The sequence below is a fragment of the Shinella sp. M31 genome (assembly GCF_049199205.1).
In the GTDB taxonomy this organism is placed as follows: domain Bacteria; phylum Pseudomonadota; class Alphaproteobacteria; order Rhizobiales; family Rhizobiaceae; genus Shinella.
Genome location: NZ_JBLZPH010000095.1, coordinates 57672 through 112561, shown reverse-complemented (window position 1 = coordinate 112561; position 54890 = coordinate 57672). Strand labels below are relative to the sequence as shown.

The following is a 54890-nucleotide window of genomic DNA, read 5'->3' as shown; positions in this document are numbered from 1 at the left end:
GAGGCGCCGTTCGTCGAGCAATCGGACTTCATTTTGGCACGCTGCTCATCCGTCAGGCCGGCCCAGTTCTTTGCCCACTCGGTTTCCGGGCGCAGGGTGCGTGCCTTCATGTCGCTGTAGAAGACGTTACCAGTGGCTTCGTCCATCTGCATCATCTGAGCCTGGTCAGCTGCGTTCGTCGTCTCGGACGCCGTATCGCCGCTGGTCTGAGCGAATGCCGAAAAGCTAACGAGAGTGGCTACGGCAGCAAGTGTGGTGAGTTTGGCAAACATGTTCTTCTCCTCTTAAGCGGGAAAGTCCGCGTGGCAGAGAGAACACCGAAGGGGACCTATGGTTCCGTGCTCGATGACGTCTCCATTTTGGGGAACCGAGAACTTCGTTCGCGATGGTCTGCCCTCCCGCTTCAGTCTACCAGCCGAAATAAGCGCCAAGAGCGGCATAGGCGGCAGCGCCGTTCAATACCGCCGCCGCAAACAGCGACCAGATCGATGGGCGCATGACCGCTAGTAGTGCGGAGAATACGGCGAGAGCCGAGACAACGTAGATCACAGCGAGTTGACGATCGGCTCGGGCCGACCTTGGAAGGTGGCCTTGTTCACTTCACGGCTCACCCGATGCATTTGCATCTGTGCGTCTAAGTGATGGGCGAGAATGCCGATGAGTTTCTCAACTGGCGTGGCCGGATCTAGCCAGACATCGAAAACGGACGGATCCAGAATGATCGGCATCCGGTCATGGATTTGGCTGATGGGGGCGACCGCCGGCCCGGTGATGATCGTGCAGCTCGTGACCGGGGTTTCCATTCTGGTGTTATTCGCCCATAGGCCGGCGAAGGCATACGGCGCGCCGCCCGGCATCTGGATCAGCCAGGGGTCTTTGCCGCCGTCATCGCCTTTCGTCCATTCATAGAAGCCGTCGGCGGGGATGAGGCAGCGGCGCGCCTTGAATGCGTCTCTAAATCCGGGAGTCGTCGCCACCGTCTCGATACGCGCGTTGAACATCGCCGCCTTCGAAGGTTCTTTCGCCCAGTGCGGGATGAGCCACCACCGGCCGTCGTCGACGACCTGATTGCCTTCGTTATCGAGTCGAATAAAGGGCACCGTTTGCGTCGGCGCGATGTTGAACCGAGCCTCGGTGTTCCGGGCCTTCATGTTGTCGGTCAGGCGGTAGAGCGCGACAAGCTGGCGCCAAGGCAGCATCTGTGTGAAGCGTCCGCACATAATCCCTCGGCTAAAGCTTGATCTTGCGGATGGCGGCGGCCGTTTGCTCGTTGCATCGCATGGCTAGAACGTGATGGTCCGCCAAGGAAGCGATTGCCACGCAGGCCTCGCTCTCATCCTATCCTGCCTGAATAGCTTGCCAGATCAGCTTCTGGAACGCATCCTCGAGCTCCTGCTCGCAGAGCAAAAACCGGTCCTCGTTGCGTTCGTCAGATCGTGGTCCCCGAATATTCATGGCCGCCTCCAATGGCCAAGGTAGGGCGGGACAGTCAACCCGGCAAGGCTGCGTACTTTGCTTTGGCCGGTTGATCCCAGTAGGGATAGTGGCGAGCGCACCACCAGCGAGGCGGGACAGCTCGCGACGCAGCGAAGCCGAACCCACCCCATTCCCGGCAACCGGGATATTCGCGCCGGTGCTCGACGATTCCGGCATCAACGTGCTTTGCCGAGTAGTCTGTTGCCATATACAGCGCCTCGTCGCAGATCTCTCATCCATTTTTTTCGATAAGTCAGACCCGCATCGGTTAGGCGGCAAGAAGGGGACCAGCTGTCGCCGGTCGTCTCGATCAGTCCCAGGTCGAGCGCGTCGTTGCAGGTCTTTAGACCGGCGCCTCTCGGGCGTGGGCTGAACCTCGTTCGGTTCAGGCCGCGCAACAGACTGATTAATCGCGGCTCAGATGAGTTCATGAGGACACCGTCGTATTGGTACGAGGAGGGGCAACGTACCGCGTGACAGAGATCGCCCCTCCAAGGCCTGTGCCATTGCAACGACGACACTGACGCGAGCTAACCGGTGTTACCGCTGGATGTTCCAGAGCAGAGTTAAGGCTTCCAGCCTCGCGTGAAGCCGCGCCCCATGGCGACGGCCGCTATCCTAAGGCGCTCTTCGACTGCATCGCGCTCGGCGAGCACAGTTCGTATCGCCTCAAGCGCGTCCCATTCGTGGAGCGCCAGGACCTCGAAAGCCTCTTCTCTCGGCGCGGATGGTGGCTGACGCGGAATCATTGTGGGCGCAACTCCAGCTGCTTTTTGCTTTTGAGAACATATAGAGGGTGAGGGGTGTCCTGCAGCTTACGGAAACGTTCCGCGCGTTCAGCTGCCACTTTCTCGCGCCAGGCGCGACTAGCGGCAACTTCAGCAAGAGCTCGTGCGACGACATCGTTTTGCATCGATACCTCCGTTTTGTTCTCTTTATGTTCTCATTGAGAAGGCGAGGAGTCAAGCGCCAAATGAGAAAAGAATCCTAGTTTGACTTAGAATAGGGCGTCGGCCGTGCGTCCTCGCTATCGGGCGGGAACTGGCCGAGCTGAGGAGTCGTGGGGTAGGCCTTGATGCTTGTTCACACCGAATGATGTGAATTTCGCAACGCGCCTATTGTCATTCAGGTCATGACCGGTAATTGATATGGCAACCCCGTAAGGGGTTCGAGAAGGGCGCCGAGGGGAGGTTTGTGGTTTGGATACCGCAGCCTTTCCTCGACTTCGCAAATTCTCAGCGCTTCCTACCCGGTTTGGACCCGTATAGTCGGCGGGTGTGGAATCCGCCGCGTCTGAAATCACGCAGCCAGAACAGAACCAAATGCCGGCAATTGACGCAAGAGCGGGGCTGAGTTTTCCGCAGATTATCCCGTGGTGATTTGGCCGGCGGGCTAGACATTCAAAATCAACAGCTAAAAAGATGGGGTGCGACTATTCTGGTGGTGGCGGCGGCTTATCCGCGGCCAGGTGATGCGGTCGGTTGACGGGTGCACCTCTCTGCGAGGGCGGCCGCGCTGAGGAACTGAGATGACTTGGGAACCCGAGAACACGGTAGTGGCCGAGCTAGTCACTCGCAGAATCGCGGATGGCCCTCATTTGGGGGCCTTGGGGAACCGATTGTATGATCAGATAGACGACGTAGAGATACGAGGTTTTAAAATCCTCGATCAGTATCTAACCTGGTTACAGCGTGACGGATGCAAGGTTGATATCTCCCGATCACCACTTTGCGTCTCAGTTACCTACGAAAAGACCACCCACCGTTTGAGAGTGCGTGAGCGGCTTGCCACCAGTTGGGACGATAGTGGCAAGCAAATTCTTGTCAGGACTGGCAAACTGTGCGTGGTTGTTAATGGCAACTTCCTGATACACGAACCCGAGCAAGATTTGTTAGACTCGTTTCCTCGGGTGCTCAAAGCGGTGAAACGGCAAGGCGTGGACACCGATCTATTGCGCGAGATGCATCTCGAACGGACCGCGAGGCATCAATTTGAAGGGCTGATCGCTCCGGGGCCGAGTTCCTACGAGGAACGCGTTCGAGACACGGTGAGGCAGTTTCAGCGAATGGCATCCAACTACGCTGAAACGCGCCGCGCGGTGGATCTCCTGAATGAACTGGAGGCTGCTGCGAGCGCCCCAGATGCGGCCACGATAGAGATACTAAAGGAATATATTCGCCTCATCGACCCATTAGCTCACGGCAGCGATGTGGCTCTGCGTCTTCTGACCTACGTTCTGCATGGGCATCCTCAAGAAGAGCCGAGTAGGTTCAGGTAGTCCTACTCCGCCTCGGTTATCCCCATCCGTTGCATTCGAGCCAGTCTAGCTTCGCGCTTCTTCCGCATCGCCTCCTTCCGCTCGGGCGTCCAGAATGCCGGATCCTTCATTTTGTGGCTGACGCGCTTGGATTTGGGGAGGGATGGCGGTGGAACAGGGTCGTAGACGGCAGGCCCCACTAGGGCCGGCACAATGGCCTTATTTTTCCAAGTCTTATCGAAGTTCTCGCGATAGATCGCACGAACCACGGCATCGAACTCGAACGAATGATCATCTGGGTGTTGATCCACCACGAGAACCCAAAAGCAGCCGTCCTCCCGATCGTTGTCGTTCAGATCGACGAGGTACCGCTCCTCCACTAAATAGACACCTAACCCTTCATCACCCAGATGCAGGCTGAGGCGATCTCCAATCGCGGGGACTATGTTCATTAGGCATTTCAGTGACAACCGGTCGTGGTCGAAATATCCGTCTCCATCCTTCATCAAGACGACGACTTCATCTCTGATGGTCGGCTCTGTCACCCCTGCCGGTCCCTGAGTTTGACGACTCCCTCGCCACGCTCGTCGTCGATGAAGATGATGCCTGCGGATTCGAGAGCACGACGAACCGCTGCAACGTTATTCGTGGTGCCGGCTACGGCTCCCACGCTAGCCTCCATGCGCCGCAGGGTTGGAGCGGAGATGTTTGCGTTGTCAGCTAGCTCGACCTGCCCAAGCCCGAGCAGCGCCCTCGCCGCGGCAATCTGCCGGCCGGATATTTGATTAATTTCGCTCAATTTGATAAATTCCGCTTGACGCGTCCCCATTTGATGGTAATAGTTATCGCATTGAGCGAAATTAATCAACACGAGGAGACCCCCATGACCGCTACGCCCCCAAGATTAAGACCTTTCCGTTTCTCTGAAGGTCAGGCTGTTCTGCTCGGAGGAGATCTTCCCGCGGTAATCCGCGGGAGATTAAGAACCTTTGCCGGACAAGCACAATACAGGATCGAACTGACCGGCGAAAACGCCGGTCGCCCATACCGTACGGTGATGGAGGACGGCCTTGTCGAAGTCTCTGAGAGGTCCACGAAAGCGCGCTATTGCGGCGCTTCTATTCTTTCTGCAGGGCGGAAGATGCTGCTATTGCCGCCGGTGGCTCATGCTAACCTATGCGCCTTATAAGCGGCGCCCTGAGACGGCTACGATCGAACACCTGCGCCGCCAGGCTGATGGCGGCCGGCATCGCCTGGAGAACCTGGCGCTGGCATGTAAGGCCTGCAACGATAGGCGAGGGGCCATGGACTGGCTTACGTACGCTAGCTGGATCCGCAACGAATTCTAAGTTTACCGCTGCGCGCCCGAGGGGGCTTGTCGCGCGGTCTTTTATACCAGAGGCCCGCGCTGCACCACCCGCTCCAACACTGCGGAGCGCGGGCCGCCCCGACATCCCTCATCCACAACTGGCGCTTCCGGCTACCAGCGGGAACAACCAAGCATCCTGCAGATTTTCCTCACGTAGCGTAACAGGAGATGCTCCTATGACCGACAGCCGTGACGACCGGATCCGCGAGCGCGCGTATGAGATTTGGCAACGGGAAGGTTCCCGCGATGGCGTAGCCCTTGACCACTGGATCGAGGCTCAACGCGAAGTGGATGGCAGGCTGGGAGCCGCGGCGAAGGAAAGTCGTGATCCTGACGATCTCACTAACCGTCCGCCGCCGCCGAGTTAGGAGACGGACAGTCCCAACAGAGTCCGATATGAGCCGCTCGATCACAAGGTCGGGCGGCTTCTTTTCGGGAACGAAGTTCCTCCAAGGAGCGTTCGCCTCCTGATCAAAAAAAGGAGAGCGTCATGAATCGTATCATCTACATCGTCGGCTTGGTCGTCATCGTCATAGCAATCCTGTCGTTCTTCGGCCTTCGGTGAGCGCCATGAACGATGACCGAGAGCGGCGGATCAAGGATCGGGCGTTCGAGCTTTGGCAACGCGAAGGTTCACTAGACGGTCGGAGCTTGGGTCACTGGCTGCAGGCCGAGCGCGAGATTGAAGAGGAGATGACTGCGGAATCGCAGAAAGACGAGGTTGAGTCCGTGGCACTCGCTGGAGCCGTGAACCCTCACTAGCCGTGGCGACTCGGTGGCGACTCGAAATGAGCGTCATCTCGCGTCAAATCAACCGATCAGCGTTTTTCTCTTGATTGTCAGCTAGTTAGGTGGTGAGCGCGCAGGGATTCGAACCCTGGACCTACTGATTAAAAGTCAGTTGCTCTACCGGCTGAGCTACGCGCTCCCAAGGGGGGTAATTGGTGCCCCGCAGAAGTGCGCGGAACATAGGCAGGAGGGTTTGCCGGGTCAACCCGGAAAATGCGGCGGAAAACAGGTTTTGCTGCATTTCGCCGCGTTCTCCAAAAGGTGATTGGCAGGCGGGGGGCGGGAGGGCTATCAGGGGGCACGCGCGGCGATGCGGGCGGGCGGGTTTTCGCCTGATGTTCGATCCGCCTGATGTCTCGGAGCAGCCTCTTGTCGATTGCCGATATTTCCCTGTGGAGCGCGCTTCTGGCCGGCGCGCTGTCGTTCCTGTCGCCCTGCGTGCTGCCGCTCGTGCCGCCCTATCTCTGTTACATGGCGGGCATTTCCGTCGATCAGTTCCGGGGCGGCGAGGCGGCGGCGGTGCGGCGCGATACGCGCGGCGCGGTGCTGCTGGCGGCCTTTTTCTTCACACTGGGCTTTGCCACCGTTTTCGTCTCGCTGGGCGCTGGGGCTTCGACCATCGGCATGGTGCTCCGGCGCCATCTCGATCTGCTCGCGCAGATCGGCGGCGGCGTCATCATCCTGATGGGCCTGCACTTTCTCGGGTTGTTGCGCATCGGGCTCTTTGCCCGCGAGGCGCGGTTCCAGGGCGGCGGCAAGCCGGCCACGGCGTCGGGCGCCTATATTATGGGGCTGGCCTTCGCCTTCGGCTGGACACCGTGCATAGGCCCGGTGCTGGGCGCCATTCTCGGCATTGCCGCGGCGCGCGAGACCGTTGGCGACGGTGCGATGCTGCTCGCCGTCTATTCACTCGGCCTTGCCATTCCGTTCTGGATCGCGGCTGGCTTTTCCGGCGCCTTCATGCGTTTTCTCGCGCGGTTCCGCCGTCATCTCGGCACGGTGGAGAAGGTCATGGGCGTGCTGCTGATCCTGACCGGCCTTGCCTTCATCTTCGGCTATGTCAGCGCCGTCGCGATCTGGTTCCAGCAAACGTTTCCCATTCTCTCGCAAATCGGCTAGTCCGGGACGACATTCTCGGACAAGCGCGGGAGCAGGCTTCGGCCCATGGCTGACATTATCGGATTGGTCCTGCCGTTCTTCGGCATGATCCTCTTGGGCTATGTGGTTGCGAAGACCACGAAGCAGCCGGTCGAGGCGCTCGGCTGGCTCAACACGTTCATCATCTACATCGCGCTGCCGGCGCTGTTCTACAAGCTGGTGGCGAAGACGCCGGTCGAGCAATTGACGCGCGTCGATTTCATCGTCGCCAATATCAGCGCGACCTATCTGGTCTTCGCGCTGATCTTCGCAATCGGGTTGTTTCTGCGTCGGGCGACGGTGGGCGAGGCGACGATCCAGGGATTGGCGGCGGCTTACGGCAATATCGGTTACATGGGACCGGGGCTGGCGCTGCTCGCCTTCGGTGAGCCGGCGGCCGTGCCGGTGGCGCTGGTCTTCTGCTTTGAAAACATGCTGCATTTCATGATCGCACCTGCGCTGATGGCGCTGGGCGGCGGGGAGAAGCAGGCGCCGTTGCAGATCGTCACCGGCGTCGTGACGAAGATCGTCACACATCCCTTCATCATCGCAACGGCGGCCGGATTCGTTGCGGCTTTTGCCGGCTTCGAAGCGCCCGCACCCTTGCAGCGTCTGATCGATTATCTTGCGCAGGCGGCGGCACCCTGTGCGCTGTTTGCCATGGGGGTGACGCTGGCCCTGCGCCCGTTGAAACGGGTGCCCGTCGAGATCGGCTATATTGTGCCGGCGAAGCTGCTTCTGCTGCCGGTCACGATGTATCTGGTTCTGGGGCTTGCCGGCAATTTCGATCCGGTCTGGGTATTCACCGCCGTGCTGCTCGCCGCCCTGCCGACGGCGACGAATGTCTTCGTCATCGGTCAGCAATATGGCGTCTGGCAGGAGCGGGCCTCTGCGACCATCCTCATCACGACGGTTCTGTCCGTCGCGACGGTGACGATCCTGCTTTATCTCATTAAGTCAGGCCTGCTTGCGGGCGACCCGTTCCTGTAGCGTGTCGCGAAACGCTTTCAGCGACCCGCCCGGCTCGATCCCCTCGCGCATGACGATGCTGCGCAGCGGACCGAGTGCCGAGAGGAGATGCAGGCCCGCCGAACGCAGGAACTGCACGGGCAGGAAATCCGACAGCAGCGATCGGTTGAGCAGGTCGACGCTCACCGTGCGGGAGCGGACATCCGCCTGGCGCTTGCGGTCGAAACGCTCGCCGATGCCGTCATAGTCGGCCGGCTCCGCCCCATTGAGCAGCTCCTTCAACGCCATGATATCGCGCAGGCTGAGATTGAGGCCCTGCGCGCCGATCGGTGGGAAGGCATGCGCAGCCTCGCCGACAAGCACGACGCGGCCCTTGCCGAAGCGATCCGCCGTCATACCCGAGAGCGGGAAGCTCTGCGCGCCGCCTTCGACAGTGACCTTGCCGAGCATGGATTGCATGCGCGTTTCGACGGCCTGGCTAAGTTCCGCATCCGGTAGATCGCGAAGCCGCGCCGCTTCCTTCGGCGGCAGCACCCAGACGAGGCTGGAGCGGCGGCCGGGCAGGGGGACCTGCGTAAAAGGGCCGCTCTCCGTGTGAAACTCGGTGGAGACATTGCCGTGCGGGCGGTCGTGCGAAAAATTGAGCACGAGGGCGGACTGCGGATAGGACCAGCTGCGAACGCCGATGCCAGCGCTCTCGCGGATTTTCGACTTGCGGCCATCGGCGCCGACGACGAGATGGGCCAGCACGCGTTCGCCATCGTCGAGCGCCAGTTCCACACCGTTTTCGAAGGCGGTGGCGGCGGTGACCCCATTGGGCAACCGAACGATATTGCCGTTGGCCGCGATGCGGGCGTCGAGCACGTCGATGAAGGGCGCATTCGGAATGTTGTAGCCGAAGGCGGCGAGCTCGACCTCACTGGCGCGGAAGGCGACCGGCGGCGCGCGCAGCAGGCGCACCGTGCCGTCGAGGATCTGCATGGTCTCCAAGGCTGCGGCATGCGGCGCGATATCGTCCCACAGGCCGAGCACCTTCAGGAAGGCGATGGACTGGTCCATCAGCGCCGTCGTGCGCCCGTCGCCGGCGCGGGCGGGCGGGGCGATCAGCGCGATCCTCAGGCCCGAATCGGCAAGCGCCAGAGCCGCAAGGCTGCCGGCGAGGCCGGCGCCGACGATCGCAATATCGAATTCCTTCATGACCGACCTCCGAAGGGGCACGCGTTACCCACAGAATTGCACGCGCTTCTACTCCACGGAAACTAGGCCGGCAAAGGGGCAATTTCCATGGGATGAATCCGCGCAGGCCGTTGAAGCGCTTGACCGGCAACCGATTTTTACTGGCGATACCGGGCAATCAATGCATATTACCGTCAAGAGGGCGAGTTCGGCGGATCGCGGCCGAGATCAAAGCCCGAAATGAAGCCCACAAGGGATGGACAGCGAACGGCAATGAAGTTCTTCAATTACAAGCGCGTGCCCTACGCGGAAATCCGCGCCTTTTCCGTTCATATCCTGACGGCGTCCGGCTCGTTCCTCGCCTTCCTCGGCGTCGTGGCGGCGGCCGAGCACCGCTTTGTCGATATGTTCTGGTGGCTCGGGCTTGCCTTGGCAGTCGATGGCATTGATGGCCCGATCGCGCGGAAAGTGCGCGTTAAGGAAGTGCTGCCGAACTGGTCCGGCGACACGCTGGACAACGTCATCGACTATGTGACCTATGTGCTTTTGCCGGCCTTTGCGCTCTATCAGAGCGGCATGATCGGCGAACCCTGGTCCTTCGTCGCCGCCGGGGCCATCGTGGTCTCGAGCGCGATCTATTATGCCGATATGGGCATGAAGACCGACGAGTATTTCTTTTCCGGTTTCCCGGTCGTCTGGAACATGGTGGTGTTCACGCTCTTCGTCATCAAAGCGAGCGAGCTGACGGCATCCATCATCGTCTTCGTCTCGGTGTTCCTGACCTTCATGCCGATCAACTTCCTGCATCCCGTCCGCGTGCAGCGGTTGCGACCGCTCAATCTGCTGGTCTTCCTGCTCTGGTCTATCCTCAGCGGCTGCGCGCTTCTCTGGCATTTCGATTCGCCGGACTGGGTAGTCTGGGGCGTGGTGGCGACCGGGCTCTATCTCTACGGCATCGGCGCCGTGCTGCAGGCTTTTCCAAAGCTCGGCCGGTAACACACCATCGGGAGAACCGACATGACAAAGGCAATCGTCATCCGCAGTCTCGGCGGACCTGAAGTGTTGAAACTCGAGGAGGTCGCGCTCGGCGCGCCCGGTCCGGGCGAGGTGCAGATCAGGCAGGCGGCCGTCGGCCTCAACTTCATCGACGTCTATTTCCGCACCGGCCTCTACAAGGCGGAGCTGCCGTTCATTCCCGGCAAGGAGGGGGCCGGCACCATCACCGCGCTGGGCGAGGGCGTCACGGACTTTTCCGTCGGCGACCGCGTCGCCTATGCCTCGGCGGACGGCGCCTATGCGGCCGAGCGCAATGTCGCGACGAAGCACCTGGTGAAGGTGCCGGATGGCATTTCGCTTGAAACGGCGGCGGCGATGATGCTGAAGGGCATGACGGCGCAATATCTGCTGCTCCAGACGTACCAGGTGAAGCCGGGCAGCGTGATCCTGTTCCATGCCGCAGCGGGCGGTGTCGGCCTCATTGCCGGGCAATGGGCGAAGGCGCTGGGCGCGACCGTCATCGGCACGGCCGGCTCGCAGGCGAAGATCGATCTCGCGCTGGCGCATGGTTATGATCATGTCATCGATTATGGCAAAGACGATTTCGTCGCCCGTGTACGGGAGCTGACCAACGGGGCCGGCGTCGACGTCGTCTATGATTCCGTCGGCAAGGACACGTTCCCGCAGTCGCTGGATTGCCTGAAACCCCGCGGCCTGTTCGTCAGCTTCGGCAATTCCTCCGGTCCGGTCGATGCGTTCAACATGGGCCTGCTCGCGCAGAAGGGTTCGCTCTATGCGACCCGCCCGACGCTCTTCGCCTATATCGCCACGCGCGCTGCGCTGGATGCATGTGCAAACTCGCTCTTTGATGTTGTGCAGAGCAACAAAGTGCGTATCAATATAAATCAGACTTATTCGTTGGCGGACGCTGGGCAGGCGCACACGGATCTGGAAGCAAGAAAAACGAGTGGAACGACATTGCTCATTCCCTGACAACGACCCGAACGGGCGCAGGGGATCGGGATCGCAGGAAAGAGGGGAAGCGTGTCAGCCGTTGGAGCATCCGAGGGCAGCCCGTTGCTGGCTGTCCGCAGCCTGACAAAACTGTTCGGGTCTTTTGCCGCGTGCAACGGCATCGATCTCGACATCAAATCCGGTGAAATCCACGCCCTGCTGGGCGAAAATGGCGCCGGCAAATCCACGCTCGTCAAGATGCTCTTCGGCGTTCTTGCGCCCAGCAGCGGCCAGATCCTCTGGAAGGGCGAGCCGGTGCGCATCGCGAGTCCCGGTGCGGCGCGCCGCATCGGCATCGGCATGGTGTTCCAGCACTTTTCGCTGTTCGAAGCACTGACGGTGGCCGAAAACATCGCGCTGTCGCTCAGCCCCGGCATCTCGCTGTCCAAGGTCGCGGAAGAGGCATCGCGGCTGTCCCATCTCTACGGCCTGCCGCTCGATCCGAACGCCCATGTCGCCGATCTCTCGGTGGGCGAGCGCCAGCGCATCGAGATTGTTCGCGCGCTGTTGCAGAACCCGGAACTCATCATTCTCGACGAGCCGACCTCGGTGCTGACGCCGCAGGAGGCGGACCGGCTGTTCGAGACGCTGGCCAAGTTGAAGGCCGAGGGACGCTCGGTGCTCTATATCAGCCACCGGCTGGAGGAGGTGCAACGCATCTGCGACCGCGCCACCGTTCTGCGGCACGGCAAGGTGACGGGCGCCTGCGATCCGCGACAGGAGACGCCGGCCTCGCTGGCGCGCATGATGGTCGGCAGCGACGTCGCGTCGGTGAGTGCGGCTGGTACCAATACCAAGGGTGACGTGCTGCTGGAGGCCCGGCATCTGACCGTGCCGTCGCGCACGCCCTTTGCCGTCGCGCTGAAGAATGTCTGCCTCAAGGTGCGCAGCGGCGAGGTTCTGGCGATTGCGGGCGTGGCCGGCAATGGCCAGGGCGAGCTTTTCGACGCACTGTCCGGGGAGTATCCGGTTGCGGACCCGGCGGCGGTTTCCATCCGCGGCAAGGCGGCCGGCAATCTCGGCATCACCGCGCGCCGCCTGATGGGTGCCGGCTTCGTGCCGGAAGAGCGCCATGGCCATGCCGCCGTGACGACGCTGCCGCTGTCCGACAATCTGGTGCTGGCGCGCAGCCAGTCCGACCGCAAGACCTTTCTGGCCGGCGGCCTGCTCGGCATTATCCGCCAGGCGGTGGTACGCATCGCCTCGAAACGCATTTCCGAGACGATGGACGTCCGCAAGAGTGGCGAAAACCCGGTGGCCGGCTCGCTCTCCGGCGGCAATCTGCAAAAATACATCGTCGGTCGCGAGCTCGACCGCCAGCCGGCGGTGCTGATCGTCAACCAGCCGACCTGGGGCGTCGATGCGGGGGCGGCAAGCCGCATCCGCCAGGCGCTCGTCGATCTCGCGAAATCCGGGTCGGCGCTGCTGGTCATCAGCCAGGATCTCGACGAGATCTTCGAGGTCGCGACCGAAATCGCCGTCATCAGCGAGGGGCGGCTTTCGGATGCCTATCCGGCGCATGACCTGACGCGCGAGAAGATCGGCCTTCTGATGGGCGGCATGGTCGCAAAGACCGAAGGCGAGGTGGCCGATGCGCATTGAACTCGAAAAGCGCGCCAATCCGTCGACGCTCTATTCCATCCTGTCGCCGTTCCTCGCGCTGGCGCTGACGGTGATCTCCGGCGGCATCATGTTCGCGCTGCTCGGCAAGGATCCGGGCTCGGCGCTCTACAGCTTCTTCATCGAACCGCTGCTGGACGTCTGGTCGCTGCACGAAATCGCCATCAAGGCCGCCCCCCTGATCCTGATCGGCGCGGGCCTGTCGGTCTGCTATCGCTCGAACAACTGGAACATCGGCGCCGAGGGCCAGTTCATCGCAGGCGCGATCGCCGGCTCGATCGTGCCGGTCGTCTTTCATGAGTGGCATTCCTCGCTCGTCCTGCCGCTGATGCTGATCTTTGGCATGATCGGCGGTGCGCTCTATGCTTCCATCCCCGCCTTTCTCAAGGCGCACATGAACACCAACGAAATCCTGACGAGCCTGATGCTGGTCTATATCGCCCAGCTCTTCCTCGATTGGCTGGTGCGCGGCCCCTGGCGCAGCCCGGACGCCTACAATTTCCCGGTCACGCGCGATTTCGCTCCCGAAGCGATCCTGCCGGAACTGGTGTCGTCGGGCCGCGCCAATCTCGGCTTCGCGCTTGCCATCATCGCGGCCGTTGGCCTGTGGCTGATGCTGCGCTACACGCTGAAAGGCTTCGAGATCACCGTGCTCGGCCAGTCGGAGCGGGCAGGGCGCTTTGCCGGCTTCTCCTCCAAGCGCATGATCTGGTTCTCCATGCTCCTGTCCGGCGCGCTCGCCGGCCTTGCCGGCATTTCCGAGGTCAGCGGCACCATCGGCAAATTGCAGCCGATCATCTCGCCCGGTTACGGCTTCACCGCCATCATCGTCGCCTTCCTCGGCCGTCTCAACCCGCTCGGCGTCATCGCCGCCGGCCTCTTCCTGGCGCTGACCTATGTCGGCGGCGAGGCCGTTCAGCTGACGCTCAGCGTCTCCGACAAGGTCACGCGCGTCTTCCAGGGGCTGTTGCTGTTCTTCGTGCTCTCCTGCGACACGCTCATCCAATACAAGATCCGGCTGGTCTTCTCCCGCCTTGGCGAATTCAACGAGGGGGGAGCGCACTGATGGGTATGATCGAAGCAATCCTCCTCACCGTCATCACCGCGGCGACGCCGCTGGTGCTCGCCTCGATCGGCGAGCTGGTGACGGAGCGCACAGGCGTCCTCAATCTCGGCGTCGAGGGTATGATGGTGATGGGCGCCGCCATCGCCTTCGCCGCCACGCAAATGACAGGCTCGCCTTACATCGGCATCCTTGCCGGCATCGCGGGCGGCGCGCTGTTTTCGCTGCTCTTCGGTTTCCTGACGCTGACGCTCGTCGCCAACCAGGTGGCGACCGGCCTGGCGCTCACCATTCTCGGCCTCGGCGTCTCCGGCCAGATCGGCGAGCCCTTCATTGGCATGTCCGGCGCCAAGCTGCAGCCGATCGCCATTCCGCTCCTGTCGGACATTCCCTTTATCGGGCCGCTGCTCTTCAAGCAGGACATCATCTTCTACATCTCGATTGCGCTCGTGGTCGGCGTCAACTGGTTCCTGTTCAAGAGCCGCGCCGGCCTGAAGATCCGCGCCATCGGCGACAACCACGGCTCGGCGCATGCGCTCGGCATCCATGTCATCCGCACGCGTTATCTCGCCGTGATGTTCGGCGGCGCCTGCGCGGGCCTGGCCGGCGCGCAGCTCTCGCTGGTCTATACGCCGCAATGGGTGGAGAACATGTCGGCCGGGCGCGGCTGGATCGCGCTGGCGCTCGTCGTCTTCGCCTCCTGGCGCCCCTGGCGGGTGCTGGCCGGCGGCTATCTGTTCGGCGCGGTGTCGATCAGCCAGCTGCATGCGCAGGCCTTCGGCATCGGCATTCCCTCGCAGTTCCTGTCGGCTCTTCCCTATGCCGCCACTGTTGTCGTACTCATTCTGATCTCGCACAACAGGCGCATGACGCAGATCAACACACCGGCCTGCCTCGGCAAGCCCTTCGTGCCGGATCGATGAGAAGAACAAGAAAAACAACCACTCCAACCTCAGAGGATAAAATGAAGAAAATCATTATCGCGCTCGCAACCTCCGCCGCCATGCTCGGCTTCGCCACGGCCGCCAGCGCCCAGGACAAGACGAAGATCTGCTTCATCTATGTCGGCTCCAAGACCGACGGCGGCTACTCGGAAGGCCATGACCGCGGTCGCCAGGAGCTGGAGAAGGCGATGGGCGACAAGATCGAGACCGCTTTCCTCGAAAACGTGCCGGAAGGCCCGGATGCCGAACGCGCCGTCGAGCGCATGGCGCGCTCGGGCTGCGCGCTGGTCTTCACCACGTCCTTCGGCTTCATGGACGCCACGATCAAGGTTGCGCAGAAATTCCCGGACGTGAAGTTCGAACACGCGACCGGCTTCAAGAGCGCCGAAAACGTCGGCACCTACAATGCGCGCTTCTATGAAGGCCGCTACATCCAGGGCGTGATCGCCGCCAAGATGTCGAAGAAGGGTGTCGCCGGCTACATCGCCTCCTTCCCGATCCCGGAAGTCGTGATGGGCATCAACGCCTTCATGCTCGGCGCGCAGTCGGTCAACCCGGACTTCAAGGTGAAGATCGTCTGGGCCAACACCTGGGCCGATCCGGGCAAGGAAGCCGATGCCGCCAAGGCGCTGGCCGACCAGGGCGTCGATATCCTGACGCAGCACACCGACTCGACGGCACCGATGCAAGTCGCCGCCGAACGCGGCATCCACGCCTTCGGCCAGGCCTCGGACATGATCGCCGCCGGCCCGAACACCCAGCTGACCGCCATCGTCGACACATGGGGCGCCTATTACATCAAGCGCACCCAGGCGGTTCTCGACGGCACCTGGAAGTCGGAGCAGATCTGGGACGGCCTGAAGGACGGCATTCTCACCATGGCGCCCTACACCAACATGCCCGACGACGTGAAGAAGCTCGCGGAAGAGACCGAAGCGAAGATCCGCTCCGGCGAACTGCACCCCTTCACCGGCCCGGTGAAGAAGCAGGACGGTTCCGAGTGGCTGGCGCAGGGTGCCAAGTCCGATGACGGCACGCTGCTCGGCATGAACTTCTACGTCGCTGGCATCGACGACAAGCTGCCCCAGTAAGCCGGCAAGCGCGTAAGCGATAGCGTACCAAACAACGGAAAGGCGCCCCGCAAGGGCGCCTTTTTCGTTTGCGAAGGATGTGTGACGCGTTCAGGCTTTGCGGAATCGGCGCGGCACTCTATACCTGCCGGATGGTCCGGACCAAAAGGAGTGGTCCGGAGCCGAGGAGGGGAATTTTTGCGCAAGGGTTTGCTTGAAACGGTCATCAGCGGGATGAACACGCGCACCAGTCATGCGCAGGTGGTCAATGCGCTGGGCCGGTCGATCATCGCCGGCGATTATGCCGTCGGATCGACGCTGCCGGGCGATGCGGAACTGGCCGCGCGTTTCAAGGTATCGCGCACGGTGCTGCGCGAGGCGATGAAGACGCTCGCCGCCAAGGGCCTCATTGTTCCGCGCGCCCGTATCGGCACCCGCGTGACCCCCAACACGCAGTGGAACCTCTTCGACAGCGATATCCTCACCTGGTATTTCGCCGTCGGCGTCAACGAGGATTTCCTGCTGCATCTCTCCGAGGTGCGTCTGGCCTTCGAGCCGCATGCCGCCGCGCTTGCCGCGCGTTATGCCTCGGAATCCGATATCAGCCAGATGATGCGCCTTGCCGTTGCGATGGGCGACCCGGAGCACACGGCCGAAACGCTTGCCCTGGCGGACCTGAAATTCCATCTCTCAGTGCTGGAAGCCTCGCGCAATCCGTTCCTGCGCACCGTCGGCAGCCTGATCGAAGCTGGCCTTGTCGGCGCCTTCAAGCTCAGCTCGCCCGCCGCCGACCGCGGCAAGATCGACGACGTCGCGGCAAGCCATATCCGCATTGTCGAAGAGATCGACAAGCGGGACGAGGAGGGGGCGCGCCGCGCCATGGAGAATGTCATCAAGGTCGGCCGCGAACGCGTCGTGCAGGCGTTGCGCGAAGGAAAATAACCTCGCAACCCCAGCTATACGACCGCGTGACGGACAGGTCGAGCAGGTGACCGCCTCGGTGTGGATCGCGTAGGATCAGCCGTCGTTGCTGGCGTTTAAGTCTTCCGGGCGTGTGCCTTCGTCCAGGTTGCGCGTCGCAAGCTGGGCCGCACCCATCGACTGGTAGAGATTGAACAGCGCCTCGCTCGCCTTCGCGGCCAGCCGGAACCATTCGTCGTTGCCGGCAATCGCCGGATGATGGAGCAGCTGGTCGTCGACGAGATCGAGCACGATCGAGGTCGTGTGAACGGCCTCATGGAAGCCGAAGGAGCCGGAGGCATAGTGGGCGAGCAGGTCCGACGGCGTCATGGAGCGCTCGGCGGCGAGAATATCGAGTTGCTTCAGCCGTTCGTCTTCGAGTTCGATGTCTGTGCTTTCGAGCATGTCCGCCTCCATTGCAGTGCCTGTCCCAGACCTACCCGATTCGGATACAGGGGTGGATCGGAGATCCCGTCCTGGGCGACATATTTGAAAAGGCCGGACGGTAGGAGCCGTCCGGCCTTTAAAATCAGCCCTGCGGCGTCAGGGTTACGGAGGTGCCGGTTGCGGCGATGTTCAGGCCGATCTGGCCGCTGACGCTGACCGTCTGCAACTGGATAGAACCCGAGGTGCCGCCGACCAGAACGTTTGCGCCGAGGCCGACACCGACGGTGGCTTCCGCCGTCGCGCCCTGATAGAGGCCGCCGAGCGAGCCATGGTGATAGCCGGCCGTCGGCGCGAAGACAGCCCAGACGATGCGGCCCTGCGTGGTGAAGCCCACATCGACGCCCATCTTGCGGATCACGCCGCTATAGACATCCTGCTGGCCGCGGGTCGACTTGAAGACGCAATCGACGGATTTTGCCGAACCGAGCACGTAGCCGACGCCGCCGCCGACGTCGCAGGTCAGCATTCCGATCTTGACGCCGTCACGATCACCGTCGCGCTCGACATAGACAGGCTCCTGATCTCGGATGACCATGTCGGCTGCGCTGGCCGTCGATGCCAGCGCCTGCGCCAGGGTAAGGGCGAGGACCGCTCCAAGCTTCTTGTTCATCGTTGTTCTCCTTCTAGCTGGCACGATAATGGCGAATCCGGCGAATTGGTTCCCGGTCGCCCGTCATCTCATGGCGAAGATCGTGGCGGAGTAGGGGCAGCCGGTGCCGCGCCGACAGGAAGGGGACGCAGCGTCGTTTTACGGTCACACCCGGTTGATCGTGGGCAGATGCGTGATCACCTCGTCGCGGCGCGCATCGTCCAAAGAAGCGATGTTTGCGTTCCAGAACGCTTCCGCCTCACGCGTCTCGTGTTTCCACTGGCGGGTATCGACCTTGTTGTCGTCGATCTCGGCAAGCCGCCCGCCGCCGAGACGGAGATATTCTGCGGCAAGCTTTGCGGTCGGTGTCTGTTCCATGGCGGCCTCCTTGAATGAGAAGGCGAAACCGCAGGATACGCGGGATTGTTCCGGCAGCGGAGGAGAGCAGGCAACAAAAAAGGCCGGGGCGAAAACGCACCGACCTTCCTCATCATCACCTTTTCACCAGTGCCAGTACATCCGTGGTCAAGGGCAGCAGGTGATGGCGGCCATCGCGAGCGGCAGAGGCTTTCCAGCGCTCTCAAGCGATTACCGATGACTGTGATATAGGAGGCGATTGTGGTGAAATCAAGTTCACGGTGTTTTATTTCCTTGCTGCGAGGGAAATAACGGCATTGACCAAGGGAGCGTGAGTTCAGCCGAAGCGGACAAAAGCTGCCTATGGATTGCACTGCATCTTTCGAACTTTGGCTCGAGACCGTACCGGTTCATTCCTTCAGCCGCTAGGCTGTTGCCGCGCAGGTCCCTGCCGACGATCCATATCACGTCTACTCGCACGCACCGGCTTTCGAGCAGAGTTGGCGCCTGCCTTGCAGCGCTGCAGAAGCGGACAATCGCGACAGCGGGCGCGCCCATGTTGGCAAATCGTCTGACTAAGACGCTTTATCAGAATGTGAAGCTCGGCCAGTTCGGCCGCGCTCCATTGCGGCGACGCGGCCATCACCGCGTCATAGGCGGTCAGCGTATCGGCTGTATTCCGGACGAAGCCGTAACGACTCAACACACGCAAGATATGGGTGTCTACGACGAAGGCCGGCATGTCCAACGTGCTGAAATTCAGCGTAGCGGCCGAAACCTTGCGGCCAACGCCTGGCAGGCGTTCAAGCCATGCGAGCGCTTCGTCGATGCTGAGGCGGCCGAGGAAGTTCAGGTCGAAATCCGGTTGCCCGGCGCCTATGATGCGAAGCGCACCGCCCAGATGCCGTGCCTTGGAATCGGGAAAAGCAACATCGCTTATCAAGTCTTCGACATCGCCGGTCGACGCTGCTGCAAGAGCGGGCCACTCCGGGTACGCTTTCACGAGCCGCAGATAGGCGGCAAAAGAGATTTCGTCGAGTGTGCGGTTGCTGATCGATGACTTCACAAGCTGGCCGATCGGCGAACATGCGGAGCCTCGGGCAGGACGGCCGAAAAAGCTGCCCAACTGTTTCCGTATCCACGCCACATCCGAGATGGCGCCAAAATCGAACATCATCTGCATTCAGCCACTATAGAACAAATAGAGAACAATGCAAGGCGGCAATGTACAAGGGGAGCGCCTCGGCATCGCGCTATTTAAGCTCTAAAGGATCGTCATGGAGATGATATTCGCGGACGAAGCAGGAAAAAGGAACCACGCCCTGGAACGCGTAAGTTCGTTGATTTCAATCGCTATTCAAGAAGCTGAAAGGATTGGCAATGCAGCGTCCGCCTTAGATGGGCCCGCAAAGTGGATCAAGGCGTAGGGTGTACGTCGGCTTGTGCGCTAGCGTGAAATTTTTCAGATAATTAAATCAAAGTGATGGCGGAAGAGGTGGGATTCGATAAGTAATTGATTTCCTTGATTTTCAGGCATTCCAGCCTGCCTGTCAACCGCGTTTATGTTACAGTTAGTGTAGCAGCCATACGGGCGGCAAATAGTCCGCCAAACAGCAAAAACCCCGGACAGTGCCGGGGTGCTTTTACTTCGTAGCTCGATGGGTGGTCTTAGACCAACAAGGAAGCCCGTATAGCGCAATCCTTGCTTCAAGCAGCGTACCCAAGCGCGGCAGTCCTTTCCATGTTCCTTGGCGCCGTGTCGATGATCTGGGGTGCTGGTTCGCATAAGGGCTAAGCCCGCGCGCGCAATGCTTTCTGCAAAAGGGCGAAGCGACAGAATTGAAGGATGTTATCCCCTTCAGTCCGTGGCGTAGAATTCAGCTGTGTGAGCCCGGAGAATAGCCAAATCTGAATGCGATTGTCTGAAGCTCCGCTGCCGGATCAAATCCAATGGCGCGCGCAATGGCGAGATATTCGACAATGTCAAGGCGACGCTGCCCCGTCTCCAGCTTCGCGACATACGACTGATGCTGCCCGATAGCTTTGGAAACGTGTTCTTGCGTCAAACCAGCAGCATGGCGATGTCGGATGATCACACCAATCAGCTCTTTGTGCTCTGGCGTATGAATCGAATTCGACAAAAAAGGCCCCAACTTTCGAAGACGGGGTCTTTAAATATTCGCAAGAACCAATTATTCCAAAAGAGCTGGTAGTGGTATTGTATTGCGCACTCAACTTGGGTGGGGATAAGTGGGATCGGATAGTTTATGGATTGAGTGCGGAACTTGCACAAAGCGGATTTCTCTAGCTGCGAAGTCGTGCCCGCAATGCGGCGCGCATCGCAAGCGGTTCAGCGCTTTGAAGTGGGTTGGCGGCGCATTTCTCGTGCTTGTCGTGATCGGCGGTATCGCGCGAACGAATGAGAATGCCGGTAGGGCGGGTGCGGCAAAGGGCACGACCGACGTGACCGCTGGTAGTGGTGCCGTGGCGACCGCCGCGACTCCAGAACAAGCTTTGCCAAAGACCCAGCTCGCCTTTCTTGATGTCGTGGCGGACTATCAGGCTCGTTTTCGATCTGCCTCAAGTGAGCTTCAGCAAAGCGCTTCGCGTGACGAACGGCGGACCGCCCTTCTCAATGCCTTCGGTTCACGGCTGACCGTAGATGGCTGGCTCGGCACGCTACATAAACTGGAGACCAACACCGAAGGCAAAGCGATTGTTACCATCCGTCTTGCGCCGAACGTCGATCTGAAAACGTGGAACAACGCTCTCTCAGATGTCATGCACGAGACGATGATCGAGAAGGGTACCCCATTATACACCGCGCTCATGGAGATGGCGGTTGACGATCCTGTCATGGTCTCTGGCAGCTTTGTGCATTCGGACCAAGACGGCGCGTGGGAAACTAGCATGACCATCGACGGTTCAATGACCGCGCCAGAGTTCCTTTTCCATTTTTCAACGATATCAAAGCAGTAGGAGAATAATACATGGCAATGATTAACTGCCCTGAATGTAGCAACACGGTAAGCGATGCCGCCTTCAAATGCCCAAGCTGCGGCGTCCAGCTTCGAAAGCCTAAGCGTAGTTTCTTCGGTAAGCTTTTCAAGTGGTCGTTCATCGCGTTCAATGCGCTGATGCTTGTCTGGTTGGTCAGCGGGGTGAATGCTGCGTCGGATGGGATGAATAGTCTGAATGACGCCGAGCGCGCGGGCTCAGCTATAGGGACAGGGTTGGGTGTCGCCATGATCTTCTCTGTGTGGGTGGTTGGCGACATCATTCTCGGATTGTTCGTGCTGTTTACCCGCGCCAAAACGGCGTGACACACGGTTTAGAGAGGTCTCAACATACAACGATGCTTCGCGCCGCTGCCTCAGTTGATACGCGGCGCGAACATAGGGACAAACGATGGGGTGAAGCACGTGTTGAAATTTCCGCTCATTCTCGCCGGTGCGATAGCTGCCCCGGTTTTGGCTCACGCCAATTGTATTTCAGACGCGGCGACAAAGTTCGAAGCCTTTGCCGCTCGCGAGGTTTTCTCGGAGTTCATGGACGAGCGGGGCAATGAGGTTGTTATTTACAAGCTGAAGAACAGTGACCAGTTGCTCGTTGTAGAGGGAACAGCCAACTGCGTTACCGCAATGAAAACAATGGGTAAGGACGAACTCTCTGAACGATATGGTATTGAAGACGAGTCCGAATGCGAGGAGTGCGCCGGGATCGCGGAAGGCGGCGAAGACTTGCGTCAAACGGCAGATATGGGAGAGGCTGCGGCTGAAAACGTCGAGGGTATGACTCAATACGACAACATCAATGTAGCAGCTTTGTTGGAGCTGTACGAAGCTTACGAAGGCATTCTCGCGTGCTACAAAGCGCGAGAAAACCAGTTCTCAGTGTACCTCACAAAGGGAGAGATGAGACAAGCCGACGTGGCTCTGAAAAAAGACGAGGCAGAAATTCTCAGGCGAGACCCTCGGATCAACAAAGGAGCCGTCGCTGCGCTGGCTAAGGAAGGTAATAAGCTTTTTGCCGCGGTAGTTTTGACTAGTGGCTTACGTGAAGTGAATTACGAGCATCGGAATGCTTGCCGCCAGCTTTTCCAAATTTTTCCGCCGGGAATAGACAAAGCCCAATTGGTTGAGCGCGAAGTAATTGGAAAAGACAACACCGGTGGTGGATTGATAGTCCCAGTTGATCCGCGCTTTCAATGATGGTTATTTTTGAGAAAGCTAATCTACTAAAAAGACGCGGATTCTTTCAAACAGTCTGGATGGGCAGCCTAATTGATAGCCGCGCTACGATTTCCCTCCTTTTGTGATCTCCAATCACCAGACCGACCGGGTCCAGTCGATTTCCCAATCGATATCGTTCATACCTAGGAGGCTAGAGAGCTCGAATACGATATCTCCATCGTCGCCGCACCGCGCAGACCAGCGCTCCCATAACATATCGACCCGACCCGGGGCGGTATCCGTTACTATCAGAGAGAGTATCCCCGCTGCTCGCTTGCTATCGCGTCTGGCTATGCTGATGAAGATGCTCTGCTTCCCGCGACCAAACCCGTTTGATTGCAATGATGATCCTTTCTGATGCCCGCGCTTACGAGCAGCGCTCAATTTAGACAAGGCGATTAAGCTGCCGGACTTCCCAATTTTGCTAGCGCCTCAGCGACGGTTCCATCAGCGAACAAAGCATTAGACCATCGTAGGATTTGGTCATGCATCTGCTGGAGTTGTTCGTCTTCATTGCCAACAAGAAGATCGGTGAGGCTCCGTTGCACGATGACAAGCGTATGTGAGTTTCGATTGATGCCATCGCCTTCGTAGCGCACTACGCCGCCAGTTTCTCGCAAACCCGTGAGCTTCGCGTTGATCGCCTTGTTCGCCGCTGACCTACCAGCAATGCTGGATTGCGCCTCGATCCGCATGAACAAATCGACGCTGTTCCCGCTGCCGTCCGCGAATGGCACTTTGTGGTCACTGTTGTCGTACAAAAAGCCTATGGTGATAGCGCCGTTCCATGACGGCGCTGGTGCGAATTCAAGTGCGAGGCGTCCCCACCGACTCCGAATGTCGAGCTTCGAAGGGTCACGGTACGCATGAGGCAGGAAACCCCAATCGAACTCATGCATTAGCTTGTTTGCATAACGCTCCAAGCGCGGCATGAACGGCTTGGCAACTAGATACGCCGCCGTCATTTCGAGTGTAATTGGCTCGCCGGGGTTTAGACCTTGATTTCGCATGAAGCCAATTAACTCCTCGGTGAAGGCGCACTCGTAGGAAGCGCGTTGCAATTGCTCAAAAATCTGCTCCCATTTAAAGACATGAAATCGTGCGTGCTGGATTCTAGCCGCGTTTTGCCTTGCTGCTCGCCATTGAAGTGAGCGGGCGCAAATAAAAACGAGGTGCGCCTCAAGGCTCCCCGCCAAGAGTCGGTCATACTTCGCGATTTGATCGAACGAATAGGGGGCGTCCCATTTCACTTCTACCAGTATCGTGAAGGTTGCCCCGGAGGCTAGGTCGCCGCGAATTCGGATATCCGGGTAAATCGAGGTGTTCGTCAATTCATTCTTGTATGTGGTGCGGGTCGAAACCTCTACGCTCTCGGAATCAATTTCCTTGCCGATGATCGATCTTAGCCATTCAGCCCGAAAAGCTGCGTTTAAGCGCAGAGTGTGCACAAAGGCTTCTGTCAAGAAATTCTCGGCTGGCGTCGTCTTATCACGAGGCCGCCACGAAAAGAGGGCGCTGAGGAGATTTGGCGTGTCTTGCTGCATCTGTTTCAAATGGAAAATGAGAAGCTATGAACGGTGTGCTTGGGAAGATTTCATGGTCATGACGTCTGAGTTGAAAAAACGCTTGATGCATTGAGCATTCCCAAACTTGATCAACTAATTCCAACTCGCTTGGTATGGCATAGCATTCTCGGGTAAAATACGGAGCAATAATAGTTGCCTCGATATTCCATTTCTTATTCCCATATGCTAATAATCCTTACCAAGGAATTCATAAAATAAGTCATATCAAATTAGTGTGATCCTATAGTCCCAATATTGTGTCGAGAGACTGCTCTCGCTTGTCAGAGAGATTTATTTCTTGCTCGCACCACACGCGTACATTGTCTAACTCGTCCCCAACTCGGGAATTAATCTTAGCGAGCCGGCTCTCGCGCTTTTTCAAAGCAGATTGAACTCGCTCCCGGAGCTTCTCTGTGTCGTCGTTCTTAGTTGTATGGTCTTCAACAGCCGAGACCTCAACGACAATGTCATCATCACCGAAGGTCAAGGCAAGGAAGAGATCCTTCTTGAAATTGACGCTCTTAGCGATCTCCTCGCATACCATAAATATCTCGTGAGCGTACATGAGAGCGCCAGAGTGATGTATGCCAAACGCGCGATGTCCCATCAGTCGATTGATGTTATTAATAAGTTCTTCAACATCCGGATTCATGGAATAGCTAATTGACTCGACTGTGCGATTATTATGCTCGTTCCCGGCGGACAAATGTATGCCATAGTAAGCAGAAACCGCTGCAAGTGAATCGTATCGAAGCTCTTTGCTTCTTGTAAATATATCTGCAGCAGCGATTTTATTGAACAAAGGCTTTATGTATCCATCGACGACGATTCCCTTGTTCATTTCGAAGCACATAAGGAGGACGCTATCGTCGTGCCGGTTCCTTATTCCAGAGAAAATTTCGGGAAATTTGCTCGGATTTAAAATCGTTATTGCGTAAGCGCAAAAATACTCTTGGAATGATCGGTGAATGAAAACATATTTCAATCCCTCTTGTTTGAGAAGATTTACCGTTTCCTCGTAGTCTTTTAATATGTCTTCGGCTTTTTTCGATATTCCGGTCAATTTATTACTTTTATTGATGAGGTCGATCACCTCGGATTTTGTGAATTCAAATTTTTCTTGATGGTAACTAAGCAAGCAAAAACTTGCAAAAGATCGCTGGAATTCGTCGATATCAAGAGTTTTTTCGCGATTAAATGCCTTTGTTGCATCGTGCCACTGAAATAAGGTGGTAAAAGCTTGATCGTAAAATATATTCATCCGCCGTGGGATGTCCATATTCTCCTTAAATGTCATCATCATCATGATTGCTAATAGCGGATTTGAGAGAAAGCTCTTGTTCTGCTCGTAGAACTCTTCATCAAGTTGCTTCTGGAAAAGTTTTTTTGCTGAGGGCTCAAATGGTACAAGCTCAACCAGTCGCTTAACTTTTGCAAGGTCGAACGGAAGGGACTCATACAGGTCAAAGTTCTGCCAGCCCGCAAATCGACGCTCGTACCGGCTCGAAACGACAAATCTGCATAATGGATAGTCACTGCTCAACTGTAATATTTGGCGTTGAGCAGAGTCTCGCTGTGACTGAACTATTTCATCAAAGCCGTCTAAAATAAAACAAAATCGTCCTGAACTGCAAAAGTAGGAAAACAAGTCATTGTCGAGCTCCTTTTTCCTCGAAATCGAGAGACGAATGAATGATTTAAGATCGAAATTAGTGAGATCGTTTAATTTTCTCAATTCTATAAATATCGGTGTCAATTCTCCGGCGTTTTTAAATAATGTAAGCCAAAGATGGCGCATGAAAAATGTCTTTCCAGCGCCCCCATTGCCGTTAATAACGACATTTTTTCCCTCACGTACGCGATAAATTACCTTTTCGTCATCAACAATATTGTTATCGCATGTAAACGCTGACTGCACGTATACTGAGTATAACTCGACGTCTTTATCCTTTTGCGAAAGAAGTCTAACGTAGGCGTTTCGCTGATACGCATCTTTCATGAACGGCGCAAAATCTTCGAATATTTTCGCCCACGCGTCCTTTGCCATTGATGTGGCTTTCGCGCTCACGCTGTTAAATGCGTTGGTCACTAAGGACGTGAATGCTGCTGTGGCGACCTTATTCATGTCTACGATATCACTCATTCTGCCCTCGCCATCAAAAAGTGATGCCAGTGTAGCGATTTTTGGAGTGACTTCAAAATGTAGAGTTGCACCATATGAAATGGTCAACAGAAAAGGCTCTACTTGTAGGCGGCTTCTTGGGTGCGCAGAGCAAGTCGTACAAGGGGGGGCTCTTTGCTATCAGGGCTGTACTCACGTCTCTGTCGCTGAGGGCATCGTCTTCAACGCTCGCAAGGTAAGTTGGATTGCGGAATACCGGACCTAAGAACGATGAGCTGCCAGCATTCAGTTGTCGTTACTAATCCATTCTTCGCGTACTTGGGCGGTTCAAAAACGACCGATATCGAACCATTGTGAAATCATAGTGTTTCGGTGGTTCAAAAACGTGTTTGACTGATTTATGAACCATTGTTATTTTGTGACAGGTATTTGAACCAGTTTTGGAGACCTGTTGCGAATGAGCCGAACCTTTGCGTACTGCCGAGTAAGCACGAACGAGCAGACAACGGCAAACCAGATGCTGGAAATTAGCGCCAAATTTGAAGTCGCCCCACACCGCATTTTCGAAGAAAGCATCTCCGGCTCAAAGCCTGCCGATGAGCGTCCGATCTTCAAGGCCCTTCTCGACAAGATGGAAGAAGGGGACCGACTGGTCGTTGTGAAACTGGATCGTCTCGGTCGAAATGCCTACGACGTGCAGAAGACAGTCGAGGAGCTTTCCAAGCGCGGAATAGAGGTTCACTGCCTTGCACTCGCCGGTCTCGATATGGGGACAGCTATCGGCGGAATGTTATTCAAGATTATCGCGGCATTTGGTGAGTTCGAGCGCGACCTAATCATTGAGCGTACCAATGCGGGCCTCGCGAGAGCCAAGGCTGAGGGAAAGGTGCTTGGTCGTCCGAAGTCTCTCTCAGATGCGCAAAAGATCGAGGCGCGCAACGCTGTGAAGGGCGGCGCGTCGTTCCGTTCGGTAGCGAAATCGATGAAGGTTAGCCACGCAACTGTCATGCGTGTTTGCGGTGCGATTTAACCGACGTCCGATCCCTCGCACTGCTTGCCACAGTGATGAGATGTCGATCATCGAAGTTCGTTGTGATTGATATAAGCGTGACCCAAGCGTGACAAGCACGTGACCCATAAGCAAAAGCTGAATCTTTTTTGAGTTAGTTTAAGCTTGAACTATTAGCATGCTGCGGCGAGCGCGGAAAACGTCATGCGGCAAAGGTTGCGCTCTTACCCGAAAATTCCTTTAGCTTGTTCTTTGAACGTCTCCAGAGTTTTTGCCCGGATAACTCTCTGTTCCTGCTCAGTTAAGTCGATATTTTGCTTACGCAATTCACTATGGAGTTTCGCCGCGAAGAAAGCACCGGCACTCTTTTTAGTTATGTCAAGACTCGGATCGAGCAGTACCGATTGTGCAATCTGAATTGCAGCATTCCATTGTCGCTCCTCTTCAGTCATGCTGGAGCGCGACAAGCGCTGGATATCGTCTCTGAGTGTATTGATCTGCCTGATGATGTAGTCACTGGAGCCGATAACCTCAGTCCCAATTCCAGCAACCTTGAACCGCCCAAAGTGACCAATGAAAGGTGAGTAGTCTGGCTCCTTGGCTTTACGATCTATCGTTGCCGCTATTACTTCCGTCACCTTTTTCTGAAGAGCGCGAACATCGTCATATCTGAGGTCGGCACGGTATTTGATGTGTTCGATGGGAGACGTGTCGAATGAATAGTCTGTCTGGTCGTCAATGATGACAATCGTCGGCTTATCGAATGCTAACCGAAGCCCAAGCTCAAACATGACGTTCGCATTCTTGCCGCTCACATCACAGACAACAATCGGGTCGTCATAGAGGTTCTGGACTATGCGTGAATGGATGACACCAATGTCTTCGCTTTCACTCACGAGACGCGGACGATAGCCAGCTGCCGTGATTGCCTCATCAAGCACAAGGCGCACGCGATCCCAATGTGTCTTCTCATAAGGGCCCATCGCCGATATCGGCATGATGATGCCACAGAAGGGCATTTCCACCGTCGCTTCAGCGTCGGTCTGGTTTTCCGGCTGTGCCTTCGATTTGGCTTGTGTCATTCGCGTCGTCCCATAGCTCGTGGCGAGCAGGATAGGCGAATTCAATCAGTCGTGGCAATATCAAGAGAGGTTAGGAGGTATCGTGCTAAGAAGATCAGCGGTTTGCCCGTGCCTGAAACACTGTCGCGTAGAGGCTGTCCGGGCGCTGCATCGCCATCGACTTAAGGAAGCGGTCATATGTGCCGTACCAGACGAACCTGAATGCGCCAGCGATGACGGACAACATGACTGCGGTTGTACTAGCGACCACCCAAACCGGCGAGGAACCCGAAAATGCGGAGTAAAAGAACAGTGCGACCGCCGCGACCAGCGAGCAATAGACGGCGTAGTTCAGCACTCTCGCCAGCCGGTACTCACGGTGGGCGAGTTTATGAAGATCAACTAAAGCTTCGGTGAATGGCAATGCGATATCCTTCGACGGTCTCTGCGCTGCAATATGACAAGCCGATGACACGTTTCGCCCCCGGTGTCACGGATTTGGTGTCGTCTTATCAATCGTTCGCAACGTAATCTCGGTGAGGGCATCTGCAACGGTTTCTACGGGATGTACACGGCAGTAGTCGGTAAGCCTACGCTCCAATTCTGCTACATCGGCATTGGGCATCAGATCGGTCGTTCGATCTGTGTCGTAGGTCAGCCATATGTTCAGGGCGCTTATAAAGCCTGCACTCCAGTCCAAAGCCGCTGATCGCTTACCCTGATCGCTGTTGAATTCTTCACAAGCGGTCGTGCCAACACCCCAACTGCGAACGGCTTGCGCATATGACGGCGTGGCGGTCGAGATGACCAACCCTATGGCGATTGCCGCCATACGTGTGCCCAAGTTCATTTTGTCGTGACCCCGCCTTTACGCACTTCTGGCAACATCGTATAATGAGCGGATACGGATTGACCAGCTTTGGCGGTCTCTGTTGTCCCCCTTGATAAAACGGAACTGCGGCGGCTTCCTTGTGAAGACGGGCGCAACTCATGCAAGCGGATACCGGCAGAACGGTACGGGTGGACTCCAATCGGTAACGGTTGACGCCTTCGGCTTTTCCAGCGGTCGGCAGACAAGTCCAGTGGTTGGCAGGGTCGGCAGAAGGGACCAGTGGTATCCAGTTCGACCTTATGATTGGTAGCGTTGAACAGGCTCCTACAAGTAATATCAGGATTCAACAGGAACTATCAGTTCGCCATCAGGTAATGGTTGGTCCTTCCTTTTACCAAAATTATACGACCAATTAGCTTGGGGCGCGAAGCGACCCAACGCCGTAGGCGGTATTCTATCCCATGGGATTTGGTAGGTACTGGTGGAAAGGAAAACCGTTTATTGGTTTGGGGTACATAAAGCCGAGTGAGCCGTAAGGCGAACGAGACGACAATGACGGGTAGGTTTGACCTTTACCCCTAAAGAACTTTTGGTAAGGAATCACCTCTTCTAGTTCCTATTGTTACTTAATGTGCCTTCGGCTTGGTCCGCCTATCGGCGTCCCAACTAACTAGTTGTATATCTTTTATTGAATAAGTTACCCGTTGCTTCACTAAGTCAAATGAAGAACATTTAACCTTTATAATATAAGAGGTTATCCGTTCCTCAAGAGGTACGATGGCGGTCAGTAGCCGTCATGAGTTGCGCCCGTCTTCATCTTTTGAATGTCCAGTCGGGCACCAATTCCACCGCACGCAAAGATTTCGCGCATTCCTGCAAACAACGCGAACATTGCGCACCAATCGATATAAAAACGCATAAATTCGTCGCCCGCTTTACCGGGTCGGCACCTAAATACATTTGATGACAAAGAAATCGGCTTGGAATCGATCTTCAATCATCAAGGTCGATAAGTCGGTTTCAGTCACGATACCTCAAATCTAAGTAGCTAAAGCGAAAATGAAGGGTAGTAGGGACTTTCCAAGCCGGTCCTTACAACCTTTTCCGTTTTTAGCACTTAGTCAATTTAGAGGTAAACCATATGACTATTGAAACACCAACCTTTTATAAAGTCAGCGCACATGCCGGGTCTGGAAAGACATACAGTTCGCACCTGTCCATCAAACGCAATCCCGGCAAGTACACGATTGCCACTCAGACGAACGGACTGTCGGAACAGCAAAAGGACGACCTTGCCGAACTTGGCATAAAGGCGCGCGTCATTAGCTTGAAGAACAACAAAGAGAAGACATGCACCGAGCAATACGTTCGACACTGCAAAGACCTGCGTACGAGCGTGGCAATCGTCAATCAGAAGGTTGCCCTTCAAGCCCTCTACCAGACCATCGCTGATGAACAAGTTTCGGTGACGATTGACCAACACCTAATCGTTGATGAGTTTCCGTCGCCCGTCGAAAAGTTCGTTCTAAACGAAGGCGTATCCGGAACGCGCGCATTTCTGGCGAATCTGATCGTCGCCGAAAAGTGCGAGTATGCGGATTATCTTGAAGTGATTGCGACCGATGAAATGGCGGCACATGCCGAACTCGGCAAACAGAATTCGACGCTTCACGATCATGTAATCCAGATTTGCAAACTCAGTGTTTCAAAGCACCATAGGGTGTTCGTATCGAAGACCAATTACGAGAACTTTTCATCCGGATTGAGTGACGAAGAAGGTATGTCGCCGGATGACGAGAATTCAAAGCAGCGGCTGACCCTGTACGCTTGGCTTCAGCCCTCAATTCTTAGCGGCTATAAGTCTGTGACGTTCATGGGCGCAAATTTCGAATATCAGAAGCTGTTCTACTATTGGCGTGATAAGGTGAACTGGTTGCCGCATCCGGAAATCAAGGGTGAGCGCTATGACGACTTCGCGCACAAGGCACCGCTGATCGAATTCCAACACATGAATGAAGACGGCATCACGTCGTGGAATTACCTGTACAAGAAGGTCGGCTATGATGGTTTCAAGGAGTCGCTGGCGGAAACCATCGAGAAGGAATACCCCGGTCAAAAGTACCTCGTGACGTTGAGCGCCAAGGACGATGGCTATTGGTCATCGCCGAATGGCACCGTACTCTCCCCCAATCCGGTCGGCATTAATGCCTTCCAAGACCATCATATCGGCGTCCATATCGCGCCGTTGAATCCGTCTGACATGGATAACAAGATTTGGGAGGCGGTCGCCGGCGTCTCAAAGGCTCAATTGATGGTCTCGCAAGCTATCGAGATGCAGTATCAAGCGTTCACCCGCACGGCGGTTCGCGATGGGAAACGTTACAAGGAAGGCGAGAAGCCCAAGCCCCTCGTGTTCGTGACGCTCGATTTGGCTTTGGCTAATGTACTGCGCGAGATTTTTGGCGTCGATAAGCCATCGCGATTGCTCGTGGTCCCGGCGCTTACAGAATACGTGAAGCCAAAGCGCAAAACCCGCAGCGACAAGAAGACCGATGAAGAGAAGCGGGCGAACAAGAATGAATGGCAACGAAAGAAGCGTGCGGCTGCAAAGGCGGCGGCGCTGGAAATCCGCGCATAAGTGTCGGGCAACCTTCGCCAGCTATCGGCTTATTTCCATGATTTGTGCAGCGAGAAAACGAGCGTGATACAACAGGGCAAGCTGCTTTATGATGCGCTGCGTGAACGCGGGTGGCAGGAGCGCTATTTCCAGCGTTCGTCACCCGACCGCCCGTTTGCTCGCATTGGGATATCGTTCGTGAAGCGGTCGTCTGTGTTCGAACCCCGGCACTTCATTGACCGGCTTCGAAGCCCGGGTGCTTCGCTGCACTGCTCTCTGGTCATTGGTCGCAAATTCAGTTTGAAGAAATCAGATGACCCAACATTTCTGGCGGCACGGTGGGTTGAGGATGAGCGTTTCCCCTACGGCGCAACCATGCACGTTCTGACGTACCGTCTGACCGATATGACGGCATACGAGGAAGGTGACGGGTCGCGCCTCTACTCCGTTGCCTATGCTGCTCTTGGCGACACCATGGCAGTAAGGCTGTTCGGGTGAGGGGCGTAACGCTGAACGCGCTCGCTTAACGGTCGCCATCCCTCACGGACGATACTTGGCGACGTAATGCGGGTTCTCACCGCCGCTGATTACGCCGTCTTCCTCGTTCCATTTGAGGTGGTTGGTCTCCAAGGCGGGGTCTATGCTATCCATCACCTCTTCGCTGGTGAGGTCAGTGCAGGCGAGCCTTTCGATGACGTGACGGATTTGGATAATCGTAAAATCGCGTTCCTTTAGTTCGCGCTTCCAAATCTCCTCCACGCCGTCGTACTTCGTAATAACCCAAACGCCTGCCATTGTGCGCTCCCTATTGCCATACGGGGAGGCATATCCCGCATTCGCCTCATCTTCCGTATCAGTTCAGGTACATGTATGCCCCAATTGCGACGAACGGCGACATCACAAGTAGTGCCAGTCCCGCCACGACGAAGACGCCAAGTGCACCTTCACCTGTGACTTCGAATAGGTCGCGGAATTTGAAATGAATCTTGCCGGGAGCTTTCATTGTGCAGCGGTCCTTTCACCAAAAAGAAAAAATTGGTTTCTGGACCGCTTCTGCTTCGCATCAGAACCAATGCCCGGATTCCCGTCAAGGGCTGGTTTGTGGACGAAGTGCGAAGCATATATCTTGCGCGTACGCCTGTGGAAAATGGGGGTGCGCATAATGCTGCGTAAAATCAGTAAGTTGCGGTCCGCTTCTTACATTCTCGGCGGTGTTATTGGGGGAAAACGGAAAAAATCACTGGTAAATTTACCCCTTTCTTTCGCCAATCCTCAATACCCCGCCTTCCGCCAGCCTGCCGCCCGGGCGTCTTCTTCCGAGCAAAACCAGCGTTCCCCCTTTCCGGTGCTTATACGCGTGTCATTGTAATAGTGCTGACCGGGCGCGTGGAAGATGCGCTTGCCGCCATCATACGAGATGTTGCCTTTTATATTGCAGGCAGGGTCGTACCATTCGCGCGGGATGAACGCATAGCCGCCCATTGTTAGGAAGCTACCGAGAGACGCACAGACGACGAGGAAGGTGAAGTTGCTCATGCCGCCGTTTTAGCGGCTCTACGTTGCAATCGCCTTGGAAAAATAGATAAAGTTGGAATGGGACGCCACGACGGCGGCAACAAACCCAGACTTTCGACCGTCTTCAAACTGCGACAAATGTCGTCTAGAATGCGCCACGTGAGCAGCGATCTTCAGTTGACGATGATGTTCATTTTGGTTGGCGCAATTTGGATTGCCGCCGCCATGGCTATCGGTTGGCTTTTGGTCCATCGACCGTGATCAGTTCAGCCTTAGCACCGATTTGAAGGGCACCGTCTCGACAACGTTGCCCGTTTCGTCGGCGATCTCGAACCGCTGACCGTCGATGTGCTCATTCGCAATCAGATTCTCTGCCAGCATCTCCCGCGCCGCCTTTCGGGCGTCCACAACTGCGTCTTCAAGAGAAGCAAAAAGCAAGCCTTCATGGTCAATTTCATGAACGTCGCCGTCGCGAATATGGAAATAAAACCGTGGCATAGTCCGTGAAATCAAAAACCGCCCGCAATGTTCCACACGATCCCATAGCGCTGTCCGCGTCCTCAAAAATTTTTATCCGGGATGCATCCGGTTTGCATGCTTATGCGTAATTGCACGCGAGCAGGAGCAAACATGCAGACTTTGTACGCATATCAAGTCAGTCCCGGCAGCGATGAAAACCTCTTTTTCGCAATGTCGCCAGAGCAGTGCAGGGCGGTCGCAATAGAGCAGCGCAAAGAGCTAAGGCGGGATTTAGATGCAGACCACATCGCACCCATGGCGATCTACGAATGTCTTCTTCGTGTTGATCTGAGGTCGCTGCTTGACATCCTCAATTTTCCGGAAGACGGCTATCGGCGACTGCTCGTGTCGAAAAAGATGATCGGGCTGGTTGTCGATTAGGCGTGACGGGAGGAAGCGCGTTGGCAAAGGCTGAACCGACTAAGAGATTGCACGCACTGATCGACCATCTCGACGCCGTGCAGTTTCGCCTTTGTCCTACGGGTGTTGGGCTGAAGACCGCAATCCGCGCTCGTGATTTAGGCTTTGTTGAATTCGATGACGATGAGGCCGACCGGTGGACATATAGACTCACCGACAAAGGTGCCGCCTACCGGGCCTGCATGCAAAACACCCACGAATTCGTACCCTTGTTCCCGCAGCCCATGCACCTTAGGGCAGGGCGCAAGTCTGTGACATAACGATCGTTGCCGAGCCGTCCCGCCAGTTCCCATCTATCAACCCTGCCTGTGCGCTCACACGCGGAACAGTGTCCGCCCAACTCGATACTTTGAAGAAGGTCGCAGAGCCTTGCGCGCTGACCCGCAAGGTAGCTTTCAAGGTCCATCCAATTCGGGTCGCGGCACGCCATGTTCCTATTATGTTCCAGCGACGAGTTGAGTCAACGCTTGAGAAATCTGTCCGGTGCACTACATCAAATCCATCGGCAGCATACTTTAGGGCGCTGCTTTGGAGCTTAACGACCTTCGCCCCGATTCAGGAGGTGAAGGTATGTCCTTCCACTTGGTACAACTATTCGACGAAAACGATAAATGGGTTGTCCTCATAGTCGAGGATGGCGAAGAAACGCGTCACTCGTTCGACATAGAGCAACACGCGCATAGCTTCGCGGACGGTCAGCGCATTAGGCTTGGGTTGCCGCCTCTCGGTCAGCACGTCAGCAACGCGCGCTTGAACGGCGGCGGCGCGCTATCTCAATAGACGGAAGCCTCCTCCGTGGCATCCGGGAGAAGGGCGAGTGATTGCTGGAGCGATTGCGCGCCTTTTTCATATGTCCGCTACCGTACGAGCGTCGCGCCGGTCGTTCTTTTGACCAATTGGTGGTGCGTAGGTCCGCTATCGTCGGAACCAACCCAAGCCCCATGCCCGGGTTTCGGCGGTGGAAGCCGGGGCGCTGCGACGTTCCCCGGCTTTTCCGTTTTCGGGGCTTGAAGCCGCCTAGCGAGGCACTATCTCGAAGTTGTCGCGGTTGTGTTCCCCCAGAGCCAGCCCCCCGCGACAAAGCCGGGGTAGTGCTTTGCAACACTCCCCGGCTTTTTCGTTCGACATTCGTTCGCATTGGCGTATGGTGTCTTCACCGGTCGCCATCGGTACGGGCGCGACCATGAGAGTTGACAGCTTTCGCCCCTAATTTTAGGAGGCAAAGCTATGTCACGTAGCTCTGTTGTGGTTTTCGCTGAAAATGAGGAATGGTCGGTAATCGTCATCGAGAATGATGGCGAGTCCAGTCATCCGTTTCGCTTTCAGAAGCACGCGTCGTCGTTCGCAAACGCTCAGCGCGCCCGTCTCGGTTTTCCCATGATCGATTTCGCTGCATGCGGCAACGCCAACCTGCCGATTGCGGCGCGATAGTTTCAAAGGTCCATTGGGGGACCCGGCGCGGCTGTTGTTTAGCGTAGCCGCGCCTTTCAATTTCGTTGAGATAAACGCGATTTTATATTCAGCCAAAGGTGCCGAAGTACCACTTCACTAAAATAGCGCAGATTCCGGTTCTGAAAGCCCTGATTCTCAGGCGGTTCGTAGGACATTAGGTTTTCACAGCCCTTGACGCGTTCGAACAGCGCTATTGCTTTCGCGTGGTCTTCTTCCAAACCCGCTTCAATAGCGGTCAGGTCTTCGCAAAGTCGCGCTCATCCATATTCTTCTGATCAATCTCATAGTCATCAAGCGAGGACAGGTTCGCGTACGGGACACCAAGGGTATCCGCATACGTTGCAGCTTCATCCAGCGTCCGGAACGTCTTCTTCACGTCGCCAAGTTTAACGACATAGCCGCGAAACGTTTCCGGCTTGAATTCGTCATAGTCAGCGGAGATGAAAGCAATTTCTTCATTTTCATTCGTCATTCCAATTTTCCTTCCTGTTTTAATCGAGCATCGTCACTTCGTTGAAAATCCGGTCGCGGTTCTTTTTGTGCCGTAGAGCGGATTCCCAAAACTTGTATTTCTTCAGACCTTCAATCAGTCGGTCGTACTGTTTGAAAAAATCGTCTCGTGTTTTCGTGTCGAGAACGAGAGTTTCGTAAGTGTATTCCATTTTCATATCCTGCTATTGGATATGAACGTCTTTCATAATGTAAGATTTCGCTTCAGTTCATATGCTGGTTAGTTGGTTTCTGGTTTATTTTCGACTTCTGCAAACGCCTTAATCATCGCGTCCTGCTTGTTCTTCAAGCTGTAGCCTTCGCCATAGTGCATGGAGTGTCGGTTCGCGCTCATGTGACCCATCAGCGAGTCTTTGAGCGTGTCGTTGCAGCCAGATCGGCGAAGAACATCTGCGAAGCGGTGGCGGTAGGAATACCAAGTCTTCCCCGGCGTCGTCGCCTTGATCAGCTTATTGAACGAAGCTGAAAGCGTCTCAGAGCCGTTGTGGCGTCGATATCCGGGGAAGCCCACTTCATCAGCCTTGGCGCGTCGCGCAGCTTCCAAAGCTACCGGCATCAACGGAATGTCTCGGTGCCTCTCTTTCCCGCCCTTCACCTTGGCGCGCATGGCGTTTGGACGGATCGCGACGTACGGCACTTCAGCGTCGAGGAACCAGTCTTCCGGCATCGTGTAAGCCAGTTCTTTGCACGTCGTCCCGGTCCACTCCGCGATGGTTGCGAGGTTCTTCAGTTCCTCATTCGCTTCGGATTCCGCGATCCGCTTCCGTACCGCAACGATTTCATCTTCGGTGAAGGCAGGGCGCTTTCCAGCTTCGCCGCCGTTGTTCTCGATTGTCACTTTTTCGAAAGGATTGATCGCGTCCGGTGCCTCTACATCAATGATTTTCTGAAGGATTAGCTTCAACCACATGATTTTCTTTTTGGCGGTATCGACCTTGATCCTTTCAGCATCGACTTCCCCAGAAAGGTGCGCCGCGAATTTAAAGCCGTCGCGGCGGGTGATCTTCAGCGCTTCAAGATCGCCGACAACCTCAATGAAGGAGTTTACGGCTTCGGCGTAGGGACGCCACTTCTTGTCGCGGGACCGAGCGTCGAGGTTTGACCACTTGCCCGCTGAAAGAACTTTGTATTCGTGTAGCGCTTGTGAGAGACGCAACCCGGGGGTCTCGTAAACGCCTGCAAGGGTTGCCGCATCAACGGCTAAAAGCTTGCGCATCGACTTTGCGACCTTCAGGCGTGGTGCCAACAGTTTGATCGATTCCGTCACTGCTGCCGCTGCCATCTCATTATCCGAATGGCGCGAGACACCGAGTTTCGCCTGACCTTCGCGGGTCTGTTCAGGCGTCACCTGTTCGTCATTGCCATCGTCGGGTGCGTCAAAGCGATTTTTCCAGTCCCGGAAACGGTCGCTGAACTTCTTCTTAGCCTCGATTGGGCAACGGGTACGCAACGACTCCCATTTTTGCTTCCCGTACTTTGCCCATTTGGCGGGCGGAACCACGAGCCGCAAATAATAAGTCCCGTTTCTAACGACCAAATATTTCGCATCTGCATGTGCTGTCATGTTCGTAATTCTTTTCCATAGGTTATCTTTCTGGCGAACGCCTTGCGTTGCCGGTTTCATATTCGTATGTGCGCGGATACCTCAAATGTTTCGCTGCCAAATGGCGTCCGGAACCAATCAAATTTTGAGGAATGGCTAATCGTAGCCCTATCATCGCCAAGCGTCAAGACTAAATCGAACCAGACCCGAGATTTTCTTTTTATAGAGGCTTTGGCGTTGCATAAACAAAAATGACCAGAACTTGAAATGATTATAAATTCCGCAAGGTGTACTTCAATGCGAAGGAACGTGACAAATATCACGTCGTAAGCTCAGAAACTGTGCTCGACACATAGGCAAACGATGGGGTGATCCACGAACCGTTTATGTAACAGTTTGTGTAACAGAAAGCCCAAAAATGGAGAAGACGTTGATTTTTCAATGGGTTATGGCGGAAGAGGTGGGATTCGAACCCACGGTAGACTCTCGCCTACGCCGGTTTTCAAGACCGGTTCCTTAAACCACTCGGACACTCTTCCATCGTTCGAGCGGTCTTCTTTTCCCGGTTTTGGAAAAGCGTTGAAACCGCTGTCGCGGTTGCCTCTCGACGCTGCGGCTTTTTAGCAGCTTTGAGTGCATCGTCAACGCAAGAGATGCCGCGCCGGAAGCGATGTCGGCGCGGCGGTACAACTTTTCCCGACTTGTTGCTGACGTATTGTACTCGTAGTTTGGCGAAGCACCCGAAAGCAATGTTGCCGGATGGATGCGAACAGGGGAGGCGGCAATGATGGAAGTGCTTCGAGACCCTACGCATATCGGCATGTTCGAGCCTCAGGATCTCGATATCCTGCAAGGTGTTTTCGCGCGGTTGACCTCCGTCCAGACCTTCAAGCTCGATGAAACGCGGGCGCGGTCTTTGGCGCGGTCGATCATCACGCTGTATCGCCACGGCGTGCGTGACCCGGATCAGTTGGTCGATGTGCTGCAAGTGCGCACACCGTGACGGGATTTTCGGGAGGCGCGCCGACGTCGCCTCCCGCCGCATGCATTAACCAAGTAGAAACCATAACTCACCGAAGCTGTCCTCCGGCCACGCGTTCGTTCGCAATTTTGCCATCTTACTGGCATGATTAACGTACTGTTATTTACTGAGTGGCATTGACGGCCAACTTGCAGGGGCAAGGCAATTGGCTGGCGCACCGTCGGGGACAATAGCGGCGTGGGACACAACAACATCTCGAAGAATGCGACCCGGTTCGGCTTGGGCTTGAGGTTGCTGACGATACCGCTGGTCTGCGCCGGGCTCGCCGCCTGTGCCACGACGACCGCGGCCCCCAAGAAGAAGGTCCGCAGCAAGGAATTCTTTGCTGAATCCGAATATGGCGTGAAGGCAAGCCCGCGCGTCGTGGAAGAAGGCCAGCCCGTGCCGAAGGGCGGCGGCCGCTATCAGCTCGGAAAAGCCTATCAGGTTCGCGGCAAGTGGTATCAGCCGAAGGAAGAGCCGGGCTACAACAAGACCGGCCTTGCCTCCTGGTATGGCTCCGCCTTCCATGGCCGCCGCACCGCCAATGGCGAGGTCTACGACCGCTACCATCTGTCCGCCGCGCATCCGACCTTTCCGCTGCCGAGCTATGCGCGCGTCACCAATCTGGAAAACGGCACCTCGGTCGTCGTGCGCGTCAATGATCGTGGTCCCTATCACGAAGGCCGCGTGATCGACGTCTCCTCCAAGACCGCCGACCTGCTCGACATGAAGCGCACCGGCACGGCCAAGGTGCGCGTGCAATATGTCGGCAAGGCGCCGCTGGAGGGCAACGACATGCCCTATCTCATGGCCTCCTATGTCACCAAGGGCTCGCGTGTTCCCGCCGTCGATCCGGGCGGCCAGATCGCGACCGGCGTAATGGTGGCATCCGCCGACAGCCGCAGCTTGCCGTCCGAGGAAGAGAATGTGCTGCGCGTGCCGGACCAGAGCACGATGACGGCGCTCAACAAGACAGAGGCGACGTCCGACGCCTTCCAGGCGATGGAACAGCAATTCGTGCTGCTGCCGGAAATCGGCCCGCTGCCGATCGAGCGGCCGAATTACGTACCGCAGCTTTCCTCCCAGCCGAGCTATGCGGCGGCCTATGCCGACGAGCGCGTGCGCGATGCCGCAGGCGCTTTCGATGCCATCCTGACGATGGACGGCCAGCTGACGCCGCTCGCCGCGCTCGCCGACAACGCGGGCTGATTGCCCGCGCAGACCGTCACTGCTAGGTCCTCACGGACTTTTGCGGGGATTGCGTCAAAGCCGTTTGCGTGGTGCGCGCGGCTGTGGGAGTGTGACGGCATCCGGAGTCGCCATGCATCGCCGTCTTTCTGCCGTCCTTCTTTTCTTACTAATGTTGCTGGGCGTCGCCCACGCCCAGTCTGCCGCACCGCAGGCCGGTTTCGACGTGAAGGCCAAGCAGGTCTATCTCATCGAGGCGGAGACCGGCACGGTGCTGTTTGCCCGTGCGGAGGACGACCTGGTGCCGGCCGCCTCGCTTGCCAAGCTGATGACCATGGCGACGGTTTTCAAGGCGCTTTCCGCCGGCGAGATCACGCTGGAGACACAGTATCCCGTCACCGAATATGCGTGGCGTACCGGGGGAGCCCCCTCGCGCACCTCTACCATGTTTGCGGCGCTGAAATCCAATATTCGCGTGGAAGATCTCGTGCGCGGCGTCACCGTGCAGTTCGCCAACGACGCCTGCATCATTTTCGCCGAGGGCATGGCGGGCTCGGAAGCGGCCTTCGTCACCCGCATGAACAAGGAAGCGCGGGATCTCGGCCTCAGGAAATCCACCTTCGCCAATGCGACCGGCCTGCCGAACCCGGACAACAAGGTGACGATGCGCGAGATGGTCGACCTCGCCCGGCACCTCGAGACGACCTATCCCGAACGCATGGCCTATTATCTCGAGCCGGAATTCGAGTGGAACAAGATCAAGCAGCGCAACCGCAACCCGCTGCTGGCGCTCAATATCGGCGTGACCGGTTTTGTCACGGGTTTCTCGGAGGAGGGCGGCTATTCCATCGTGGCGGCCGTCAACCGTGACGGCAAGCACCTGGTGCTGGCCATGGGCGGCCTGGAGAACGACAAGGTTCGCATCGAGGAATCGCGCCGGATCATCGAGTGGGCGCTGTCCTCCTTCGAGCGGCGCACGCTGTTCAAGCAAGGCGAAGCAATCGCCGATGCCTCCGTCTATGGGGGCGATGCCTCGACCGTGCCGCTTGTCGCGGGCGAACAGGTCGACTTGTTCCTGCCGAAGGACAATTCGCAAAAGCTCGTCGCCCGCGTCGTTTACACCTGGCCTGTGCGTGCGCCGGTCACGCCGGACACCGCGGTCGGCACGCTAAAGATCTGGAACGACAAGCAGCTTCTGCGCGAAGTGCCGGTGAAAACGGCAGGCGCGGTGGGCGAGGGTACCTTGCGCATGCGGGCACTGGATGCGCTGATCGAGCTGTTCTTCTTCTGGATCTGAGACGGGATGAACCGGCCAGGGGCGAAAAGCGTTTCGCCGGCCGGAAACATCAGTTAGTAGTGATCCGACTCGTCTCCGCCCTGGCGGATTTGTCGGAAGGGCTGGAACGCAGCCACTGGAACGGAAACAGGATTTGTCGGCCGCACCCGGTTTGTTTGTTACGTTTGAAGGCGGCGAAGGCGCCGGAAAGTCGACGCAGATTCGGCTTCTGGCAGAGGCGTTGCGTGCACGCGGGCTGACCGTGCTGATGACGCGCGAGCCCGGCGGTTCCAGAGGCGCAGAAGCCGTGCGCCATGTGTTGCTCTCCGGTTCTGCAGAGGCTTACGGCGTCCGTATGGAGGCGATCCTGTTTGCCGCCGCGCGCAGCGATCATGTCGAGCAGGTCATCCGCCCGGCACTCGCGGCCGGCACGGTGGTACTCTGCGACCGTTTCATGGATTCCTCCCGCGTCTACCAGGGCATTACCGGCAATCTGGAGCAGCCCCTCATCGAGGCGCTGGAGCGCGTGGCGATCCATGGCGTGGTGCCGGACTGTACCATCATCTTCGATCTCCCCGCCGCTATCGGCCTCGAGCGTGCCCGAAAGCGGAGCGCCGATGTCGACACGGGCAGCGAACCAGACCGCTTCGAAAAGGAAGAGCTGGAGACGCACGAGAAGCGTCGCGAAGCCTTTCTCGATATCGCCGAGCGCGAACCGCTGCGCTGCCGCGTGGTGGACGCGACCTTGACGCCGGAGGCGATCGCCGCGCAGGTGCTCGCCATCGTCGAACCGCTGCTGCCGATCAACGCGCACGGCCATTCCGATCCGGAGCACGTTTCGTGAGCGAGGATCGTCCCGGCATTCTCGATGGCGCGGTGCATCCGGCCGAGCAGACGAAACTGTTCGGCCATGCCGAAGCGCAGGATTTTCTGGCGCGGTCCTATCGCTCCGGCAAGGGGCACCATGCGATCCTGATCGAAGGACCTGAAGGCATTGGCAAGGCGACGCTCGCCTTCCGCTTCGCCAACCACGTTCTGCATTATCCGGAGCCAACCGAAGCGCCCGACCGTATCGCCGATCCGTCGCCGTCTTCCCCCATCACGCGCCAGCTCGCCGCCGGCGCCTCGCACAACCTGCTGCATCTCACGCGGCCAGTGGACGAGAAGAGCGGGAAGGTGAAATCGGCGATTACCGTGGACGAGGTGCGCAAGGCCGGAAAATTCCTGGCGCAGACGTCCGGCACGGGCAACTGGCGCATCGTCATCATCGACCCGGCCGACGATCTCAACCGCAACGCCGCCAACGCCATCCTGAAGATCCTCGAGGAGCCACCGAAGCGCTCGCTCTTCCTCGTGCTCACCCATGCATCGGGCAAGCTGCTACCGACCATCCGCTCGCGCTGCCTGCCGCTCGCGCTGTCGCCGCTCCCGGAAGACGACCTTGCCGCGGCGCTCGACAGCCTCGGCGCGACGCCGAGCGGCCCGCGGGCAGGCGAGGTAATCGCCGCCGCCCATGGCAGCGTTGCCGAAGCCCTCAAGCTCACCAACTACGGCGGCTTCGATATCGTGGAAGCTTTCCGCACCATCGTCGCCGCGCCCGCCGAGCCGCCGCGCCGCGATGTGCACAAACTCGCCGACGTGCTCTCCGCCAAGGACAGCGAAACCGTCTTCTCGTTCTTCTGCCAGCACGCTACCGATTTCGTGACGGACGCCGCCCGCACCGCAGCGCTTGCCGGCGACATCGCCCGCGCCGATCGCCTCGCGCACCTGTCCTCGCAGCTCGGCGAGCGCATCGCCATCGCGCAGGGCTACAATCTCGATCGCAAGCAGACGATCATCACCGTGCTCGACGACATCAGGGCGTCGCTTTAAATCAACTTGCTGTTTCCCTCTGCGCCTGCATGGTCTAATACCTTGCGGCATTGCACAACCGAAGACAGAACGCACCTCCATGACCGACACGAACCGCTTCTACATCACGACCGCCATTTCCTATCCGAACGGCAAGCCGCATATCGGCCATGCCTATGAGCTCATCGCGACGGATGCCATGGCGCGTTACCAGCGGCTCGACGGAAAAGACGTATTCTTCCTGACCGGCACGGACGAGCATGGCCAGAAGATGCAGCAGACGGCGCGCAAGGAAGGTATTTCGCCGCGCGAACTCGCGGATAGAAACTCCGCCGAATTCAAGCAGATGGCCGTTCTTCTGAATGCATCGAATGATGATTTTATCCGCACGACCGAGGAGCGCCACTACGAGGCCTGCGCCGAGATCTGGCGCCGCATGGAAGCCAATGGCGACATCTACAAGGGTGGCTATGCCGGCTGGTATTCGGTGCGCGACGAGGCCTACTATCAGGAAAGCGAAACCGAGAAGCGCGACGACGGCGTGCGCTACGGTCCGCAGGGCACGCCCGTCGAATGGGTGGAGGAGGAGAGCTACTTCTTCAAGCTCTCGGCCTATCAGGACAAGCTCCTGAAGCACTACGAGGACAACCCCGATTTCATCGGTCCGGCCGAGCGCCGTAACGAAGTGATCTCCTTCGTCAAGTCGGGCCTGAAGGACCTGTCGGTTTCGCGCACGACCTTCGACTGGGGCATCCCGGTTCCGGGTGATCCGGCTCATGTCATGTATGTCTGGGTCGATGCGCTGACCAACTATGTCACCGCGACCGGCTATCTCACCGATCCCGAGGGACCGCGCGCAAAATACTGGCCGGCGAATATCCATATCATCGGCAAGGACATCATCCGCTTCCACGCCGTCTACTGGCCGGCCTTCCTGATGTCGGCGGGCGTGCCGCTGCCGGAGCGCGTCTTCGCCCATGGTTTCCTGCTCAACAAGGGCGAGAAGATGTCGAAGTCGCTGGGCAACGTGGTCGACCCGGTCAATCTGGTGAACCATTTCGGCCTCGACCCGATCCGCTACTTCTTCCTGCGCGAGGTCTCCTTCGGCCAGGACGGCAGCTACAGCGAGGAGGGCATCGCAACCCGCATCAATTCCGACCTCGCCAACGGCATCGGCAACCTTGCCAGCCGCTCCCTGTCGATGATCGTTAAGAACTGCGACGGCCAGGTGCCGGAATGCGGCGACCTCTCCGATGCCGACCGCACCATGCTCGCCTCCGTCGATGCGCTGTACGCGATCACCCGCGAAGAAATGGGCAAGCAGCAGATCCACAAGGCGCTGGCGGCCATCATCGCCGTCGTCTCGGAGGCCGACCGCTATTTCGCCGGCGAGGCGCCCTGGGCTCTGAAGAAGACCGATCCGGTCCGCATGGGTACCGTGCTCTATGTGACGGCGGAAGTGGTGCGCCAGATCGCCATCCTGCTGCAGCCGTACATGCCGCAATCGAGCCGCAAGCTGCTCGATCTCGTGGCGGCTCCAGTCGAGAAGCGCGACTTCTCCGCATTGGGCGAGGCGGGCCGTCTCGTTGCCGGCACGCCGCTGGAAGCGCCGAGCCCGGTCTTCCCGCGCTACGTCGCACCCGAGGCTTGAGGCCGACATGCTGATCGATACCCATTGTCATCTGGATTTTCCGGATTTCGCCGTGGAGCGCGACGATATCGTCGCGCGCGCACACGCGACGGGCGTCAGGCAGATGATCACCATCTCGACGCGGGTGAAGAAATTCCCGGATATCCTGGCGATCGCGGAAACCTATCCATCCGTGTTCTGCTCGGTCGGCACGCATCCGCACAATGCGGACGAGGAACTGGACGTCACGGTCGCCGAACTCGTTGAACTCTCCAAGCATCCGCGCGTCGTGGCGATCGGGGAGGCGGGTCTCGACTATTTCTACGACAACGCGCCGCGCGAGGCGCAGGCGATCGGCCTCGTCAACCACATCGCCGCCGCCCGCGAGACCGGCCTGCCGCTCGTCATCCACAGCCGCTCGGCGGACGAGGACATGGCGGCGATCCTGACGGAGGAAACGGCGAAGGGCGCCTTTCCTTTCCTGCTGCACTGCTTCTCTTCCGGCCCGGAGCTTGCCCGCATCGGCGTGGAACTCGGCGGCTACGTTTCCTTTTCCGGCATCCTGACTTTCCCGAAATCGGAAGAGCTGCGCGAGATCGCAAAGACCGTGCCGCTGGAGCGCATGCTGGTGGAAACCGACGCGCCCTATCTCGCGCCGAAACCCTTCCGTGGAAAGCGCAACGAGCCGGCCTATGTCGCGCATACGGCCGCCGTTCTGGCCGAAACCGTCGGCGTCAGCGTGGAGGAGATCGCCCGCATCACCACGGAAAACGCCTTCCGCATCTTCTCGAAGATGCCGCGGGTGTAGCCGTGGCCTATCGGCGGCGCTTCACCATTCTCGGCTGCGGCTCCTCGCCGGGCGTCCCGCGCATCACCGGCGACTGGGGCGATTGTGATCCGACGAACCCGAAGAATCGCCGCACCCGTGCGGCCTTCCTCGTCGAGCAGTTCGGCCCGGAAGGCGTGACGACCGTCGTCATCGATACCGGCCCGGATTTCCGCATGCAGATGATCGCAGCCGGCGTCGAAACCATCGATGCGGTGCTCTATACGCACCCGCACGCCGACCACATCCACGGTATCGACGACATCAGGGGCTTCGTGCTGCAGAACCATCGGCAGGTGCCGATCTGGGCCGACGAACCCACGATGGAGCGCATCCGCGAAGGGTTTGGCTATTGCCTGAAAACGCCCGCCGGCAGCATGTATCCACCGATCGTGACGGAGAACCTGATCGAGCCGCGGAACGCGCCGGTGACGATCCATGGGCGAGGGGGGGCCATAACTTTCCAGCCCCATCTCCAGATCCATGGCTCCATCCACTCGCTGGGTTTTCGCATCGGTGATATCGCCTATTGCCCTGATGTCAGCGATTTTCCGGAAGAGACCGTGCCGCGTCTCGCAAACCTCGACGTGCTGATCGTCGATGCGCTGCAATACCGCTATCATTCCAGCCATCTGTCGCTCAGCCAGGCGCTGGACTGGATCGAAAGGCTGAAGCCGAAGCGCGCGATCCTGACCCACATGCATGTGCCGCTCGATTACGACACGGTGCAAAAGGAAACGCCGGACCATGTCGAACCGGCGTTTGATGGTCTTCGTTTCGAGATCGACGTTTCGGACGATCAGGCGAAATAGGGTTTCAGGTTCGTGCGGATGCGCTCCAGCACCGTCGCGCCCGAAAGGTCGGGTGCAAACGTCTTGCCGGTGATCTGCTCATAGGCCTGGATATAGACCTTGGAGGTCTGTTCGACGAGATCGCGCGGGATTTCCGGGATCGGATCCTTGTAGGGATCGCAGCGCTCGGTAACCCAGGCGCGCACGAAATCCTTGTCGAAGCTCGCCGGGCGGCCGCCTTCGGCAAAACTCTTCTCGTAACTCTCGGCGATCCAGTAGCGGCTCGAATCTGGCGTATGGATTTCGTCGGCCAGCACGATGCGACCGTCCTTGTCCGTCCCGAATTCATATTTGGTATCGACGAGGATCAGGCCGCGTTCGGCCGCACGGGCCTGGCCGCGCGCAAACAGCGCCAGCGCATAGCGCGACACGGTTTCCCATTGCTCGGCCGTCAACAGGCCTTGCTCAAGAATTTCCTGACCGGATAGCGGCTCGTCATGGCCGCCGTTGAAGGCCTTGCTGGTCGGCGTGATGATCGGCTCGGGCAGCTTCTCGTTGTCGCGCAGGCCGTCCGGCAGCGTTATGCCGTACATCTCGCGCTCGCCCTTGCGGTATTTCGTCAGGATCGAGGTGCTGGTGGTGCCGGCGAGATAGCCGCGCACGACGATTTCGACCGGCAGGATATCGAGCCGCGTGCCGATGACGACATTCGGGTCCGGATAGGACCGGACATGGTTCGGGCAGATATCGGCAGTTTCCTCAAACCAGTAGCGCGCCGTCTGCGTCAGCACTTCGCCCTTGAAGGGAATGGCCGTCAGGATGACGTCGAAGGCGCTGAGGCGGTCGGTGGCGATGATGACGCGGCTGCCGTCGGCAAGATCGTAATTCTCGCGGACCTTGCCCTTGTAGCGGTTCGGCAGTTCCGGGATATGGGCGTCGGAGAGAATGCGCAAATCGCTCATCGTGGCTGGCTTTCGCTGTTGGTTCCGTCTGCCGTTTCGCTTACGGCTGGGGGCGGTTCCGGGTCAAGGCACAAACCGGATTTCCAGGGCTTTTCCGGCCTCTTGGCAAATTCGTTAGTTCCATAATCTATCTTATGTGATCTCTGGATTGCCGTGAATCACGCGTGATTCCACCAGGACAACTCCCTGACCCGGTGTCGACTGTGATAAGGAATCCATAGTAGCCTGCTGCTCCCGCCGCAACACACATCCTAAACAGCGATACCCATATGACCGACATTCCCGTGCTCGAAACCAGCCGCCTTGTTTTGCGTGGCTTTCAACCGGGCGATCTCGACGCCATGACCGCGATGTGGACTCTGCCTGATATCGTGCGCTACATCGGTGGCGTGCCGCTGACGCGTGAGCAATCCTGGACGCGGCTGTTGCGCCATGTCGGCATGTGGCAGGTGATGGGCTTTGGCTTCTGGGTCATCACCGACAAGGCCACGGGCCGTCTCATCGGCGAAGCCGGGTTTCATGAGATGCGGCGGATGATGGTGCCCGGCATCGAGGACACGCTGGAAGCCGGCTGGGGCCTGCTGCCGGAGATGCAAGGTCAGGGCCTCGCCAGCGAAGCGCTGGTGGCGATGTGGGCCTGGGCCGACGAGACCCGTCCCGGCATGCCGATCACCTGCATCATCGACCCGCAGAATACCGCGTCGCTGACCCTTGCCGCCCGACACGGATTTAAAGAAACCGCGCGCGCGATCTACCAGGGCTCCGAGGTCGTGATCCTGAGAAAGGTCGCAGCCTGACACATATTGCGGGTATCCTACTCCACTAAACCGCTTTAATTAATCAATGTATCTCTATGTTTGTAAATAGTTTTAACTTCGAGAAATCACTTTAAGGTCTTGGCGTCACATTCCAAGCGCCCGGCGCATTTCCGTGTTATTGTGCCGTCATCGAAACAGGAGTGTGCGTCATGAGATTGCCTGTCGCCGTGTTTCTTTGCGTTTCCATGCCCCTGTTTGCATATGCGGAAGAGCCCGTCGATACGGCGCAGGACATCATCCAGAACCAGATCGCCGCCTTCTTGAACGACGATGCGAAGACCGCCTATTCCTTCGCATCACCCACCATTCGCGGAAAGTTCCCGAACGAAACCGCGTTCTTCGACATGGTCAAGAAGGGCTATGGGCCGGTCTATCGTCCCGGCAATTTCGCCTTCGGCCGTTCCAAGGTGGAGGGTGACATGGTGGTGCAGGAGGTGTTGATTTCCGGGCCCGACGGCAAGGATTGGACGGCGCTCTACCAGCTCCTGAAGCAGCCGGATGGCAGCTACAAGATCAACGGCGTGCACATGGTGCACGCCGCGCCCGGTCCGGAAATCTGAGCCATCCTCTTAAAGAGGAGCGAGATCGCCCCTCGCCCATTCTTCCTGCGTCTCCGCCATGAAGTCGGCGAAGCGGCCTTCCTCGATCGCCTTGCGGATGCCGGCCATCAGGTCCTGATAGTAGGACAGGTTGTTCCAGGTCAAAAGCATGCCGCCGAGGGACTCGTTGGCGCGGATGAGATGGTGCAGATAGGCACGCGAATAGTCGCGGGCGGCCGGGCAGCTCGATTGCTCGTCGAGCGGGCGCATGTCTTCCGCATGGCGGGCGTTGCGCAGGTTGATGCGGCCGCGGCGGGTGAAGGCGAGGCCATGGCGGCCGGAGCGGGTCGGCATCACGCAGTCGAACATGTCGACGCCGCGCGCGACGGATTTCAGCATGTCATCCGGCGTGCCGACGCCCATCAGGTAGCGCGGCTTTTCGAAGGGCATGTGCGGAATGACCGTGTCGATCATGTCGAGCATGACCTCCTGCGGCTCGCCCACGGCAAGGCCGCCGATGGCGTAGCCCTTGAGGTTCAGCTCGGAGAGCGCCTGCGCGGAGCGGACACGCAGATCCGGGATGTCGCCGCCCTGCACGATGCCGAACATCGCCTTGCCCGGCTGGTCGCCGAAGGCCACCTTGCAGCGTTCGGCCCAGCGCAGCGACATTTCCATGGCGCGCTCGATTTCCTTCGGCGAGGCCGGCAGCGCCACGCATTCGTCGAGCTGCATCTGGATATCGCTGCCAAGCAGGCCCTGGATCTCGATCGAGCGCTCCGGCGACATGTGGTGCAGCGCGCCGTCGATATGGCTCTTGAATGTCACGCCCTGCTCGTCGAGCTTGCGCAGGCCCGAGAGCGACATGACCTGAAAGCCACCCGAATCGGTGAGGATCGGATGCGGCCAGCGGATCAGCTCATGCAGACCGCCGACGCGCGCGACGCGCTCAGGGCCGGGGCGCAGCATCAGGTGATAGGTGTTGCCGAGGATGATATCGGCGCCGAGATCGCGCACCTGATCGAGATACATCGCCTTGACCGTGCCGACCGTGCCGACGGGCATGAAGGCTGGCGTGCGGATCGTGCCGCGCGGCATGGAGACCTCGCCGCGGCGGGCCTTGCCATCGGTGGCGAGAAGCTTGAACTGAAAAGTTTCGGTCATCGGTGGTCCCGGAAAAGCAGGCTGGAGTCGCCGTAGGAATAGAAGCGGTAGCCGGTCGCAATCGCGTGCGCATAGGCGCCGCGCATCGTCTCGAGGCCCGAAAAGGCCGAGACAAGCATGAACAGCGTCGATTTCGGCAGGTGGAAGTTGGTCATCAGGATATCGGCGGTGCGGAAGCGGTAGCCGGGCGTGATGAAGATGCCGGTCGCACCGGACCACGGCTTGATCGTACCGTCTTCATCGGCAGCACTTTCGAGCAGGCGCAGCGACGTCGTGCCGACGGAGACGATGCGCCCGCCCCTCGCCTTCACGGCGTTGAGCGCGGCGGCGGTCTCCTCGGAAACGTAGCCGATCTCCTCATGCATGACGTGTTCGGTCGTGTCGTCGGCCTTAACCGGCAGGAAGGTGCCGGCGCCGACATGCAGCGTCACGAAATGACGCTCCACGCCCAGCGCATCGAGCTTTTCGAACAGCGCATCCGTAAAATGCAGGCCGGCCGTAGGGGCCGCGACGGCCCCCTCCTCACGCGCGTAAATCGTCTGATAGTCCTTGCGGTCCAGCTCGTCTTCCGCGCGCTTGGAGGCAATATAGGGCGGCAGCGGAATATGGCCGACCATGGCGATGGCGCGGTCGAGTTCCGGTCCGGAGGCATCGAAATGCAGGGTGATTTCGCCGCCCTCGCCTTTCTGCTCGATGGTTGCCGAGAGATCGTCGCCGAAAGTGATGCGGTCGCCAAGCTTGATGCGTTTTCCGGGCTTGGCAAAGGCCTTCCAGCGATCGCCGGCAATGCGCATATGCAGCGTGGCCGATACCTTCTGGCCGCCCGCCCCGTCGCGATGGCGGATGCCTTCGAGCTGGGCGGGAATGACGCGCGTATCGTTGAAGACGAGCGCGTCGCCGGCGCGCAGCAGCGACGGCAGGTCGCCAACAGTGTGATCCTCATAGAGCGCTGCATTGCCCGGCTGCACGACGAGCAGCTTCGCGGCTTCCCGCGGTGTCACCGGGCGAAGCGCGATGTTTTCTTCCGGCAGATCGAAATCGAAGAGGTCGACACGCATGGCAGCCTCAGAGAAAGCGGATCATCAGCGCGCCGGCGACGAGCAGCATCGCGCCGCCGATACGGCCGACGGAGATTTCGCGCACGGCCATGCCGAGGAAGCCGATGCGATCCAGCAGAATGCCGGCCAGCAATTGGCCGGAGACGGCAAAGGCCATGACGGCGGCCGCACCGATGCGCGGCGTCAGGAAAATGGCGGTCGTGACATAGACCGTGCCGAGTGCGCCGCCGGCGATGTAGAGCCAGAGGTCCGGCCCGCGCCAATCCGGCGAGCGGCCCTCGAAGGATGAGGTGGCCGCGACGACCACGGCCAAAATGATGGCGCCCGAGAGAAACGAGACGCAGGCTGCGGCCACCGGCATGCTGAGGCCGCGGCCGAGCATGGCATTGATGGGAGCCTGGATTGCGATGCACGCGCCGGCCGCGATGGCGAGCAGCGCCCAGAGGAAAGCAGCCATGGTGGCGGTCCTTGAAAAGCGCACAAAGAAAAACCGCGCCCGCCGAAACGGACGCGGTCGAAATCGACGGCGTTCTATCAGGCCGCTACGTCGGCGGCAACCTTGAACGACACGATGGTGTCGGGATCGCGAACCGGCTCGCCGCGCTTGATCTTGTCGATGTTTTCCATGCCTTCGATGACCTGGCCCCAGACCGAGTACTGCTTGTTCAGCCACGGTGCATCGGTGAAGCAGATGAAGAACTGCGAATTGGCGGAGTTCGGCATCTGGCTGCGGGCCATGGAGCAGGTGCCGCGCACATGGCTCATGTTGGAGAATTCGGCCTTCAGGTCCGGCTTGTCGGAGCCACCCATGCCGGCGCGGGCCGGGTTGAAGTCCTTGCCGCCGGTCTTGCCGTACTGCACGTCGCCCGTCTGGGCCATGAAGTCCTCGATGACGCGGTGGAAGACGACGCCGTCATAGGCGCCTTCACGCGCCAGTTCCTTGATCCGTGCGACGTGGCCCGGTGCGAGATCCGGAAGCAGCTGGATGACCACCTTGCCCTTGGTGGTTTCCATGATGACGGTGTTTTCCGGATCCTTGATCTCGGCCATGGTGTCTCTCCTTTGAGGTGTAATGCAAAAGGTGTGTCGCCGTTTCGCGATTGCAACGGACGACACACCAAAAAGTGGATTATTTGCCGACGGTGACCTTCACCATGCGGTCGGGGTCGGTCACCGAACCATTGTTGGCGTCGTCGCCGAGCTTGATCTTGTCGACGTTCTCCATGCCGGACACGACTTTGCCGACGACCGTATACTGGCCGTTCAGGAAATCGCCGGGCGCGAACATGATGAAGAACTGCGAATTGGCGGAGTTCGGATCCTGCGCGCGGGCCATGCCGACCGTGCCGCGCTCGAACGGGATGTCGGAAAATTCCGCCGGCAGGTCCGGCTGGCTGGAGCCGCCTGTACCGGCCGCGCCGGCCTGATAGCCATCGGCCATGTCGCCATACTGCACGTCGCCGGTCTGGGCCATGAAGCCCTTGATGACGCGGTGGAAGGCGACGTTGTCGTATTCGCCGGCGGCGGCCAGCGCCTTGATGCGCTCGGCATGCTTCGGCGCCTTGTCGTTCAGCTCGATGACGACGGGGCCGTCCTTCAACTGGATGGTGATGAAATCGGCAGCCTGGGCGACGAAGGCGCTCGTGGTGGTTGCCAGGAACAGGGCTCCTGCGAAGGCGGTACGGAGGATGTTCATGATAGCTCCCTTGAGGGGTTCAGGATGATTGGGCTTCAGCCCTTCTGGCGGGCCTTGAGGGCCGCAAAGACGGGCGCGGGCACGAAAGCGCTGACATCGCCGCCCATGGCCGCGATCTGGCGGACCAATGTGGCGGTAATGGGCCGCGAGGCCACACCGGCCGGCAGAAACACCGTCTGCACGTCGGCCGCCATCTGGCGGTTCATGCCGGCCATCTGCATTTCATAGTCGAGATCCGTGCCGTCGCGCAGGCCCCGGATGAGGAGACCTGCCGTGTGGCTACGTGCCGCATCGACCACCAGATTGGAGAAGGAGACGACGCTGACATCCCCCGCCCGCCCCGGCAACGCCTCGGCAATGGAGAGACGGATCAGCTCGGCGCGTTCTTCGAAGGAAAACAGCGGTGTCTTACCGGGGTGAATGCCGATCGCCACGATGACCTTGGGCGCGACGTTCAGCGCCTGCACCAGCACATCGATATGGCCGTTGGTGATCGGATCGAAAGAGCCAGGATAGAAGGCGACTGTCATCGGCAAGGTCCCGTTTGCCGCCTTTTGTCATGGTCCGCCGCGATCCGCAAGGGCGCCCTCCGTCGCATCCCGAACTGTCCCCTGCCAAGAGAATGAACGCGGCATGAACGGGTCGTTCAAGAGCACTTCAGCCGCGCCATGCATAAATACCGCCATCGACGTCGGGAACAAAGGTGGCAATCGCGCATTTCCCCGACCGAACACAACGGAACAAGTAACGCGTTTCCTTAGGCTGGAAGGAATACGAAAATGGCACTCGCTCTACTCTGCATGACCATGTTCATCGCTCTCAGCGTCGCGACGATCCATGCGCTTCGCGAAGAGGATCGGCCAGCCGCTTCGAAGCTCGCGGCGCGTGGCAAGTGGCTGCGCTAAGCGGGGAAGCAATCATGGTCGGCCTCACCATTCTTTTCACGGTCTTCATCAGCGTGGTCTTCGCTTTCGACTTCACGCGCACGATCCTCGATCTGAAGCGGGATCGCGCGATGCTGAAAGCCACAAAGCTGAAAACAGAAGCAGGCGGCTTCGGCGTTTAACACGCCCCTTTGCCGCCGTCCCTGCGGGTGGCCTTCCCTCCGGGCTACCCGCAATAAATGAAAAGCCGGACGGTCGTTCCCTGCCCGTCCGGCTTTTTCGTGTCTTGAAGATGCGAGGCTGTTACGCCTCGCCCTCGCCCGTATCGCCGGCTTCGATTTCGCCGTCGGCCACTGCGGCGTCCGCCTCGACCTCTGTCTCGTCATCACCTTCCGGCTCGCTGATGCGCTCGACGGACACCACCTTCTCGTCCTTGGCGGTCGAGAAGATCGTGACGCCCTTCGTGGCACGGCTGGCGATGCGGATGCCATCGACCGGCACGCGGATGAGCTGGCCGCCGTCGGAGACCAGCATCAGCTGGTTCTTGTCCTCGACCGGGAAAGCGGCGACGAGTTCGCCGATCTCGCTGGTCTTGGACGTGTCGGTGGCGCGAATGCCCTTGCCGCCGCGGCCGGAGGTGCGGAAGTCGTAGGACGACGAGCGCTTGCCGAAACCCTTCTGCGAGACGGTCAGAACGAACTGTTCCTGCGCCTTGAGCGCCTGATAACGCTCCTCGGAAAGATCGCCGATCTCGCCGACGTCTTCGCCGACCAGCGCGATATCCTCCTCGTCGACACCGCTGGCGCGGCGTTCGGTGGCGGAGCGCTTGAGATAGGCGGCGCGTTCCCACGGCTCGGCATCGACATGGCTGACGATCGTCATCGAGATGATGCGGTCGCCGGCACCCAGATTGATGCCGCGCACGCCGACCGAATTGCGGCCGGCAAAGACGCGCACGTCATCGACCGGGAAGCGGATGCACTGGCCGAGCGCCGTCGTCAGCAGAACGTCGTCCTGCTCCGTGCAGGTCTCGACGTTGAGGATTTCGTCGCCCTCTTCCTCGAGCTTCATCGCGATCTTGCCGTTGCGGTTGACCTGGACGAAATCGCTGAGCTTGTTGCGGCGCACCGTGCCGCGGGTCGTCGAGAACATGACGTCGAGGTTTTCCCACGTCGTCTCGTCCTCGGGCAGCGGCATGATGGTGGTGATGCGTTCGCCGGGCTCGATCGGAAGCATGTTGATCAGCGCCTTGCCCTTGGACTGCGGCGTACCGATCGGCAGGCGCCAGACCTTCTCCTTGTACACGATGCCGCGTGAGGAGAAGAACAGAACCGGCGTATGCGTGTTGGCGACGAAGAGGCGGGTCGCGAAATCCTCGTCCTTCATGGCCATGCCCGAGCGGCCCTTGCCGCCGCGGCGCTGCGCGCGATAGGTCGCAAGCGGCACGCGCTTGACATAGCCGGCATGCGAGACGGTGACGACCATGTCCTCGCGGGCGATCAGATCCTCGTCGTCCATATCGGGACCGCCTTCGGCGATCTCGGTGCGGCGCGGCG

The 54890-nt window shown here is 58.4% G+C and carries 62 protein-coding genes and 2 tRNA genes (2 of these 64 cut by a window edge); 33 read left to right on the top strand and 31 right to left on the bottom strand.

Annotated elements, in window-relative coordinates; genetic code table 11:
* From ACOZKU_RS16565 to ACOZKU_RS16555, 3 genes are all read right to left on the bottom strand, one after another.
* Positions 1-272 carry the 5' portion of a hypothetical protein gene (locus ACOZKU_RS16565; RefSeq protein WP_421579769.1) on the bottom strand. It extends 52 nt beyond the left edge of the window, so only the first 272 of its 324 coding nucleotides appear in the window; it begins with the start codon at positions 270-272; the stop codon falls past the left edge of the window.
* 273 nt (positions 273-545) lie between these two features.
* Positions 546-1220 carry an SOS response-associated peptidase gene (locus ACOZKU_RS16560; protein ID WP_421579768.1) on the bottom strand — a complete coding sequence of 225 codons (675 nt, stop codon included), beginning with the start codon at positions 1218-1220 and terminating at the stop codon, positions 546-548.
* 1001 nt (positions 1221-2221) lie between these two features.
* The gene (locus ACOZKU_RS16555; RefSeq protein ID WP_421579767.1) at positions 2222-2389 is read right to left on the bottom strand and encodes a hypothetical protein; all 168 of its coding nucleotides are present in this window, start codon (positions 2387-2389) and stop codon (positions 2222-2224) included.
* A gap of 705 nt (positions 2390-3094) precedes the next feature.
* Between ACOZKU_RS16555 and ACOZKU_RS16550 the strand changes: the two genes are divergently transcribed.
* Entirely contained in the window at positions 3095-3754 is a 660-nt protein-coding gene (locus ACOZKU_RS16550) for a hypothetical protein (protein WP_421579766.1), read from the top strand.
* A 2-nt stretch (positions 3755-3756) separates the two neighbouring features.
* Here the strand turns inward: ACOZKU_RS16550 and ACOZKU_RS16545 are convergent, their stop codons facing one another.
* Positions 3757-4278, bottom strand: a complete 522-nt coding sequence (locus tag ACOZKU_RS16545; protein ID WP_421579765.1) for a hypothetical protein — start codon at positions 4276-4278, stop codon at positions 3757-3759.
* Positions 4275-4532, bottom strand: coding sequence for a transcriptional regulator (locus ACOZKU_RS16540; protein WP_421579785.1), 258 nt, complete (start codon positions 4530-4532; stop codon positions 4275-4277). The genes ACOZKU_RS16545 and ACOZKU_RS16540 overlap by 4 nt, the downstream gene beginning before the upstream one ends.
* A 271-nt stretch (positions 4533-4803) precedes the next feature.
* On the opposite strand from ACOZKU_RS16540, the gene ACOZKU_RS16535 reads away from it, so the two are divergent.
* From ACOZKU_RS16535 to ACOZKU_RS16525, 3 genes are all read left to right on the top strand, one after another.
* Positions 4804-5082 carry an HNH endonuclease gene (locus ACOZKU_RS16535; RefSeq protein ID WP_421579764.1) on the top strand — a complete coding sequence of 93 codons (279 nt, stop codon included), beginning with the start codon at positions 4804-4806 and terminating at the stop codon, positions 5080-5082.
* A gap of 196 nt (positions 5083-5278) precedes the next feature.
* Positions 5279-5470, top strand: coding sequence for a DUF2934 domain-containing protein (locus ACOZKU_RS16530; protein WP_314094197.1), 192 nt, complete (start codon positions 5279-5281; stop codon positions 5468-5470).
* A gap of 202 nt (positions 5471-5672) precedes the next feature.
* The gene (locus ACOZKU_RS16525; protein ID WP_421579763.1) at positions 5673-5864 is read left to right on the top strand and encodes a DUF2934 domain-containing protein; all 192 of its coding nucleotides are present in this window, start codon (positions 5673-5675) and stop codon (positions 5862-5864) included.
* Positions 5865-5954: 90 nt separating this feature from the next.
* On the opposite strand, the gene ACOZKU_RS16520 is transcribed toward ACOZKU_RS16525, so the two are convergent.
* Positions 5955-6030: transfer RNA gene (locus ACOZKU_RS16520), tRNA-Lys, on the bottom strand.
* Positions 6031-6260: 230 nt separating this feature from the next.
* On the opposite strand from ACOZKU_RS16520, the gene ACOZKU_RS16515 reads away from it, so the two are divergent.
* Positions 6261-7010: a cytochrome c biogenesis CcdA family protein gene (locus tag ACOZKU_RS16515; protein ID WP_421579784.1), complete on the top strand. Its 750-nt coding sequence runs from the start codon at positions 6261-6263 to the stop codon at positions 7008-7010.
* A gap of 45 nt (positions 7011-7055) precedes the next feature.
* Positions 7056-8018, top strand: a complete 963-nt coding sequence (locus ACOZKU_RS16510) for an AEC family transporter (protein WP_421579762.1) — start codon at positions 7056-7058, stop codon at positions 8016-8018.
* Here the strand turns inward: ACOZKU_RS16510 and ACOZKU_RS16505 are convergent.
* A complete protein-coding gene (locus ACOZKU_RS16505) occupies positions 7986-9194 on the bottom strand; it encodes a UbiH/UbiF family hydroxylase (RefSeq protein WP_421579761.1) in 1209 nt (402 codons plus the stop codon). The two genes, ACOZKU_RS16510 and ACOZKU_RS16505, sit on opposite strands and share 33 nt — an antisense overlap.
* A gap of 252 nt (positions 9195-9446) precedes the next feature.
* On the opposite strand from ACOZKU_RS16505, the gene pcsA reads away from it, so the two are divergent.
* From pcsA to ACOZKU_RS16470, 7 genes are all read left to right on the top strand, one after another.
* Positions 9447-10169, top strand: coding sequence for a phosphatidylcholine synthase (pcsA, locus tag ACOZKU_RS16500; RefSeq protein WP_314094917.1), 723 nt, complete (start codon positions 9447-9449; stop codon positions 10167-10169).
* A 21-nt stretch (positions 10170-10190) separates the two neighbouring features.
* Entirely contained in the window at positions 10191-11162 is a 972-nt protein-coding gene (locus tag ACOZKU_RS16495) for a quinone oxidoreductase family protein (protein ID WP_421579760.1), read from the top strand.
* 51 nt (positions 11163-11213) lie between these two features.
* Positions 11214-12785, top strand: a complete 1572-nt coding sequence (locus ACOZKU_RS16490) for an ABC transporter ATP-binding protein (protein WP_421579759.1) — start codon at positions 11214-11216, stop codon at positions 12783-12785.
* Positions 12775-13869, top strand: a complete 1095-nt coding sequence (locus tag ACOZKU_RS16485; protein ID WP_421579758.1) for an ABC transporter permease — start codon at positions 12775-12777, stop codon at positions 13867-13869. The genes ACOZKU_RS16490 and ACOZKU_RS16485 overlap by 11 nt, the downstream gene beginning before the upstream one ends.
* Positions 13869-14789, top strand: a complete 921-nt coding sequence (locus tag ACOZKU_RS16480; protein WP_421579757.1) for an ABC transporter permease — start codon at positions 13869-13871, stop codon at positions 14787-14789. The genes ACOZKU_RS16485 and ACOZKU_RS16480 overlap by 1 nt, the downstream gene beginning before the upstream one ends.
* Before the next feature lie 41 nt (positions 14790-14830).
* Positions 14831-15901 carry a BMP family ABC transporter substrate-binding protein gene (locus ACOZKU_RS16475; RefSeq protein ID WP_314094908.1) on the top strand — a complete coding sequence of 357 codons (1071 nt, stop codon included), beginning with the start codon at positions 14831-14833 and terminating at the stop codon, positions 15899-15901.
* 213 nt (positions 15902-16114) lie between these two features.
* Positions 16115-16822 carry a FadR/GntR family transcriptional regulator gene (locus ACOZKU_RS16470; RefSeq protein ID WP_314094983.1) on the top strand — a complete coding sequence of 236 codons (708 nt, stop codon included), beginning with the start codon at positions 16115-16117 and terminating at the stop codon, positions 16820-16822.
* Positions 16823-16897: 75 nt separating this feature from the next.
* On the opposite strand, the gene ACOZKU_RS16465 is transcribed toward ACOZKU_RS16470, so the two are convergent.
* The 5 genes from ACOZKU_RS16465 to ACOZKU_RS16445 all read right to left on the bottom strand — a co-directional run bounded on the left by ACOZKU_RS16465 (position 16898) and on the right by ACOZKU_RS16445 (position 20374).
* Positions 16898-17245, bottom strand: a complete 348-nt coding sequence (locus ACOZKU_RS16465; RefSeq protein ID WP_314094907.1) for a hypothetical protein — start codon at positions 17243-17245, stop codon at positions 16898-16900.
* Positions 17246-17369: 124 nt separating this feature from the next.
* The gene (locus tag ACOZKU_RS16460; protein WP_314094905.1) at positions 17370-17897 is read right to left on the bottom strand and encodes a DUF992 domain-containing protein; all 528 of its coding nucleotides are present in this window, start codon (positions 17895-17897) and stop codon (positions 17370-17372) included.
* 144 nt (positions 17898-18041) lie between these two features.
* The gene (locus ACOZKU_RS16455; RefSeq protein WP_314094903.1) at positions 18042-18254 is read right to left on the bottom strand and encodes a hypothetical protein; all 213 of its coding nucleotides are present in this window, start codon (positions 18252-18254) and stop codon (positions 18042-18044) included.
* Positions 18255-18651: 397 nt separating this feature from the next.
* On the bottom strand, positions 18652-19416 hold the full coding sequence (locus ACOZKU_RS16450) for an endonuclease III domain-containing protein (RefSeq protein WP_421579756.1): 765 nt from the start codon (positions 19414-19416) through the stop codon (positions 18652-18654).
* 694 nt (positions 19417-20110) lie between these two features.
* Positions 20111-20374 (bottom strand): helix-turn-helix domain-containing protein, encoded by a 264-nt coding sequence (locus ACOZKU_RS16445; RefSeq protein ID WP_421579755.1) that lies wholly within the window; start codon positions 20372-20374, stop codon positions 20111-20113.
* A gap of 244 nt (positions 20375-20618) precedes the next feature.
* Between ACOZKU_RS16445 and ACOZKU_RS16440 the strand changes: the two genes are divergently transcribed.
* From ACOZKU_RS16440 to ACOZKU_RS16430, 3 genes are all read left to right on the top strand, one after another.
* Complete coding sequence (locus ACOZKU_RS16440; RefSeq protein ID WP_421579754.1) at positions 20619-21212, top strand: hypothetical protein; 594 nt, start codon at positions 20619-20621, stop codon at positions 21210-21212.
* 11 nt (positions 21213-21223) lie between these two features.
* A complete protein-coding gene (locus ACOZKU_RS16435) occupies positions 21224-21556 on the top strand; it encodes a hypothetical protein (protein WP_421579753.1) in 333 nt (110 codons plus the stop codon).
* Between the two features lie 99 nt (positions 21557-21655).
* Positions 21656-22444 (top strand): hypothetical protein, encoded by a 789-nt coding sequence (locus ACOZKU_RS16430; RefSeq protein ID WP_421579752.1) that lies wholly within the window; start codon positions 21656-21658, stop codon positions 22442-22444.
* A 419-nt stretch (positions 22445-22863) separates the two neighbouring features.
* Here the strand turns inward: ACOZKU_RS16430 and ACOZKU_RS16425 are convergent, their stop codons facing one another.
* Together ACOZKU_RS16425 and ACOZKU_RS16420 are read right to left on the bottom strand one after the other, a co-directional pair.
* Positions 22864-23928, bottom strand: coding sequence for a hypothetical protein (locus ACOZKU_RS16425; protein WP_421579751.1), 1065 nt, complete (start codon positions 23926-23928; stop codon positions 22864-22866).
* A gap of 343 nt (positions 23929-24271) precedes the next feature.
* Complete coding sequence (locus tag ACOZKU_RS16420) at positions 24272-26260, bottom strand: NACHT domain-containing protein (protein WP_421579750.1); 1989 nt, start codon at positions 26258-26260, stop codon at positions 24272-24274.
* A gap of 349 nt (positions 26261-26609) precedes the next feature.
* On the opposite strand from ACOZKU_RS16420, the gene ACOZKU_RS16415 reads away from it, so the two are divergent.
* Positions 26610-27182 (top strand): recombinase family protein, encoded by a 573-nt coding sequence (locus tag ACOZKU_RS16415; RefSeq protein WP_421579749.1) that lies wholly within the window; start codon positions 26610-26612, stop codon positions 27180-27182.
* A gap of 203 nt (positions 27183-27385) precedes the next feature.
* Here ACOZKU_RS16415 and ACOZKU_RS16410 read toward each other — a convergent pair whose 3' ends face one another.
* The 3 genes from ACOZKU_RS16410 to ACOZKU_RS16400 form a co-directional block, all read right to left on the bottom strand.
* The gene (locus ACOZKU_RS16410; RefSeq protein ID WP_421579748.1) at positions 27386-28243 is read right to left on the bottom strand and encodes a hypothetical protein; all 858 of its coding nucleotides are present in this window, start codon (positions 28241-28243) and stop codon (positions 27386-27388) included.
* A 94-nt stretch (positions 28244-28337) separates the two neighbouring features.
* Positions 28338-28646: a hypothetical protein gene (locus ACOZKU_RS16405; protein WP_421579747.1), complete on the bottom strand. Its 309-nt coding sequence runs from the start codon at positions 28644-28646 to the stop codon at positions 28338-28340.
* 66 nt (positions 28647-28712) lie between these two features.
* Complete coding sequence (locus ACOZKU_RS16400) at positions 28713-29054, bottom strand: hypothetical protein (RefSeq protein ID WP_421579746.1); 342 nt, start codon at positions 29052-29054, stop codon at positions 28713-28715.
* Between the two features lie 1141 nt (positions 29055-30195).
* Here ACOZKU_RS16400 and ACOZKU_RS16395 point away from each other — a divergent pair.
* Together ACOZKU_RS16395 and ACOZKU_RS16390 are read left to right on the top strand one after the other, a co-directional pair.
* Positions 30196-31692 carry a hypothetical protein gene (locus tag ACOZKU_RS16395; protein WP_421579745.1) on the top strand — a complete coding sequence of 499 codons (1497 nt, stop codon included), beginning with the start codon at positions 30196-30198 and terminating at the stop codon, positions 31690-31692.
* Positions 31693-32169: a hypothetical protein gene (locus tag ACOZKU_RS16390; RefSeq protein WP_421579744.1), complete on the top strand. Its 477-nt coding sequence runs from the start codon at positions 31693-31695 to the stop codon at positions 32167-32169.
* A 42-nt stretch (positions 32170-32211) separates the two neighbouring features.
* Here the strand turns inward: ACOZKU_RS16390 and ACOZKU_RS16385 are convergent, their stop codons facing one another.
* The 3 genes from ACOZKU_RS16385 to ACOZKU_RS16375 form a co-directional block, all read right to left on the bottom strand.
* Positions 32212-32466, bottom strand: coding sequence for a hypothetical protein (locus ACOZKU_RS16385; protein WP_421579743.1), 255 nt, complete (start codon positions 32464-32466; stop codon positions 32212-32214).
* Positions 32467-32943: 477 nt separating this feature from the next.
* Entirely contained in the window at positions 32944-33153 is a 210-nt protein-coding gene (locus ACOZKU_RS16380) for a hypothetical protein (RefSeq protein ID WP_421579783.1), read from the bottom strand.
* Between the two features lie 294 nt (positions 33154-33447).
* Positions 33448-33684 carry a DUF6894 family protein gene (locus ACOZKU_RS16375; RefSeq protein WP_421579742.1) on the bottom strand — a complete coding sequence of 79 codons (237 nt, stop codon included), beginning with the start codon at positions 33682-33684 and terminating at the stop codon, positions 33448-33450.
* Between the two features lie 132 nt (positions 33685-33816).
* On the opposite strand from ACOZKU_RS16375, the gene ACOZKU_RS16370 reads away from it, so the two are divergent.
* Both ACOZKU_RS16370 and ACOZKU_RS16365 read left to right on the top strand, forming a co-directional pair.
* Positions 33817-34086 carry a hypothetical protein gene (locus tag ACOZKU_RS16370; RefSeq protein WP_421579741.1) on the top strand — a complete coding sequence of 90 codons (270 nt, stop codon included), beginning with the start codon at positions 33817-33819 and terminating at the stop codon, positions 34084-34086.
* Positions 34087-35352: 1266 nt separating this feature from the next.
* Positions 35353-35556, top strand: coding sequence for a hypothetical protein (locus tag ACOZKU_RS16365; RefSeq protein ID WP_421579740.1), 204 nt, complete (start codon positions 35353-35355; stop codon positions 35554-35556).
* Positions 35557-35812: 256 nt separating this feature from the next.
* Here the strand turns inward: ACOZKU_RS16365 and ACOZKU_RS16360 are convergent, their stop codons facing one another.
* The 3 genes from ACOZKU_RS16360 to ACOZKU_RS16350 form a co-directional block, all read right to left on the bottom strand.
* Positions 35813-36049: a hypothetical protein gene (locus tag ACOZKU_RS16360; protein ID WP_421579739.1), complete on the bottom strand. Its 237-nt coding sequence runs from the start codon at positions 36047-36049 to the stop codon at positions 35813-35815.
* A gap of 258 nt (positions 36050-36307) precedes the next feature.
* The gene (locus tag ACOZKU_RS16355) at positions 36308-37651 is read right to left on the bottom strand and encodes a DUF6538 domain-containing protein (RefSeq protein WP_421579738.1); all 1344 of its coding nucleotides are present in this window, start codon (positions 37649-37651) and stop codon (positions 36308-36310) included.
* A gap of 428 nt (positions 37652-38079) precedes the next feature.
* Positions 38080-38169: transfer RNA gene (locus tag ACOZKU_RS16350), tRNA-Ser, on the bottom strand.
* A gap of 245 nt (positions 38170-38414) precedes the next feature.
* Here ACOZKU_RS16350 and ACOZKU_RS16345 point away from each other — a divergent pair.
* The 8 genes from ACOZKU_RS16345 to ACOZKU_RS16310 all read left to right on the top strand — a co-directional run bounded on the left by ACOZKU_RS16345 (position 38415) and on the right by ACOZKU_RS16310 (position 46237).
* Positions 38415-38633, top strand: coding sequence for a hypothetical protein (locus tag ACOZKU_RS16345; protein ID WP_117371099.1), 219 nt, complete (start codon positions 38415-38417; stop codon positions 38631-38633).
* 216 nt (positions 38634-38849) lie between these two features.
* On the top strand, positions 38850-39863 hold the full coding sequence (locus ACOZKU_RS16340; RefSeq protein ID WP_421579737.1) for a septal ring lytic transglycosylase RlpA family protein: 1014 nt from the start codon (positions 38850-38852) through the stop codon (positions 39861-39863).
* Positions 39864-39975: 112 nt separating this feature from the next.
* Entirely contained in the window at positions 39976-41139 is a 1164-nt protein-coding gene (locus ACOZKU_RS16335) for a D-alanyl-D-alanine carboxypeptidase family protein (protein WP_421579736.1), read from the top strand.
* A 133-nt stretch (positions 41140-41272) separates the two neighbouring features.
* Positions 41273-41962 carry a dTMP kinase gene (tmk, locus tag ACOZKU_RS16330; protein ID WP_421579735.1) on the top strand — a complete coding sequence of 230 codons (690 nt, stop codon included), beginning with the start codon at positions 41273-41275 and terminating at the stop codon, positions 41960-41962.
* Positions 41959-42990, top strand: a complete 1032-nt coding sequence (locus ACOZKU_RS16325) for a DNA polymerase III subunit delta' (protein WP_421579734.1) — start codon at positions 41959-41961, stop codon at positions 42988-42990. Before tmk ends, ACOZKU_RS16325 begins: the two co-directional genes overlap by 4 nt.
* Before the next feature lie 79 nt (positions 42991-43069).
* Positions 43070-44620 (top strand): methionine--tRNA ligase, encoded by a 1551-nt coding sequence (gene metG, locus ACOZKU_RS16320; RefSeq protein ID WP_421579733.1) that lies wholly within the window; start codon positions 43070-43072, stop codon positions 44618-44620.
* 7 nt (positions 44621-44627) lie between these two features.
* Positions 44628-45407 carry a TatD family hydrolase gene (locus tag ACOZKU_RS16315; protein WP_421579732.1) on the top strand — a complete coding sequence of 260 codons (780 nt, stop codon included), beginning with the start codon at positions 44628-44630 and terminating at the stop codon, positions 45405-45407.
* A gap of 2 nt (positions 45408-45409) precedes the next feature.
* Complete coding sequence (locus ACOZKU_RS16310; protein ID WP_421579731.1) at positions 45410-46237, top strand: MBL fold metallo-hydrolase; 828 nt, start codon at positions 45410-45412, stop codon at positions 46235-46237.
* Here ACOZKU_RS16310 and ACOZKU_RS16305 read toward each other — a convergent pair.
* Positions 46225-47169, bottom strand: a complete 945-nt coding sequence (locus tag ACOZKU_RS16305; RefSeq protein WP_421579782.1) for a phosphoribosylaminoimidazolesuccinocarboxamide synthase — start codon at positions 47167-47169, stop codon at positions 46225-46227. The genes ACOZKU_RS16310 and ACOZKU_RS16305 overlap by 13 nt on opposite strands.
* A gap of 278 nt (positions 47170-47447) precedes the next feature.
* Here ACOZKU_RS16305 and ACOZKU_RS16300 point away from each other — a divergent pair, with 278 nt between their 5' ends.
* Entirely contained in the window at positions 47448-47975 is a 528-nt protein-coding gene (locus ACOZKU_RS16300; RefSeq protein ID WP_421579730.1) for a GNAT family N-acetyltransferase, read from the top strand.
* Positions 47976-48181: 206 nt separating this feature from the next.
* Positions 48182-48556 (top strand): DUF4864 domain-containing protein, encoded by a 375-nt coding sequence (locus ACOZKU_RS16295; protein WP_421579729.1) that lies wholly within the window; start codon positions 48182-48184, stop codon positions 48554-48556.
* A gap of 9 nt (positions 48557-48565) precedes the next feature.
* On the opposite strand, the gene tgt is transcribed toward ACOZKU_RS16295, so the two are convergent.
* From tgt to coaD, 6 genes are all read right to left on the bottom strand, one after another.
* Positions 48566-49696 (bottom strand): tRNA guanosine(34) transglycosylase Tgt, encoded by a 1131-nt coding sequence (gene tgt, locus ACOZKU_RS16290; protein ID WP_421579728.1) that lies wholly within the window; start codon positions 49694-49696, stop codon positions 48566-48568.
* Positions 49693-50754 carry a tRNA preQ1(34) S-adenosylmethionine ribosyltransferase-isomerase QueA gene (queA, locus tag ACOZKU_RS16285; RefSeq protein ID WP_421579727.1) on the bottom strand — a complete coding sequence of 354 codons (1062 nt, stop codon included), beginning with the start codon at positions 50752-50754 and terminating at the stop codon, positions 49693-49695. Before queA ends, tgt begins: the two co-directional genes overlap by 4 nt.
* Positions 50755-50761: 7 nt before the next feature.
* Positions 50762-51211 carry a DMT family transporter gene (locus tag ACOZKU_RS16280; protein ID WP_314094876.1) on the bottom strand — a complete coding sequence of 150 codons (450 nt, stop codon included), beginning with the start codon at positions 51209-51211 and terminating at the stop codon, positions 50762-50764.
* 77 nt (positions 51212-51288) lie between these two features.
* Positions 51289-51804, bottom strand: coding sequence for a peptidylprolyl isomerase (locus ACOZKU_RS16275; protein WP_314094875.1), 516 nt, complete (start codon positions 51802-51804; stop codon positions 51289-51291).
* A 79-nt stretch (positions 51805-51883) separates the two neighbouring features.
* Positions 51884-52450, bottom strand: coding sequence for a peptidylprolyl isomerase (locus ACOZKU_RS16270; RefSeq protein ID WP_314094874.1), 567 nt, complete (start codon positions 52448-52450; stop codon positions 51884-51886).
* A gap of 35 nt (positions 52451-52485) precedes the next feature.
* Entirely contained in the window at positions 52486-52980 is a 495-nt protein-coding gene (gene coaD / locus ACOZKU_RS16265; protein WP_421579726.1) for a pantetheine-phosphate adenylyltransferase, read from the bottom strand.
* Between the two features lie 249 nt (positions 52981-53229).
* Between coaD and ACOZKU_RS16260 the strand changes: the two genes are divergently transcribed.
* Both ACOZKU_RS16260 and ACOZKU_RS16255 read left to right on the top strand, forming a co-directional pair.
* Positions 53230-53355 carry a hypothetical protein gene (locus ACOZKU_RS16260; protein WP_280518833.1) on the top strand — a complete coding sequence of 42 codons (126 nt, stop codon included), beginning with the start codon at positions 53230-53232 and terminating at the stop codon, positions 53353-53355.
* Positions 53356-53369: 14 nt separating this feature from the next.
* A complete protein-coding gene (locus ACOZKU_RS16255) occupies positions 53370-53516 on the top strand; it encodes a hypothetical protein (protein WP_314094870.1) in 147 nt (48 codons plus the stop codon).
* A gap of 121 nt (positions 53517-53637) precedes the next feature.
* Here ACOZKU_RS16255 and gyrA read toward each other — a convergent pair whose 3' ends face one another.
* Positions 53638-54890, bottom strand: the final stretch of a protein-coding gene (gene gyrA / locus ACOZKU_RS16250; protein ID WP_421579725.1) for a DNA gyrase subunit A. It continues 1534 nt past the right edge of the window; only the last 1253 of its 2787 coding nucleotides appear in the window; the start codon falls outside the window, past its right edge; it ends in the stop codon at positions 53638-53640.

Coding starts and splice junctions, on each gene's coding strand:
- ACOZKU_RS16560 (WP_421579768.1), bottom strand. CDS start 1,220: ATGTGCGGACGCTTCACACAGATGCTGCCTTGGCGCCAGCTTGTCGCG.
- ACOZKU_RS16555 (WP_421579767.1), bottom strand. CDS start 2,389: ATGCAAAACGATGTCGTCGCACGAGCTCTTGCTGAAGTTGCCGCTAGT.
- ACOZKU_RS16530 (WP_314094197.1), top strand. CDS start 5,279: ATGACCGACAGCCGTGACGACCGGATCCGCGAGCGCGCGTATGAGATT.
- ACOZKU_RS16525 (WP_421579763.1), top strand. CDS start 5,673: ATGAACGATGACCGAGAGCGGCGGATCAAGGATCGGGCGTTCGAGCTT.
- ACOZKU_RS16510 (WP_421579762.1), top strand. CDS start 7,056: ATGGCTGACATTATCGGATTGGTCCTGCCGTTCTTCGGCATGATCCTC.
- ACOZKU_RS16505 (WP_421579761.1), bottom strand. CDS start 9,194: ATGAAGGAATTCGATATTGCGATCGTCGGCGCCGGCCTCGCCGGCAGC.
- pcsA (WP_314094917.1), top strand. CDS start 9,447: ATGAAGTTCTTCAATTACAAGCGCGTGCCCTACGCGGAAATCCGCGCC.
- ACOZKU_RS16495 (WP_421579760.1), top strand. CDS start 10,191: ATGACAAAGGCAATCGTCATCCGCAGTCTCGGCGGACCTGAAGTGTTG.
- ACOZKU_RS16485 (WP_421579758.1), top strand. CDS start 12,775: ATGCGCATTGAACTCGAAAAGCGCGCCAATCCGTCGACGCTCTATTCC.
- ACOZKU_RS16480 (WP_421579757.1), top strand. CDS start 13,869: ATGGGTATGATCGAAGCAATCCTCCTCACCGTCATCACCGCGGCGACG.
- ACOZKU_RS16475 (WP_314094908.1), top strand. CDS start 14,831: ATGAAGAAAATCATTATCGCGCTCGCAACCTCCGCCGCCATGCTCGGC.
- ACOZKU_RS16470 (WP_314094983.1), top strand. CDS start 16,115: ATGAACACGCGCACCAGTCATGCGCAGGTGGTCAATGCGCTGGGCCGG.
- ACOZKU_RS16465 (WP_314094907.1), bottom strand. CDS start 17,245: ATGCTCGAAAGCACAGACATCGAACTCGAAGACGAACGGCTGAAGCAA.
- ACOZKU_RS16460 (WP_314094905.1), bottom strand. CDS start 17,897: ATGAACAAGAAGCTTGGAGCGGTCCTCGCCCTTACCCTGGCGCAGGCG.
- ACOZKU_RS16455 (WP_314094903.1), bottom strand. CDS start 18,254: ATGGAACAGACACCGACCGCAAAGCTTGCCGCAGAATATCTCCGTCTC.
- ACOZKU_RS16450 (WP_421579756.1), bottom strand. CDS start 19,416: ATGCAGATGATGTTCGATTTTGGCGCCATCTCGGATGTGGCGTGGATA.
- ACOZKU_RS16435 (WP_421579753.1), top strand. CDS start 21,224: ATGGCAATGATTAACTGCCCTGAATGTAGCAACACGGTAAGCGATGCC.
- ACOZKU_RS16415 (WP_421579749.1), top strand. CDS start 26,610: ATGAGCCGAACCTTTGCGTACTGCCGAGTAAGCACGAACGAGCAGACA.
- ACOZKU_RS16410 (WP_421579748.1), bottom strand. CDS start 28,243: ATGACACAAGCCAAATCGAAGGCACAGCCGGAAAACCAGACCGACGCT.
- ACOZKU_RS16400 (WP_421579746.1), bottom strand. CDS start 29,054: ATGGCGGCAATCGCCATAGGGTTGGTCATCTCGACCGCCACGCCGTCA.
- ACOZKU_RS16395 (WP_421579745.1), top strand. CDS start 30,196: ATGACTATTGAAACACCAACCTTTTATAAAGTCAGCGCACATGCCGGG.
- ACOZKU_RS16385 (WP_421579743.1), bottom strand. CDS start 32,466: ATGGCAGGCGTTTGGGTTATTACGAAGTACGACGGCGTGGAGGAGATT.
- ACOZKU_RS16380 (WP_421579783.1), bottom strand. CDS start 33,153: ATGGGCGGCTATGCGTTCATCCCGCGCGAATGGTACGACCCTGCCTGC.
- ACOZKU_RS16375 (WP_421579742.1), bottom strand. CDS start 33,684: ATGCCACGGTTTTATTTCCATATTCGCGACGGCGACGTTCATGAAATT.
- ACOZKU_RS16370 (WP_421579741.1), top strand. CDS start 33,817: ATGCAGACTTTGTACGCATATCAAGTCAGTCCCGGCAGCGATGAAAAC.
- ACOZKU_RS16365 (WP_421579740.1), top strand. CDS start 35,353: ATGTCACGTAGCTCTGTTGTGGTTTTCGCTGAAAATGAGGAATGGTCG.
- ACOZKU_RS16360 (WP_421579739.1), bottom strand. CDS start 36,049: ATGACGAATGAAAATGAAGAAATTGCTTTCATCTCCGCTGACTATGAC.
- ACOZKU_RS16355 (WP_421579738.1), bottom strand. CDS start 37,651: ATGACAGCACATGCAGATGCGAAATATTTGGTCGTTAGAAACGGGACT.
- ACOZKU_RS16345 (WP_117371099.1), top strand. CDS start 38,415: ATGATGGAAGTGCTTCGAGACCCTACGCATATCGGCATGTTCGAGCCT.
- ACOZKU_RS16335 (WP_421579736.1), top strand. CDS start 39,976: ATGCATCGCCGTCTTTCTGCCGTCCTTCTTTTCTTACTAATGTTGCTG.
- metG (WP_421579733.1), top strand. CDS start 43,070: ATGACCGACACGAACCGCTTCTACATCACGACCGCCATTTCCTATCCG.
- ACOZKU_RS16315 (WP_421579732.1), top strand. CDS start 44,628: ATGCTGATCGATACCCATTGTCATCTGGATTTTCCGGATTTCGCCGTG.
- ACOZKU_RS16300 (WP_421579730.1), top strand. CDS start 47,448: ATGACCGACATTCCCGTGCTCGAAACCAGCCGCCTTGTTTTGCGTGGC.
- ACOZKU_RS16295 (WP_421579729.1), top strand. CDS start 48,182: ATGCCCCTGTTTGCATATGCGGAAGAGCCCGTCGATACGGCGCAGGAC.
- tgt (WP_421579728.1), bottom strand. CDS start 49,696: ATGACCGAAACTTTTCAGTTCAAGCTTCTCGCCACCGATGGCAAGGCC.
- queA (WP_421579727.1), bottom strand. CDS start 50,754: ATGCGTGTCGACCTCTTCGATTTCGATCTGCCGGAAGAAAACATCGCG.
- ACOZKU_RS16280 (WP_314094876.1), bottom strand. CDS start 51,211: ATGGCTGCTTTCCTCTGGGCGCTGCTCGCCATCGCGGCCGGCGCGTGC.
- ACOZKU_RS16275 (WP_314094875.1), bottom strand. CDS start 51,804: ATGGCCGAGATCAAGGATCCGGAAAACACCGTCATCATGGAAACCACC.
- ACOZKU_RS16270 (WP_314094874.1), bottom strand. CDS start 52,450: ATGAACATCCTCCGTACCGCCTTCGCAGGAGCCCTGTTCCTGGCAACC.
- coaD (WP_421579726.1), bottom strand. CDS start 52,980: ATGACAGTCGCCTTCTATCCTGGCTCTTTCGATCCGATCACCAACGGC.
- ACOZKU_RS16260 (WP_280518833.1), top strand. CDS start 53,230: ATGGCACTCGCTCTACTCTGCATGACCATGTTCATCGCTCTCAGCGTC.
- ACOZKU_RS16255 (WP_314094870.1), top strand. CDS start 53,370: ATGGTCGGCCTCACCATTCTTTTCACGGTCTTCATCAGCGTGGTCTTC.